Genomic DNA, 57,671 nt, shown 5'->3' with positions numbered 1-57,671 from the left:
CCGACGGCGCCGCGACCGTATCGTCGTCAGGCCTGGTGCTCTACGCCAACCAGGCGCTGGCCACCCTGGTGGAATCGACCTGCCGGCAGATCGTCGGGGCACCGCTGCTCGATCTGGTCCAGCCGTCGAGCCGGCCGTCGCTGCACCGGCTCGATCCGTCGAGCGGGCCGGTCGAGGCCGCCCTGTCGACGACGACGGGTACCTCCGTGCCCGTGCGGATCAGCTCGTCGGCGCCTTTCCGGGTGAACGGCGAGACGATCACCTGCATCACCGTCATCGACCTGACGGGCGAGCGGCTGGCCGAGGCGAAGCTCGAACATCTGGCACGGCACGACGCGCTGACCGGACTACCCAACCGCACCCTGCTCACCGAGCGGATCGCGGCGGCCATCGCGGAGCGCGCCGGCACCGATCATCTGGTCGCGCTGCTGTTCTGCGACGTAGACGGGTTCAAGAACGTGAATGACGCCTACGGCCACCAGGTCGGCGACCAGACCCTCCGGGTGCTGGCCAGGCGCCTGTCCGACGCGGTACGACCCGGCGACACGGTGGCCCGGATCGGCGGCGACGAGTTCGTGGTGCTGTGCCGGGGCCTCTCCGAGGTGCAGGCTGCGACAGCTATCGCAAGCCGGATCAGAGCGGCCATCGCAGTGCCATTGCGTACTGCACCGAACCCGCTGGACATCACCATCAGCATCGGCATAGCCCTCGCGCCCGGCGGCGATCCGGACACCAGCGCCGACAGCCTGCTGCGGGACGCCGACGAGGCCATGTACAAGGCAAAACGTCAGGGGCCCAACGTCATCGAGGTCTTCGACGAGCCGCTCCGGGTGGTTGCGGCCTCCCGTCTGCTGATGCTCACCGAGCTGCGCCGGGCGCGGATCGGCGGCGAGCTGCTGCTGCACTACCAGCCGGTGATGAACCTGGAGACCGAGACCAGCACCGGCACCGAGGCGCTGATCCGATGGCAGCATCCCGCCCGCGGGCTGGTGCCGCCGGATCAGTTCATCCCGTTCGCCGAACGCACCGGGCTGATCATCGACATCGGCGCCTGGGTGCTCGGCGAGGCCTGCCGGCAGGCCTCGATCTGGACCGGTGGCATCGCGGGCGGGCAGCCGATGGAGATGTCCGTCAACGTCTCGGGCCGGCAGCTGGCCCAGGGCGCCGGCCTGGTCCACGACGTGCGACGGGCGCTGGCGGACTCCGGCATCGACCCGAACTCGCTGGTGCTGGAGGTGACCGAGAGCGCGCTGATGGACGATGCGGCGGCGGCGCTCCGGGTGGTCAACGAGCTGAAGTCGCTGGGGGTGCGCATCGCGATCGACGACTTCGGCATGGGGTACTCCTCCCTGGTCTACCTCAAGAACTTCCCCGTCGATCTGCTCAAGATCGACCGGTCGTTCGTCGCCGGGCTGGGTCACGACCAGCAGGATTCGGCGATCGTGCGGAGCGTCATCGACCTGGCTCACGCCCTGGGCATCAAGGCCGTCGCCGAGGGCATCGAGACCACCGAACACCTGCGGATCCTGCAGGGCCTGGGCTGCAGCTACGGCCAGGGCTTCCTGTGGAGTCCCGGCCTGCCACCGGCGAAGGCCGGCGATCGCCTGCGTCTGCTGTCGCCCACCGGCACCGGCACGTCCGCCCCTCTGTCGAGGACCTCCGCGATCGAGTCCTGACCTTCTGTCCCACTTGGAATCTCATCTTCTGCCCATCCGATTCGACGCAGGCAACGAAACACGGGGGTGGACGAACCGCAGAAGCTTCGACCTGGCCGGTGGGCCGATCAACCAACCGGTGACGACGCCGCCGAAGCGGGCTCCGGCCGGGAGATCGACGTGGCGATCGACGAGTTGCTGCAGGCGATCGCGGAGGGCAGCCAGGACGCTTTCGATGCTCTCTACTGCCGTCTGCAAGTGCCGGTCTCCCGCCTGATCAGGCTGCTGATGCGCGATGTGGCCCTGGCCGAGGAAGTCACCCAGGAGGTCTTCCTGGCCGTGTGGCTGGGCGCCTCCCGCTTCGATCCGCAACGCGGCCAGGGTGACGCCTGGGTCATCGGGATCGCCAGATCCCGTGCCATCGACCGGATCCGGTCAGTACAGGCCGCGCGGCAACGAGATCGGAGCTGGGCCGCGGCAGTCGATGTCCCGATACCCCCGACGCCGGATCTGGTCGGTGATCGGTTGGACGGGCGGCTGGTCCACGACGCGCTCTGGGTGCTGACGCCCAAGCAGCGGCAGTCGGTGATGCTGGCCTTCTTCGGCGGTCACAGCTACCAGGAAGTGGCCGCGCTGCTCGAGGTGCCACTCCCGACGATCAAATCCCGCATCCGGGACGGTCTGCAGCGGCTCCGCGAGCATCTGGAATCGACCGGACGCGTTTCGGCCGCCTCCTGACCCTGCGTCATGGCGCGGTCCTCTTCCGTGGGCCCCGGGCTCGCCAGCCGCTCGTTCGGAGCAAGGTCAGAGTTGTCCGGGACGGTCGAATCGTCTTCTGAACCCGAGGCATCCGGGGAGCTTTCCGGCACCCGGGTGGTTGTTGACTGCCTCGCCGCACCGGGGCCATCCGCCTTTCCAGGGGCTCCGAATGGGGCGTGATCCACCCCTCATGTTCCCGGCTGCGACCAACTCGCCGCCCGTCGAAGGAGAATCATGGACAGCGCCAATCGCCGAGGCTTTCTCAAGGTCGCCGGGGCGGGTGCGGCCGCGGCCGGCGCCGCCTCGCTGATCCCCCTGTCGGTAGGAACCGTCGCCGGTGTCGCCGGTGTCGCCGCGCCGGCCAGGGCCGCAAACCTTCCGGCCGCCGCCAAGGGCTCGATCGCCGCCTACATCCACGATGTGTCGACCGGCGAGATCGCCGTCATGGTCGAGGGTCACGAGGTGACCATCACCGATCACGAGTTGGTGGCGCGGCTCGCCATCGCCCTGCACACCGCCCCGGCGACCTCCGCCTGACAGCAGGCCTTTCCGCACCGAGCCCTGTTCCGCTCTTCCGACCCGAAAGGTCGATCATGTCCTCGCACCGCGAAGCGCCCGAGATCTCCAAGGACCCGAATGCCGACAACACCGACGTGTACGCGTTCGTCAGCCCGGACGCGCCCGACACCGTCACCCTGATCGCCAACTTCATCCCGTTCGAGATCCCTTACGGCGGGCCGAACTTCAGCGAGTTCTCCGACGACGTGCTGTACGTCATCAATGTCTCGAACGCCGGCGACGCCCACGCCGACGTGAGCTACGAGTTCCGCTTCACGACCAAGATCCGCAACGCGAAGACGTTCCTCTACAACACCGGCCCGATCACCTCGATCGACTCGCCGAACTGGAACCGGCCGCAGACGTACTGCGTGACGCGTGTGGTACGCAGCAAGGGCAAGTACACGAGCACCGTGCTCGGCACCGACCTGCTGGTTCCGCCGTGCAACGTCGGCGAGCGCAGCACACCGGACTACCAGGAAACCTTCGGCGCTGCCTCGGTGCACGCGCTCAAGGGTGGTGGAAAGGTGTTCGCCGGGCAGCGGTCCGACCCGTTCTTCGTCGATCTCGGCAGTGTCTTCGACCTGGCCGGTCTCAGGCCGCTCAACCCCGCGCACCTCGTTCCCCTGCCAGTCATGCAAGGCATGAACGGCCTGCAGGGCATGAATGTCCACACCATCGCCATCCAGGTCCCGAAAACGGATCTGACCGTCGGCAACAAGAAGCCGACCGACCCGCTCGCGTCCTCCTCGGTGATCGGGGTGTGGTCCGCCACCTACCGCGCACGCGGAAGAATTTTCGACGAGCGCACCCGTAGGTTCCACTCGCTGGGAGGTCGGGCGCAGGTCTCGCGGCTGGGCAATCCGCTCTTCAACGAGGTGATCAACCCGATGTCGGTGAAGGATCGCTGGAACACGCTGACCCCCAGCCAGGACAGCGAATTCGCCGGCTACGTCAACCAGCCGGAACTGTCAGGCCTGCTGCCGGCCCTGTACCCGGGTGCGTTCCCGAACCTCGACGCGTTCAACAAGTCGAAGAAGCCGCGGACCGACCTGCACGCGATTCTGCTGACCGGCATCCCCGGATCGGTGCTGGGGACCTTCACCACCTACACGGGACCGGTCGAGGCGGACATGCTGCGGCTCAACCTCACGATCCCGCCGACGACCGACCCGCAGAAGATCAACGATCTCGGCGTCCTGGGCGGCGACCCCGCCGGCTTCCCGAACGGTCGTCGCGTCTTCGACGACGTGACCACCATCGAGATCAGAGCCCTTGCCGGACTGACGCTTCCGCTCACCTACCCGAACTACAAGAAGGACGACATCCTGGGGGGTGACGCGCTGCGGGACGGCACCACCAACACGAACGCCGCGCTGCTGCCCGCGTTCCCGTACGTCGCGCCCCCGGCCAGCGGCTACCTCACGACGCCGCCGGTGCCGGCGGTTTCGTGATTGTTGCCAATGTTCGAAGGCGCTACCAACGCTCGAACTGGTACCGGTCGCGGATGTGCTCGCCGAAGAAACGACCCTTGCTCGGCGAGCCCATCAGCGCCCGGTGCACCGATGCCGGCACCAAGAAGTAGCTGTAGACGTCACCGCTGACGAACTCGAGCTGCAGCACGGCGGTCGACGGGTCGTAGCCGATCGACGCAACCGTACTGCCGGACACCGGTTGTCGGTCCATCTCTGGTCCTCTCGCCGGCTCATCCGCTGCTGTCAGACACCGGAGCCCGGGCCCCGTGCAGGGCCTGGGCTCCGGTAGCGGGTTTCGGATCAGCCTAGTTCTTCGACTGCAGGAGGGTGAAGGACGCATCCCTGACGATCAGGGTGGTGACCGGCGACCTCACCACCTGCTCGGCATCGCTGGACGACGCGAGCTGCCAGTCCTGACCCGGCGCCGCCGGGATGGCGAACTCCACGCCGTTCTCGGCCGAGTTGAGCAGGAGCGCGAAGGTGTCCGCGTCCCGGTGGCCGAGCAGGAACATCACCGTTCTGGCCTCGGGGTTGTCCCAGTCCGAGTCCGCGAACTCCTCGCCGTCGGAGCGGAGCACCCGCACCCAGTCGAGCACGTCGTCGCCGGGCGCGTGTCGGAACCAGGCGGGGCGCAGCGCCGGGTGGGCAGCGCGCAGGCCGGTCAGCGACTTGGTGAATTCCAGGAGCTCGAGATCCACTGCGTCCCAGTGGAACCAGGAAAGCTCGTTGTCCTGGCAGTAGGCATTGTTGTTGCCGCCCTGGGTCCGGCCCATCTCGTCGCCGCCCAGCAGCATCGGAACCCCCGCCGACAGCAGCAGAGTGGCCAGCAGGTTCCGGCGGGCGCGGGCGCGACGCTCGTTGACGGCTTCGTCATCGGTCGGTCCCTCGGCGCCGTTGTTGAACGACTTGTTGTCGCTCTCGCCATCGTTGTTGTCCTCGCCGTTGGCGCTGTTGTGCTTGTGGTTGTACGAGGTGAGATCGTGCAGGGTGAACCCGTCGTGAGCCGTCACGAAACCGACACCGGCGACGGGCGAGCGCCGGTCACCCTCGTAGACATCAGGGCTGCCGAGCACCCGCTGCGACAGTGTCCCGAGCACGCTGTCCTCGCCGGTCCAGAACGCCCGCACGTCGTCGCGGAACTTGCCGTTCCACTCCGACCAGTCGGCCGGGAATCCGCCGACCTGGTAGCCGGCCGTGTCCCACGGCTCGGCGATCATCTTGGCCGGCGCCAGAATCGGGTCCTGGGCGATCATGTCGGTGAACGCGCTGTGGTGGGAGGCCTCGCCGTCCTGACGCGTCAGCGTGGTGGCGAGGTCGAAGCGGAAGCCGTCGACGTGCATGTGCTGGACCCAGTAGCGCAGCGAATCCATGATCACGCCGAGCGCCGCCGGGTGCGCCACGTTGAGGCTGTTGCCCGTTCCGGTGGTGTCGAAGTAGTGGGCCTCGTCGCCCTCCACCAGGCGGTAGTAGACCTCATTGTCGATGCCCTTGAACGAGAGCGTCGGACCCAGGTCGTTGCCCTCGGCGGTGTGGTTGTAGACGACGTCCAGGATGACCTCGAGGCCTGCGGCGTGCAGCGCCTTCACCATGGCCTTGAACTCGTTGACCTGGCCGCCGTCGCTACCGGCCGAGCTGTACTCCGCATGCGGCGCGAGGAACCCGATGCTGTTGTAGCCCCAGTAGTTCCGAAGGCCCTTGCCGGTGAGGTTGTCGTCCTGGACGAACTGGTGGACCGGCATCAGTTCCACCGCGGTGACACCCAGATCGGTGAGGTGCTTGATCGCCGCCGGGTGCGCCAGACCGGCGTAGGTGCCGCGGATCTCGTCCGGCACGTCGGGGTGCAGCTGGGTGAAACCCTTGACGTGGGTCTCGTAGATGACCGTGTCTTCCAGCGGCACCAGCGGCGGGGTGTCGTCGCCCCAGTCGAAGTCGTCAGCGGTCACCACGCACAGCGGGGTGGAGCCGGCGCCGTCGGTCTCGTCCATCGTCTCCGGGTCGTTCATGTCGTGGCCGAAAAGTGGCTGACCCCAGACGTACTCGCCGGAGATCGCGGTGGCGTGCGGGTCCAGCAGCACCTTGTGTGCGTTGTGCCGGAACCCGGCGGCCGGGTTCCACGGGCCGTGGACGCGAAGGGCATATTTCGTCCCGGGCCCGACCCCGTCGACCAGAGCGTGGAAGACGTGCCCGGTCCGGCTGGTCAGGAGGTGCCGCGTCTCGGTGCCGTCACCATCGAAGACGCAGAACTCCACCGCGTCGGCGGACGAGCTGTACACGGCGACGTTGGCCCGGGTGGGACCATCCCCATCGCTGCGCTCGCCCTGGCCGTGCAGTGACACCCCCAGCGGATAGGGATGGGAGCGGTCGTGCGATGCGGACATTTTTCTCCAGGAATGCTTCGAGCTGCAGACCTGACGACGGAACGACGCCGGGCACCAGACGCGGTACCCGACGCCGACCTGGCTGAACCGCCGCCCGCCCGGCCTGGACGCGCGTCACACGCCGGCGAATCCGAGTTGCGGGGAGCATAATTCCGGCATTTCGGACAGAATCGGGAATTCTGCTCTCCGCTCGCTGCCCGAAATCCACCATGACCCGAGAACCCCCGCCCGACGGTAGCCTGACCTCCATGTCTGATCGAGCGGGCCGACGGCAGCCATGACCGGAGGGCGCGACCCGTGACCGGCTCAGCTGACAAGCCATTGGTGGTGCTCACCACCGCCCCGCAGCCGGTCGAGCGCATCTTCACCGGCGCCGCGCTGGCGGCCCTGCACGAGCGCTTCTCCGTCGTGGATCTCAGCGGTTCCGATGACCCCGACCGGGCTCTTCAGAACCTGTTGCCGAGGGCCTTCGCCATCGTCGGGCAGCCGGAACTCACGCGCGAGAGCGCCGAACGGGCAACGACGCTGCGAGCCCTGATCAACGTCGAGGGCAACTTCTATGCAAACGTGGACTACCCGACCCTGTTCCGGGGCGGGGTCCACGTGCTGGGATGCGGACCGGCCTACGCGCAGGCCGTTGCCGAATACGCGCTGGGTCTGGCGCTCGACCTGGCTCGCGGGATCAGCCGGGAGGACCGGGCGTTCCGGCGGGGCTTCGAGCGGTACCTGGGTGCCGGAAATGCGGACGCGATCCTGCTGCGGCACAGCAACATCGGGTTCCTCGGCTACGGCAACCTTGGGCGAGCCCTCCGCCCGCTGCTGGTTCCGTTCAGCCCCATGCTGAGGGTCTACGACCCCTGGCTGCCCGCGGCCGTCCTCGGCGAGGCGGACCTGCGGCCGGCGTCACTGGAGGAGACCTTGTCGGCCAGCGAGTTCCTGTTCGTGCTGGCGGCGGTCACCGACGCCAACCAGCACCTGCTGGGTCCCGCCCAACTGGACCTGATCCCACTCGGGGCCAGGGTGGTCCTGGTCAGCCGGGCTGCTGTCGTCGACTACGACGCCCTGCTGGATCGGGTGGCGGCCGGCCGGTTTCTGGTAGGCGTCGACGTGTGGCCGGACGAGCCGATGCCGGCCGATCACCGCGCACGGTCGCTCGACGGACTGGTGCTCTCGGCGCACCGAGCCGGCGGCATTCCGGCCGCGTTCCAGCAGATCGGCGACATGGTGGTCGACGACCTGACCCTGATCAAGGCCGGCCTGCCGCCCGTCCGCAACCAAGCCGCCAGCCGGGAGCTGGTGGGCCGCTACCGCAACCGCCCAGCCGGCTAGTCGGGCAGTCGTCCGAACCAGGACTCGAGCAGGTGCCGACCCCACCGCCCGCGCACCCACACCCAGCCCCGCACGCCGATGAAATCCCGCAGACTGGGTATGTCACCTGTGGGGCCGGACCTTCGGCCCGCGGCTGCAGCGACCTCGCTGCACGAAGATGACCCGCACCTTTCAGGGTGCACGACCGGAAAGAAAGGGCGACCGTGAGCCTGGTGGGATCGTTCGGCAGCGCAGTGGCCAAGAGACTTGCCCCGGGGGTGACCGGACCTGCCGTCCGCGACATCCTGGAACGTGCGATCGATGGCGCCGGCCCCATCCCGGGCGCAGCCAGGTCCGCAGACACCCAGTTGCTGCGGGCGAACGGCAACGTCAACAAGGCCATCGAGTCGTTGATCGACAACCACCTGCGGCTGGCCGGCGCGCAGGGCTTCCTGACCAACATCGGCGGTCTCGTCACGATGGCGGTGACGATGCCGACCAACCTCGCCGCCGTGGCACTCATCCAGTGCCACCTCGCGGCCTCGATCGTGCATCTGCGGGGGTACTCGCTGGATCGTCCCGAGGTGCGCGACGCGATCCTGGTCTGCCTGCTCGACAAGGACGCCCGGAAGTCCCTCTCCAAGGAGACCGGTAGCACCATTTCCCCCGCGGTACTGCTCAACGCCGGTCCGTCACCGGAGCGTTCGGAGAAGATCGCGCGGGCGGTCACCGGTCAGCTGCTGGCCGGGGTCGGCGGCAAGCGGGTGGCGAGCTTCGTCGCCCGCCGGATTCCCGTGCTCGGCGGAGCCGTCGGTGGTTTCGGGGACGCCCTCGCCACCCGCCGCATCGGCTTGGACACCGCCGAACTGCCGGACAACCCCCGTCGGCAGATCGTGACCGACCTGACCTGACGCGGCGGCCGTCCGCGACGGGACGTCGTCGACGGGTCCTCGTCTTGATGAAGACTTGGCCGGTCCGACTTCTTGACCAGTCGGTCTAGAACGCCTACGGTCTTCCCATGGGACGGCCACGCAACTTCGATGACGACGTCGTCATCGAGCGCGCGATGGACGCGTTCTGGACTCATGGCTACGCGAACACCTCCCCGGCCCAGCTGTCGGAGGCCACCGGCATCGCCAAGGGCAGCCTCTACAACGCGTTCAGCAGCAAGCGAGAACTGTTCGCCCGAGCCCTGGTTCGATACGATCAGCAGTCTTCTGCGATCGCAGCAGACCTGCTGGCGCGCCCCGGCAGCACCATCGAATGCATCCGTTTCGCCCTCCGGTCCATCGTCGACTTCGACCTGTCGCAACCTCTGCGGCGCGGCTGCCTGGTGGCCAACACCGCAGTGGAACTCGCCGGCCACGACCCCGAGATCGCCCGGACGGTCCGCCGGATGCAGGATCGCCCGATCGGTGCGCTGACGGCCCGCATCGAACAGGGCCGCCGCGACGGGGACGTCGATGATGATGTCCACGCCCGCGCGGTCGCCGAATTCCTGGCCAACACTCTTGCCGGCCTGCGCGTCATGGCCATCACCTACGACGCCCCGACGCTCTACCGCATCATCGACTCCGCAGTCGCTGTTCTCCGCCGACCGCCATCACTCCGCGCCGACCCCGCCGACCCGCCTCCGCCAGCCGACCGAGCCGGCTGACCCTCCGCTGGACCGAACCGCTCCGCGCGGCCTCCTCGCTGTCCTCATATTGGTCCTACAGTTCCAAAAAGGCTGCCGTCATGGATCTTCAACTGCAAGGCAAGACGGCACTCGTGACGGGCGCGAGCCGCGGCATCGGGCTGGCCACCGCCCGGGCGCTCGCACGTGAAGGGGTACAGGTCGTGGGAGCGGCGCGGACCATCACTCCCGAATTGGAGGAGGTGAGCGTGGCCGCGGTGCCGGCCGACCTGTCCACCCCGGACGGCGCCGCGACCGTCGTGGATGCGGCGCTGGCCGAGCTGGGCGGCATCGACATCCTCGTCAACAATGTCGGCGCCGGCGACGCGGACCGATTCGGTCTCGGCGGGTTCCTCGGCATCGGCGATGACCAGTGGCGAGAGCTGTTGAACCTGAACCTGTTCAGCGCCGTGTGGGCGACCCGTGGAGCCATGCCCAGCCTGCTCGAGCGGCAGGGCGCCGTCGTCAATGTCTCGTCGATCAACGCTCGCATCCCGGCCCCCGGTCCGGTCGGCTACAGCGAGGCCAAGGCAGCGCTGACCGCCTTCGGCAAACGACCGAGCGAGGAGTTCGGACCTCGCGGTGTCCGGGTCAACACGGTGTCGCCGGGCGTCGTCGGCACAGCGCTCTGGCGCGATCCGGAGGGTTTCGGCTCCAGGGTCGCTGCCGCGAACGGCGTGGGACACCAGGAGTTTCTGGCCGCCATCCCAGACCATTTCGGCATGGCTTCACGCCGCATCACCGAACCCGAGGAGGTCGCGTCCCTCATCACGTTCCTGGTGTCGGGCGCGGCGCCCAACATCCTCGGCGCCGACATCGTGATCGACGGCGGGACCGTCAAGACGAGTTGACGGCGAACCGTGACTGATCGGACCGCCCCGGGTAGGACCTATTGCGCGGCGAGGTCGGTGAACCGTGAGTAGTGCAGTTGGTGGGCGACCGAGATCGTCGTGGTGGGACCGTTTCGGTGCTTGGCGATGATCAGGTCCGCCTCGCCGGCGCGGGGGTCGTCGGCTTCGAACGCGTCGGGCCGGTGGACCAGGATGACCATGTCGGCGTCCTGCTCCAGCGACCCGGACTCACGGAGGTCGGAGAGCATCGGGCGCTTGTCGGTCCGCTGCTCCGGACCACGGTTCAGCTGGGAGATCGCGATCACCGGAACCTCGAGTTCCTTGGCCAGCAACTTCATCTGCCGGGAGAATTCGGAGACTTCCTGCTGTCGGGATTCGACCTTCTTGCCCGAGGACATGAGCTGGAGGTAGTCGAGCACGATCAGCTTCAAGTTGTTGCGCTGCTTGAGCCTTCGCGCCTTGGCACGGATCTCCATCATCGTCATGTTCGGGGAATCGTCGATGAACAGTGGGGCGTCGGAGATCTCGCTCATCCGGCGGACGATCTTCTGCCAGTCCTGCTCGCTCATCGTGCCGGCGCGCATCTGCGACAGCCTGATCTGCGCCTCCGCCGAGAGCAGGCGCATGGTGATCTCGGTCTTGGACATTTCCAGCGAGAAGATCACCGACGTCAGCCGATGCTTCACCGACGCGTTCCGGGCGACGTCGAGAGCAAGCGTGCTGTTGTGGGTCGGCACCATCGACCGACCGGCCAGATACAGGCGGTCGGCGTTGTCGATCTGCACGCACCGCACCGGGACCGACGCCACCGGTGCAACATCGACGATGTAGCGGATCCTTCGTCGAGCGTCCGACAGTGTGCGGGCACATTCCTTGTGCACTAACAGCTTTCGCTGCAACCGGAACAATTCGTCGCTGGTCGAGAAGTTCAGGGTGTAGAGACTGGAGGATTCCGCCGTGCTCCCGCTGACCTGCTTCGTGATCACGCTGCACCGGTAGCCCAGGCTCACGATCAGCTCGTACGCATCAGCGGCCAGAGTCGGATTCGTGACGCCGAACTGAACCTCTCCGCCGGGCGATACCGTGCCGTCGGTATCCAGGAGCCCGGCCAGGAGCAGACGACGCTGCGCCTCCGAAGCCCGCAGGTAGCTCATGGGGATGTGCTTGTCGTTCAGCAAGCCGAGCGCGCGGAGGCGCGCCTGGATCGAGTCGATCGAGTAGTCGCGCTCACCCTGCTGCACGACCGGCAGACCGTCGTTCTCGATGTTGATACCGATTTCGACGTCCAACCCGGAGAAGCGCGCGGAATCGCTGTCGCCGGCCTCGAGCCACACGCCCAAGGCGTATGGCGGTATCGGCAGATCGGCTTCAGGCAATTCGAGCGGGGCTGCAGTGGCCACAGAGTGGTTCAGGCGAGCGTCGGCCGGGTGGCAGCGCAGGGTGTTCCGGATGTCCTTGGTCGTCAGCACCTCGCCGAACGTCCGCTGGCTCTGGTGGTGGTTGTCTCCGGTAGCCGCCTGCTGGGCGGACCGCCGCGACGCTCGCGTCTCGGTCAGCCACTGGTGCTCGGCATCCGCGACGATGACTTCGCCGTCGGAGAAGGTCACCGCATAGCAGGGGCGATCTTCCATCACCTCGGTGGCGGCCACCACGGGGACGGGCCTCCCGTCTGCGCCCAGCAGAAGGTCGCCGACCTGTACCTCACCCATGGTCGTCCACCCGGTCGGCGTGGGCAGCGGAGTGTGGAGGGCGAGCGCCTTTCCGACACCAGGCCGTGCCGCCATGATGATCATCTGGCCGGGGTGGAACCCGTTGGTCAGGGCATCCAGATCCGCGAAGCCGGTGGGCACGCCGTTGGACATGCCGCCGCGGCTGGCGATCGCGTCCATCTCGTCCATGGTGGGCTGCAACAGCTCTTCGAGGACCACGTAGTCCTCGGTGGTGCGGCGCTCGGTGACCTCGTAGATCTCGGCCTGCGCACGGTCGACGATCTCGTCGACCTCACCGCCGCCGACCTGACCCTCGTTGCCGCCGTAACCGAGCTGCACGATCCGCGTGCCGGCCTCGACCAGCCGACGCAGCACGGCCTTCTCCGCGACGATCTGGGCGTAGAAGGCCGCGTTGGCTGCGGTGGGCACCGCGCTGGTCAGCGTATGCAGATAGACCGCTCCGCCGATCCTGGACAGCGTGCCTGCCTTGTCCAGCTCCGCCGCGACGGTGACGACGTCGGCCGGCTCACCGCGCGCGTAGAGGTTGAGGATGACGTCGTAGACGGTCGCGTGCGCGGGCTTGTAGAAGTCGCCCGTGCTGAGTTCCTCGACGACGTCGGCGATCGCGTCCTTGCTCAGCAGCATGCCGCCGAGCACCGACTGCTCGGCGGCCAGATCCTGCGGCGGCTGCCGGTCGAACTGCCGGGGCGGCTCCGAAGAGGGTGCTGCTGCCCAACGGTCGTCGATCACCGCCATCTGGTTACCGCCTCCAATATTCGTTCGTCGTACATCCGAACCCCTGTTCTACCGGTGACCACCGACAGTCAGCGGTGGAAGCGATGTCAGGTGGTCCCGGTCGAGAACGCAGTCGGACGTTAGGCCCGCTGAGCACCGCGGCCAAATGCACCCTGTGGACAGGCCGTGAACCGACCGGGGACACCTTGTGGAGCAATCGGGATCTGCGCAGGTCGGCAGCGGGGACTGATGTGGACAACGTGGGGAAATGTGGCTCGTCGGCGGGTATCGCTGCTGGTCAGGAGTCCAGGGTGCCCGGTGGACGGTGTGGATGAAATATGTGGGTAGCTGATCGGCGTTTCGCCCCGGCGTGTCGCACCGACATCGACTCAACCTCACCTACACCCTTTTGTGACCCGATCGTGATCAACTTCGACGACGACGCAGGCGCGCTTCGGAGACATTTCTCAGGTGTACGGGGTTGTGCGTCAGCCATCCGACCTACCGGTGAGCCGGGGATCGATCCAATCGAGTGTGGGCTGCAGCACACCCTCCAGTGTCAACAACCACCGTTTGGTCCTCAGGCCGTCACCCGAATTTCCCCCGCTGTATCCACCCAGACCAGTGCTGGCAAGCACACGGTGACAAGGCACCACGATCGGGACCGGATTGGAGCCCATGATCGAGCCGATCCCTCTCGCGGGCACACCGGTGTTGCTCGAATGCGCGAGCTCTCCATAGGTGACGCTGGACCCGTACGGCGTCTTCTCGCAGAGGGTCTCCAGAACCTTCCGGCTGGTGGTGGTGACACCCCGCAGATCGAGCACCAGATCGAACTCGGTCAGGTCCCCGTCGAAGTAGGCCGTCAGCTGCTCGACGGCCGGCCGCGTCCGCTGGGGGTCAACCACCGGAACACCCCTCGCAGGCTCACGGCCCACCGAAGGATGCGATTGTCGGTCTCCCCACGCGATTGCGGCCACTCCGACGTCGCTGACGAAAATCGTCAACCGACCGACGGGCGTGTCGAGAAGCGCGACGGCGTCCGGAGCGTGTTCACCGTCCATCGAGCCGGCCCTTCCGTCAGCCGCCCGCATCGCTCTGGTCATGGCCCCGATTCTGCACCGAGCCACCGACACCCCTGCGAACCTGGCGAAGGTGGAGGCGCAGAGGTGGGAGCGACTGTGCGCCATGCCGCGACGGCGGCCGCACTGCGCCCGTCAACGGGGAGGATGATCACCGTTCATGAGCCCCCCCGCGTCGGACCTGGCAGCACTGATCCAGCAGTTGGAGCAACAGGAGTCGGACCTGGTGTTCGACGGCTTCGACCACGCGGCGGCGTGGCGGCTCGGGTCCGCCCTGGTCGCCAGAGCCACCCAGGAGTCCGCTCCGGTCGCGGTCGACATCCGGCTGGGCGAACAGCAGGTGTTCCACGCCGCACTGGCCGGATCGTTCGCCGACAACGACGCCTGGATCGAGCGGAAGTGCGCGCTGGTGCGCCGTTTCGGTGTGTCGTCCTTCCTCTTCGGGCGGCGGCTGGCCGCAGCCGGCAAGAGCCTCGAGGAGGCGACGCTGCTCGACCCCGCCCACTTCGCCGCCCACGGCGGGGCCTTCCCCATCCTTATCGACGGCGTCGGCGTGGTGGGCACCGTCGCCGTGTCCGGGCTACCCCAGTCGGAGGACCACCGCATGGTCGTCGAAGTCCTGACGGAGTTCCTGGCCACAGCATCCCCCGACAGGTCCTGACCGCGATCAGGGCACAGCGACGACCGCATTGGTGGGCGGGCCGCCTGCGTTCCCGGTGTTGACGACGCCCTGAGGCTCGATCAGGAGTGCCGCCGTCTGATCGTGGCTGTGCCACACGAAATCACCCTGCACCTCGACGAGTTCGATCTCGTGATCGGCGAGATCGGCAAACTTCTTCGGGACCGGTGGGATCGCAGGTGTCAGGATGTCCCGATGAGTACCGAGAACAAGTTGGACGGCGCCCGGCTCGACGCGCTGTGGGACTTCGACGATCCGGCGGCGTCGGCCGAGAGGTTTCACGTGGAGCTCTCGCGTCTGGAGCCTGGATCCACGGCCCACGCGGAGCTCCGCACCCAGGTCGCGCGTGCCTTGACCTTGCAGCACCTCGAACAGGAGGCGCTGGCCGAACTGTCCGCCGTCGAGGCCGAAGGGCGGGATGATCCGCAGGTCAGGGCACGCCTGGAGTTGGAACGCGGGCGGGTGGACAACTCCAACGGGAGGGCGGCGGCCGCCGTTCCGCATTTCCAGGCAGCGGCCACGGCCGCTGCGGACGCCGGCGACGACTTCCTGGTGGTGGACGCCCTGCACATGCTGGCGATCGCCGATGACGAACGCAGCGACGAGTGGACCCGCCAGGCACTGGCCGCCACCGAGGCCAGTACCGATCCACGCACCCGACGGTGGATGGGCTCCCTGCGGAACAACTACGGCTGGACCCTGCACGACCGAGGCGACTTCCCCGGCGCCCTGGAGCAATTCGAGGGCGCGCTCACCGCGAACCAGGAAACCGGAATCGCGAAGCGGATCCGGATCGCCGAGTGGTCCGTCGCCCGGGCACTGCGTTCCCTCGGCCGCTTCGACGAGGCCCTGGCCATCCAGAGCCGCCTGGTCCAGGGCCCCGAGGACGGTTTCGTCTCGGAGGAGCTGGGCGAGCTGCTGCTGGCCACCGGGCGACCTGACGAGGCCGCGCCCCACTTCGCCACGGCGGCCACGCTGCTCTCGGCCGATCCCTGGTTCGACGAGCCAGATCGTCTCGCCCGCCTGGTCCGACTGGGGACGGTGTATCAGCTGCGTCGACACCCGGCATCCGCGCAGCGGAGGCTGAGCCCGATCCGTCGATCGCGCGGCTGTCGGATCCGCTGACTACATTGTCCGCATGTCCGATCTCGACTACCTGGCCGACCTCCGCCGCGAGTCCGTCCGGTTCCACGAATGCCTGTCCAACGCCGACCCGGCCGCCCCGGTGCCGTCCTGCCCCGGGTGGACGGCAACCGACCTGCTGTGGCACCTCACCGAGGTCCAGACGTCCTGGGGGACGATCGTGCGCGAGCGGTTGCAGACCGAGCCGACCCGGTGGCCCGAGCAGCCCGACGTCGACTACCAGGGTCTGCTGACCGGTTTCGTGGAGGCCAGCAACGCACTCCTCCAGACTCTCGGGGAGACGACCGATGACGTTGCGGTGTGGACCTGGGCCGACGAGCAGTCGGTGGGCTTCATCCGACGGCGGCAGGCTCAGGAGGCCCTGATCCACCGCCTGGATGCCGAGCTGACGGTCGGCCAGGTCGGTCCACTCGGGTCCGCGCTCGCCGATGACGGCGTGGACGAGGCACTACGGGTCATGTTCGGCGGCTATCCGGCCTGGGCCCACCATCGATCGCTGCCCGGCGCCGGGCGGGTGATCGCCACCGACACCGGCACCCGGTGGGACTTCACCCTCGGGCGGTGGTGCGGCACCGGCCCCACCTCGGGCAAGACCTTCGACGAACCGACGATCCAGGTTCTCGACGAGCCGACCTCGGCCGAACCTGCGTTCACGGTGAGCGGGTCGGCCGGCGAGCTGGATGCGTGGCTCTGGGGCCGGAAGGCGTTCACCGAGCCCGTGATCGACGGCGATCAGGTTGCCGCCGCTGCGTTCCTGGCCGTCATCGCTGCCGGGATCGCGTGACCGACGCCCGGCCACGTCCGTATCGCCCGGCCGTGTCCCCGTCGCAACCAGCCTGCCGCTCCGCCACCGCACCGCCCACCGGGCCGGCGGAGCGGTCTTCTAGGCTGGCGGCGCCGGAGCGCGAGTTCGAGAGCGATGCCTCACCCAAGGAGCGGAGACCAGTGACGGAGAGCCCCAGCGTGCTACGAATCGGTGGAGTCGAGATCAACCGCGGGTCGGCCCTGGAGTCGGCACGCAGCTACCTGAGCCGGCGGGATCGGTTCGGCTATCCCGCCTACGACTCCTTCGGGTCCGAGGGCGGACCCTGGCAGATCAGCGATGCGGATTTCGTGGCCCCGGTGCTGCTGAACGCCGAGATGAACTCACGGACCTTCTACGCCCTGGCTGCGATCCGGCCGCACCTGGAACGCTGGCTCGTCGACATCCCCTTGGACGCAAGGCTTGTCGAGGCCGGCCCGACGGAGCTCGCGCGGCTGGGCGAGCTGTTCGCCGTGCTGGATTCCGACGATCTCCCGGTGAACGCCCGCGGATCGATCCTGGCAAAGGTGATGCATCGCAAGCGGCCCGCGTTCATCCCGCTCTACGACCGGTTCGTCGACTACTGCTACCGCGGAACCGACGACGCCCCGATCTCCCGCGACCGCAAGCGCACCTGGCAGGAGTTCCTGCCGATGCTCGGGCAGGCGATCATCACCGATCTGCGCGACGGCCGCGAGTTCTTCGCGGAGGTCGCCGCGCTGGCGACCCGCCCGGTGATCACGCCCCTACGCGCGCTGGACATCGTGGCCTGGCATGCGGGACGCAGCCACATCGGCCCGGCCATCTGGGCCGCCGCCACGCCTTCGGATGCCGGAGATCCGTCCGACGGCGATGATCTGCCCTCGATCGATCCGGACGACGAGACGCCCTGAAGTCCAGCCGAACGCCGGAACTGACAGCGAGGCTCCGGCCACCTTGAGTGACCTGAAAAGCACAGAGCGGGCTAAACTCGTGGCAGGGACCGAGGAGGTCCGGATGCCCTCGACGGGTGGTACGCCGACCCGACCGGATGCGCTCGGCTGGTAGCAGTATTCCGGGGAGGGGGCGTGTCGATGAGGTTGTTCGATCCGGGCGCCGGGGAGATCTGTCGATGCGGACACGAGGCCGCCGCTCACCAACATTTTCGCGCCGGCACGGACTGCGGCCTGTGTCCGACCGGCCGCTGCACCCGATTTCGGTCTGCGCTCCCACTACCCAGCCGCCTGCTGGCCAGGATGCGATCGGCCCACGGCTGAAACACCACGCCCGGCCCGCTGAACCACCACCGCCGGCCACGCGTTCGGCCCTGATCTCCAAGACCCCGTCCGACTTTCTGCAAGACCCGGTCCGACTGCAGGAACAGCAGTGGCCCCGGAGGAGACCGGGGCCACTGCTGTTCCGTGCCAAAACGTCAGGCGGCGATCAGCCGGCCTTGACGACCAGGGCGACGTTGGCGGTCACGCCGGGGTGCAGCTTGACCGACACCGGGTGCGATCCGACGGACTTGATGTGCCCGCCGGTCTCGATGGTGCGCTTGTCGACGGACGGACCGCCGGCGGCCTTGATCGCAGCAGCGACGTCGACCGTGGTGATGGAACCGAACAGCTTGGTGCCGTCGCCGGTGGTCCGGGCGGTGATCGAGACGGTGAGCTTCTCGAGAGCCTGCTTCACCTCGTTCGCGTGCTCGGTGCCGCGGATCTCGCGGGCCAGCTGGGCGCGCTTGATCGTCGCGACCTGCTTCTCGGCGCCCTTGGTGGCGACGATGGCCTTGCTCTGCGGGAGCAGGAAGTTGCGGCCGTAGCCGTCACGCACCTCGACGATGTCGCCGGGAGCTCCGAGTCCAGGGACGTCGGTGGTCAGAATCAGCTTCATGAGTGGGAGTCCCTTTCTCTATCGTGCGGTCGAGGTGTAGGGCAGCAGAGCGACCTCGCGGGCGTTCTTCACGGCCGTGGCGACGTCGCGCTGGTGCTGGGTGCAGTTGCCGGTGACCCGGCGGGCGCGGATCTTGCCGCGGTCGGAGATGAACTTGCGCAGCAGGTTCGTGTCCTTGTAGTCGATCGGGGCTGCGTTGTCCTTGCAGAAACCGCAGACCTTCTTCTTGATCTTCCGTACGGGGGGCTTTGGCACTGGGATTCCTCCGGAATCGAGGCACCTCTGACGAAGTCATCGGTGAGAGTTATTTGGGTTGTTTGCTGTTCGAGATGCAGTCGGGACGAACGCGCCCGGTGAATGGGACGGGGATCAGAACGGGGGCTCGTCGGAATACCCGCCGCCGGCCGGAGGCGCTGAGCCCCATGGGTCGTCGGCCGGTGCACTGCCTCCGCCAGAGGAACGACCGCCACCGGAGTAGCCGCCTCCCCCGCCGCCGCTGTTACCGCCGCCGCTGTTACCGCCGCCGCCGCTACCGGAGCCGCCGTAACCGCCGCCGCCACCGGTTTCGGGACCGCGGTTCGCGCGGTTGACCTTCGCCGTTGCGTAGCGCAGGGACGGGCCGATCTCGTCGACCTCGAGCTCGATGACGGTGCGCTTCTCGCCTTCCTTCGTTTCGAAGGACCGCTGCTTGAGCCGACCGGAGACGATCACGCGCGAACCCCTGGTGAGGGACTCGGCCACGTTCTCGGCTGCCTGCCGCCAGATGTTGCAGCGCAGGAAGAGCGCCTCGCCGTCCTTCCATTCATTGGAGGCACGGTCGAACGTCCGCGGTGTCGACGCGACGGTGAAGTTCGCGACGGCAGCGCCCGAGGCGGTGAAACGCAGCTCCGGGTCGGCAGTCAGATTGCCCACCACGGTGATGACGGTGTCGCCAGCCATGACCGGGACCTACTTCTTGTTGTTGCGGGTGCGGCGGACGCGGATCTTCTCCGGGGTGCGGGTGATCTTCGTGCGGAGCACGGACTCGTTCAGGTTCAGCTGACGGTCCAGTTCGTCGACGGTGGCCGACTGCGCGGTCACCTTGATGACGGCGTAGATGCCTTCCGGGTTCTTCCTGATCTCGAACGCCAACCGGCGCTTGCCCCAGATGTCGACGTTCTCGACGCTTCCGCCGCCCTGGCGGATCACGTTGAGGAACGTGTCGATCGACGGCGAAACAGTTCGCTCGTCGAGGTTGGGGTCGAGGATGAGCAGCAATTCGTAGTGACGCGGAGCGGTGGATACGCTCACGTGCACCTCCTGTGGACTCGTCGGCCGCGGTCTTTCCGCGGCAGGAGGATGTCGGGCCGCAAAAAGAGCCCGCCGATGTCGGCGGGCGCAGCACAACCCTTGAAGCCTACCAGTGCGGGCCGGACCAGCCAAAACGCCCAGGTGCCTGCGCTCGGACGTGAGCGAGGCAACCCCACCGTATGGGCCTCGGGCAGACTGGCGGTCATGTCTGCCACGACACCAGGTGCCGCCGGCGTCCAGCCGAGCTCCACCCAGCTCGCGAGCCGCACGCTGTGGGTCGCGGCGGCAGGCACGCTGATCGCACTGATCTCCTTCACCACACCGGTCGCCTCGCTGGCCGACACCGCCAAGGGCCTGAACGCGGGCCCCGGCGCGCAGGCCTGGATCCTCAGCTCGATGAGCCTCGGCCTCGCCGTGGCCCTGCTCACCAGCGGCGCGCTCGCCGACGACTTCGGCCGGCGCCGGGTCTTCATCATCGGGGCGACGGTGCTGGGCATCGCCAGCATCCCGTGTGCGCTGGCGCCGAACGACGTGGTGCTGATCATCGGCCGCATCCTCGAGGGAGTCGGGGCAGCGGCCGTCATCGCGTGCAGTCTGGCGCTGATCAGCCACCAGTTCCCAACGGGACCGGGCCGGGCCAAGGCCTCTGGGATCTGGGGCGCGGCCCTCGGCGGCGGGATCGCCGTCGGTCCGTTGATGGCCGCCGGGTTGGGGCTGGCGATCAACTGGCGCGCGGCGTACGGCCTGGTCGCGATCCTCTCGGTGGCGCTGGCCTTCGCGGGCGCGCACCTGCTGACCGAGTCCAGGGCACACCACCGCCGCCGGATCGACTGGGCGGGCGTCATCCTGCTGTCCACCGGACTCGGTGCGCTGATCGCCGGCCTCACCCTGGCCCGCTCCGGCCTCGCCAGACCGTCCGTCCTCGTCCTGGTCATCGGGGGTGTCCTGCTGCTGGTCGCGTTCGTCGCCGCGGAGATCAGGAGCGTCTCGCCGATGCTGGATCCGAAGCTCTTCGGCAATCCGGCGTTCGTCGCGGTCAACGTCGCGGCGCTGGCCACCGGCCTCGGGGTCATCGCCCAGATGTCGTTCTTCTCGACGGTCCTGCAGCGCGGGATGCACGAGTCCGAGCTGGTCGCGGCCATCGCCCTGCTCGGCTGGTCCGCGTTCAGCGTGCTCACCTCGCTGGCGGCACGGCATCTGAGGATGACGGGCCGCGTGCAGTTCGTCCTCGGACTGCTGGTGGTGGCGCTGGGACAGGCAGCGATGGGCTGGCAGCGCACCGACTCCTCCGTCCTGCAGGCCGTCCCCGGACTGATCGTCGCCGGCATCGGGACAGGCGTCATCAACGCGGCGCTGGGCCGGGAATCGGTGGCCACCGTCCCGCCCGCGCGGGCCGGGATGGGCAGCGGGGCCAACAACACCGCGCGGTATCTGGGGTCGGCAATCGGCGTCACGATCGTCGCGATCATGGCGACGTCGGTACATTCCGGGACGCCCCAGCAGTCGCTGATCAGCGGCTGGAACCACGCCGTCGTGTTCACCACCATCGCCACCACGGTCGGCGCGCTCCTGGTCCTGGGGTGCAGGCCACGGGCCGCGCCGGCCACCACGGTCGCCCAGTCCACCTTGGCAACCCGCTTGTCCCGGACGACACGGTGACCAGCGACCAATCCGGTGGTCCCCTGCGGCGCAAACTCGGCATCAGGCCCGGCGAACCGGTACTGGTGCTCGGCGACCCGTTCGAATTCGACGTCACCAGCCTGGCGATCGCAGACGGACCGGACGACGCACTACGGATGGGCAAACCCGGCAGCTATCCCGTGGTGCTGCTCTTCTGCCCCGAAAGCTCCACGCTGCACAGCCTTTTCGGCTTCGCAAAGGCAGCGCACACGACGACCGGCAGTCTCTGGGTGTGCTGGCCCAAGCGGGCGTCCGGGATCGTCACCGACCTGACGGATGTCGTCGTCCGCGACTACGGCCTCGCCGGCGGCCGGGTCGACATCAAGGTCGCCGCGATCGATCCGACCTGGTCAGGGCTGAAGTTCGTCATCCGTCTGTCGGAGCGCCGAGCCCGGTCGAACCGCCGAGTCCGATTGGATCACTGAACTGGACGAGCCGTCGTCCGGCGCGCCAACCAGGACCGTTTCCCGCTCGGGTGCCGGCCGCTTCAGGTCGTTCCAGAGCGCCCCGATCGAGGGCAGCACGAAGCGGTCGGGTGAATTCTCCAGCACCCCACCGGACGGGTCGTCGTCACCTGCCATCCGAATGAGATCGTTTGCCGGGTGTTGGATCTCGCGGATCACCCTGACCACCAACATCACCAGCAGGATGTCACGCAGGATCGCCGCACCGATGAACGGATAGATCGAAAGACCCTTGTTCTCCACGCCGGCGAAGGACAGCATCAGCAGGATCCAGACGACGGCCTCGGAGAACTGCCAGGCCAGCACGGGCCGCCAGCGTGGCAAGGCGAGCGTCACCAGCGGCAGCAACCAGAGGCTGTACTGCGGCGACCACACCTTGTTGGTCAGCAGGAACGCCGCGACCACCAGGAAGATCAACTGAGCCAGCCGGGGCCGTCGCGTCGCGGACAACGCGAACCATCCGATGGCCAGACACGCGAGCGCGAAGAGCAGCAGCGACAGGACGTTGAGCAGCGTCGGTGAGTCGGCCCCCCTGGCGTTGTCGAAGACCGTGCTGCCGGACAGCGTGGTGTAGATCGAGTACCAGGAGTCGTATTCGGCGGGGCGCTCGGAATTGAGCTTGATGAACTCGTACCAACCGGTCGGAAAGAGCGCCATGATCGGAAGGTTGATCGCGAGCCAGACCACGGCGGCGGCGATCGTCGACCGGACGAAACCCTGGAGCTTCCCCGTGCGGAGGCAGAGCAGCAGCAACGGGCCGAGCAGCAGCACGGGATAGAGCTTCGCCGCGGTGCCCAGCCCGATCAGGGCGCCGGCCAGCACCGGTCGACCCCTCGCCCACGCGGCCATCGCGCCGGCCGTCATGCCGATCGCCAGCAGGTCCCAGTTGGTGAAGGCATGCACGATGAGCAGCGGGGACAGACACATGATCGCCACGTCCCAGACCCGTCGCCGGGCGATCCGAGCCGTCGAGGCGACCGCCCAGAGGTAGAACATGCCGAGAATGATGGCGCCGATGGTGAAGTAGGCGGCGACGTCCAGGGGGACCGGCAGACCGGCCGGCCCTGCGAACTTGACGTAGTACTTGGCCAGCTCGCTGACGCCCCACATGAAGTAGCCGGTGACGACCGGGTACTCCATGTAGTGCGTGGTGCCGTCGGTGTCGACCCATGACGTCTTGTACGGCATCGCCTGGGTGTCGAGTTTGTGGCTGCCGTACAGCGGCACGACGTCGTTGTAGCAACCGGTGATCCACGGGCGCTGGCCGCTCTGGTCAAGGGTGACGCCGCCGCCGTCCCCGTTCGGACCCTGCTGGATGCAGGCGGCCTTGAACAGCCAGCCGAAGATGAGGATGAGGATGGCCATCAGCAGGCAGACCCGCAGCGGCGTCAGCCAGACCGCCCGACCGACGATGGCATGACGGCCGAGCGGGCCGCCGATCACCTCCGAAGCGCGGCGCACGGTCGGGTCGGTCCAGGTCGGGATGACGCGTTCGGTGGGTGACAGGGTCGCCGAGCGGCTCAGCCCGGACGCGGTCTCGACCCTGGCGATCTCGTCGGCACCGAAGACCCCCTCGGGCGGGGCGCCGGACCCGGTTCCCGACCCGACACCGGGGATGGCAGCACCCGTAGCGTCGTCGCCGGCAGGCTGCTTCCCGAGTTCGTCCACGGCGCGATGCTACTGGGACCGGGGTGAGCCGAGTGTGTCCTGGGCGAAGTTCGACCTGCGGACGGGTGTGATCCAATCGTTCACCGTGCTCACCGATGACGATCTGCCCGCCTTCCTCGCCGCTCTCGGCCTGCCCGGCATGGTCGACATCCACGTGCACTTCATGCCGGACAACGTGCTGCGCAAGGTGTGGGACTACTTCGACAAGGTGCCCCCGACGGTGGGGATGCAGTGGCCCATCGAGTACCGGCAGGACGAGTCGGTCCGGCTCGCCACGCTGTCGGCGCTCGGCGTCACCGGCTTCACGGCTCTGACGTACGCGCACCGGGCCGGGATGGGGCAGTGGCTGAGCGACTGGGCCATGGATTTCGGGGCCAGGACACCCGGTTGTGTGCCATCGGCGACGTTCTACCCGGAGCCCGGGGTGGACGAGTACGTCCGCACTGCCCTGGACCGTGGTGCCGCCGTGTTCAAGTCGCACGTCCAGGTCGGCGCCTACGACCCGCGTGATGAACTGCTGGACCCCGTCTGGGGCATGATCGCCGACGCCGGGGTGCCCGTCGTCTGCCACTGCGGCAGCGGACCGTTCCCCGGTACCTTCACCGGGCCCGGACCGATCGCCGAGGTCCTCCGCCGGCACCCTGACCTGACGTTGGTCATCGCCCACGCCGGTTCGCCCGAGTACGGCGAGTTCCTGGACCTGGTCGAGCAGTATCCGCGGGTGCACCTGGACACCACCATGGCCTTCACGCCTTACCTGAATGCGCTCGCGCCGTTCCCGGTCGACCTGGTGCCCCGGCTGGCCGACCTCGGTGACCGGGTGGTGCTGGGGTCGGACTTCCCCAACATCCCGCACCCGTTCTCCGTCCAGATCCAGTCCCTGGTGGAGCTCGACCTCGGCGACGACTGGCTGCGAGCAGTGCTGCACCACAACGGTTCCCACTTGCTCCGCCACCCCTGACCGCGCGGATCGACTACGCCCGCACGGATCAACTAGGCGTGAAACGGACGGGTGGGACAGGAGTCGCCGAGTTCATCCGCGCGGCGGGGCATCAGAGCGTGCGGCGCAGGACCACAGCCTCCCAGGGGGCCAGCTTGCCGGTCCGCGCAGCGTTGCCGGCGTGTGTGCCGGCGTCGATGTCGATGTCGCCGGCGTCGATGTCCACCGTGCCGATCACCAACTCGGCGCCCTCCCAGTCCGCCAGCTCACCCGGATCGGCGGTCTCGCCCGACAGGTTGGCCAGCACCAGGAGTTCGGTGTTCTCCAGCCGGCGGGTGAAGGCGTAGATCTGCTCGTCGTTCGGCAGCAGCATGGTGAAATCGCCACGGGCGACGGTGGGCTCGCTGTGCCGCAGAGCGATCAGCTTGCGGTAGTGATGCAGGACCGAGTCCGGATCGGCAAGAGCCGCAACGGTATTGATCTCGTGGTAGTTGGGATTGACCTGGAGCCATGGTGTTCCGGTGGTGAACCCGGCATGCGCTGAATCGTCCCACTGCACCGGGGTTCTCGCGTTGTCCCGGCTCGGTCGGCGCAGCGACTCCAGCGCGGAGGCCGGATCCTGGCCCGCCGCAACGGCTTCCGCGTAATGGTTGCGGGACTCGATGTCCTGGAAGTCGTCGATGGAGGAGAACGGATAGTTCGTCATCCCCAGTTCCTCGCCCTGGTAGACGTAGGGCGTGCCGCGGTGCAGGTGCAGCACGGTCGCCAGTGCCTTCGCCGACCGCACCCGATGGACCCCGTCGTCGCCGAAACGCGAGACCGCTCGGGGTTGGTCGTGGTTGTTCCAGTAGAGGCTGTTCCAACCGATCTCGGCCAGGCCGGCCTGCCAGCGACCGAAGCTCGCCTTGAGATCGGTGAGCAGCAACGGTTTGTGCTCCCACTTGGAGCTGCCGTGATCCAGGTCGACATGCTCGAACTGGAAGACCATGTCGACCTCGGCCCTGGCCGGATCGGTGTACAGCCTCGCGTCATCGACTGTCACGCCGGGTGTCTCGCCGACGGCCAGGAACCGGCCTTCCCCAGAAGCGAACACCTCCGCGTGCATCTCGTGCAGGAACTCGTGGATGCGAGGGCCGTTGAGGAAGTGCTCGCCACCGGGTTGGCCGCCGCCCACCGCCACCCCGTCCGGCAGTCCGACGTCCTTGGAGAGCATGTTGACGACGTCCATCCGGAACCCGTCGACCCCGCGGTCCAGCCACCACCGCATCATCGAGTAGACGGCCTCCCGGACCTCGGGATTCTCCCAGTTGAGGTCAGGTTGCTTGCGGGAGAACAGATGCAGGTAGTACTCCCCGCTGGCCTCGTCGAACTCCCAGGCCGGCCCGGAGAAGAACGACCCCCAGTTGTTCGGCTCGGCTCCCGGCGTACCGGGCTCCATCCCGTCACGGGCGGGCCGCCACCAGTACCAGTCGCGCCGCGGTGAGTCGGGAGATGACCTGGACTCGGCGAACCACCGGTGCTCGTCCGAGGTGTGGTTGACGACCAGGTCCATGACGAGCTTCATGCCCCGCGCATGGACGGCGGCCAGCAACCCGTCGAAGAGCTCCAGCGATCCGAAGAGGGGGTCGACGTCCTGGTAATCGCTGATGTCGTAACCGTTGTCGTCCTGGGGGGACGGATAGATCGGTGACAGCCAGAGCACATCGACGCCGAGATCGGCCAGATAGTCTACCTTTCCGGTGATTCCGGCCAGGTCTCCGAACCCGTCGCCGTCGGAATCGACGAAGCTGCGCGGGTAGATCTGGTAGACCACCGCGTCCGCGAACCATGCGTCCGCCGAACTCTGTGCCATCGGAAACTCCTCTGCCGGGCGGTGTGCCTGGACTACGGGCGGTGTGCCAGGACTACGGGCGGTGTGCCTGGACTACTTGACGGCACGCCGACGTTTCGGGGCCTGCTCGCCCTTGAAGCCCATCACGAAAGAGGCCACCAGATGGTTCCAGGAGCAGGTCCGGCAGACCTCGACCTGATAGACGGAGAACTCGCCGAACGTGGTCGCCATCTTCTCGAGCTCCGGTGGCTGCCGCGCGGAACCCGCCATGTGTTTGATCTCGTCGCCGTAGACCCAGTAGACGTGGGTCAGCGGCTCCTTCCGGCAGACCGGGCAACTCACGTCCGTCGGCACCCCGTGGAACTTCGCCGCCCTGATCAGATAGGGCGTCGCGTCGCAGACCTCGGTCACCCCGGTCCGACCGGACATGACCTCCGCGAGCAGCGCACGACGCTGCAGCGCGTAGTCCACCAGTCCTCGTTGCGTCCGCACCCGATCAGCCTACGCGGGCGCTCCAGACCTCGATCTCGGGTGTCCCCCACCGGTATTTCCGCAGGTGGCGGGCATCGTTGGCGGCGAGTGGGTACCACCGCCCTGACACCGGGACCGGGGTGGACGGCGACCGGAGTCACAGCCGATTCTGTGCCGGAACGCACGACCTATGGGCGTATCGTGACGATACTCAGGTTGACATAGGGAACACTTTGTCAGGTGACATGGTGATCCATTTGTCAGGCAGCCGACCCGATCGAAGCATCACCACCGAGAAGGAGATACCCATCATGGGTTCGCATCCCATCCGCGTCGCCGTCGTCGGAGTCGGCAACTGCGCCTCATCGCTCGTCCAGGGCGTCGAGTACTACCGCAACGCCGATCCGGCCGCCAGGGTCCCCGGCCTGATGCACGTGCAGTTCGGCAATTACCACGTGTCGGACCTCCAGTTCGTCGCGGCCTTCGACGTCGACGCCAAGAAGGTCGGTTTCGATCTGGCCGAGGCGATCTCGTCGTCGGAGAACAACACCATCAAGATCGCCGATGTGCCGCCGACGGGCGTGATCGTGCAGCGCGGCAACACCCTCGACGGTCTTGGGAAGTACTACCGGGAGATGATCAGCGAGTCCGATGCCGAGCCGGTCGACGTCGTCGCCGCCCTCGAGGCCGCGAAGGTCGACGTCGTCGTCTGCTATCTGCCCGTCGGGTCCGAGCACGCGGCCAAGTTCTACGCCCAGTGCGCCATCGACGCCGGCTGCGCCTTCGTCAACGCACTGCCGGTGTTCATCGCCGGGACGAAGGAGTGGGCCGACAAGTTCCGGGCTGCCGGCCTTCCCATCATCGGGGACGACATCAAGTCGCAGGTCGGTGCCACCATCACCCACCGGGTGCTGGCCAAGCTCTTCGAGGACCGCGGCGTGCTGCTGGAGCGCACCATGCAGCTCAATGTCGGCGGCAACATGGACTTCATGAACATGCTGGAGCGAGATCGTCTGGAGTCAAAGAAGATCTCCAAGACGCAGGCCGTGACCTCCCAGGTGGACAGGGATCTCGGTGCCCGCAACGTTCACATCGGTCCGTCGGACTACGTGGCCTGGCTGGACGACCGGAAGTGGGCCTATGTCCGTCTGGAGGGCAAGGCATTCGGAGACGTCCCGTTGGCCCTGGAGTACAAGCTCGAGGTGTGGGACTCGCCGAACTCCGCCGGCGTGATCATCGACGCCGTCCGCGCAGTGAAGATCGCCAAGGACCGTGGCGTCAGCGGCCCGCTGACGTCCGCCTCGTCCTACTTCATGAAGTCGCCGCCGGTCCAGTTCCCCGACGACCAGGCCCGCGACAACGTCGAGAAGTTCATCGCCGGCGAGCTTTCCGAGTGACGAGAGCAGGGCCCGTCCGCACCTCGGGTGCGGACGGGCCCTGCTGCGTTCGAGGCCGCCGGACCCCGGATCAGGTCCCGGCCACCGGCATCACTTCCCGGTGATCTTCAGAACGGTCACCGAGTTCGCCGGGAACGTCAACAGCTTCCCGTTCGTCAGGCCGGAAACGCCGGTGGTGACCGGCACGACGGTAGTCGGCCCCGCCAAGGTGTTGCGGGCAGCCGGATCTCCGGTCAGCACCGTCCGGGTGTAGGTGCCGTCCAGACTCGCCACGTTGACGATGGTGATCCGCGCCGACTGCAGCTGCGAGGACGGGTTGACCACCTTCACGTAGAACGTGGTCCGCCCGCCGGTGGTGGTCGACGTGACCACCTGCTTGAGTGCGCTGCCCTGCGACAGCGAACTTCCCAGCACCACCTTGCCGAGATTGTTGGAGAACATCGTCTGGACCCAGTACGACGGCGACCCATAGCTGCTCCCGGCATCGAGTCCGATCATGTTGGTGGGCCAGTTCGATTGGTTCTCGTTGACGAGGATCGGCGCGTACATGCCGCCGACGATGACGTCGCTGTTGCGTTCCAGCCCGGTGAGGAACGCGGCCTCGCCGACGGCTGCCGCGAGATCACCGGTCGGCGAGCCCTCGAGCGAACCGTACTCACCGACGAGAACCTTCGGCCCGCTGCGGTTGAGCGTGTCGTACTTGCCGGAGTTGTCGTTGAACCACTGCGGCGACTGGTAGTAGTGATCGTCGACCACGTCCGGCGTCCGGCTGCTCACCGGGGTGGTGGCGATCAGCTGCAGCTGCGGGTACGCAGCCTTGATGGCGTCGTACATGTCGGCGAAACGCCATTCGTAGCTACCGGAGTTGTCGAAGAAGTCCTCGTTCCCGATCTCCACGTAGGTGAGCTTGAACGGCGCCGGATGGCCGTCCGCGGCGCGCTTGGCCCCCCAGGTGGTCGAGGGGTCGCCGATGGCGTACTGGATCTCGTCCAACGCGGACTGAACGTACTGCGGGTAGTCCGCCTCGGACACGTGCGTGCCGTTCAGGTTGTAGCCGGCGTAGACGGCCAGCAGCGGCTGCGCACCGAGATCCTCGGCCATCTGCAGGTACTCGAGAATGCCCATGCCGTCGGAGGACCAGTAGCCCCAGGCGGTGTTCTGGTGGCCGGGACGCTGCGAGATCGGCCCGACGGTCTTCTCCCAGTTGAACCGGGTGTCCAGGGTGTTGCCCTCCAGGTAGTTGCCGCCCGGGACCCGAAGCAGGCCGAGGTGCATGGCGGCGAACTGGGTCATGATGTCCGTCCGCAAGCCGTTGGGCCGGTTCTTGTACGTCGGCGGGAACAGCGAGACCGTCGACAGCCACACGTCCTTCCCGGAGATGGCCGCACACTTCCTGCCACTGCAGGAGTTCTCGAGCGAAACGGTGACGAAGTTGTCGGTGGAGGTGCCCGTGTTGGCCGCTGTCGACAGCGTGTAGCCGTACTGCCCCCAGGCCGTGGTCGGGGCACCGACCACCTTGCTGACGATCACCGTGCCGTCAGATTTCGTCAGGCTGACCCGGATCCGGCCGGTGAAGCCGGCGGATGCCTTCGCGAACAGCGATCCGGTGTACTTGGTCGACGGCGATACCTCGACACCGTAGTAGCCGACGTCGTTGAGCGAGATCTGGCCGCCCGCCGGCAGGGTGCCGACGTGTACGTCCAACGACCGGGTGATCGCGGTGTTGAGTGGAGTCTTGGTGTCGATCGCGAACGTACCGGTTGCACCACCGGACACGGCCAGCGACCAGTACGGCACCGGACCGTCTCCCGCACCGCTCCCGCTCTCGTAGCTCTCACCGAAACTACGGTTGCGGACCAGCTCCGCGTACACACCGCCCTCGACGGAATGGCTGATGTCCTCCAGGATCGCGCCGTACTGGGTGGAGTGCGTCAGCGAACGCTGGTCGGCGGCGTTGACGGACAGCGAGCTGATGCCGGCGGCGATCGAGACCTGCTGCGCCGTCAGCGGAGAGCGCAGGACGGTGACCTCGTCGATGGCTCCGGTGAAGCGCGGGGCAGCGCCCGAGGTGCTGCCGACGGTGAAGTCGGCGGTGCTGTCCGCGGACGCAGCGGCACATCCGCTGATGTCGACCGCGTTGCCGGTGACGGTGCCGCAGGTGCCGGTCGTGGTGACCACCGGCTGGGCGATGCCGTCCACGTAGAGCGTGAGACGCTGGGCCGTCCGATCGGTGACCATCACCGTGTTGTGCCAGGTGCTGTCGGCGAAACCGCCTGCTGTGGTGGCGATATCGACGCGGGTGGCACCACCGCCGAGACGCGCGGTGACCTTGCCTGCGGCCACGCCGATGCGGTACCCGGTGTCGGCTGCCGCCACCGCGCCCTTCTGCACCACCGGCTGGACGCCGGTCGACCCGGTCTTCAACCAGGCGGAGACGCTGCTGGACCCGGTGCCCAGATCCAGGGCGGGCGCCGCGCCCATGGTGACGTCGGCGGAGCCGCCGAGGGCGATGGCCGAGCCGGAGACCCCGGGGGTCCAGGTGGCGCCGCGCAGGGTGCCGTTCGCCCCGGACGCGGAGGAGTCGACCGCAACCGTGCCGCTGCCCTCGTCGAAGTGCCAGCGACCGGAGGTGGCCAGTGCCTGCGCCGCGGTGGCGTCGAGCGCGACCGGGTAGGCGTGGACGTCGTCGATGGCGCCGGCGAAGAAGTCGACCGGTCCGCCGTAGTAGCGCCCACGGCCGATGACGAAGTGCCCGGTGGCATTCCAGCCGGTGGTGTAGGCGGCAGAACCCTGCGTCACGCCGTTGACGTAGAGGGTGATGGTCTTGCCGACACTGTCGTACACACCGAGGATCTGGGTCCAGCTACCGACCACCGCGGGGGTGGTTGACTCGACGACGGTGGCCGCCGGATCGCCGGTCGTGTCGCCGGCCAGGCGGGCGAAGGCCCACTTGCCGTCATTGCGGCGCTGCAGGTAGAAGCCGCTGATGTTGGTGCCGTCGACGCTGGCGATGGTGCGGAAGCCGTCGGCCGCGTCCACCCGGGCCCAGGCCGAGACCGAGAAGCTCCGGCTGGAGTCGAAGACGGGCTTCTGGGTCTCGATCGCGCCGGAGGTGCCGTTGAACAGAACGGCGTGCGTCCCGACGACTCCGGTCGTCCAGGTGGCGCCGGCTGACAGGGTGCCGTCGGCGTGATTCTCCGAGTCGTCGGCCGCGACGGTGCCGGTGCCCTCGTCGAGGCGCCAGCCGCCGGCGAGCGAGAGCTGCGCGACTGCCGCGGGACTCAACGCACCGCTGTAGGCCCGGACATCGTCGATCGCACCGTTGACGAAGTCGACCGGATTGGCCCCGTACTTGCCGCGACCGATGACCAGGTGGCCGGTGGCCGCCCAGCCGGAGGGGGCCGCCGTGGTCTGCTGCAGCTGGCCGTTCACGTACAGGGAGAGGGTGGAGCGGTCGGCGTCGTAGACACCGGCCAGCTGGTACCACTGGCCGGCCACGGGCGCCGTCAGCGACGAGGGGAAGGCCGCGGGGCTCGAGCCGGCGTCACCGGGCAGCCGCACGAAGGCGAACTTTCCGGAGTCACCGCGCAGACCGAGGAAGAACCCGCTGACCTGGTTGCCGTCCTGGCTCACGACGGTCTGGAACCCGTTCAGGTTGACCAACTTCACCGAGGTGACGACGGAGAAGCTGGTCGAGGTGTCCAGGACCGCGGCGCCGGTGTCGGCCACCGCGGAGGTGCCGTTCACCGCAAGTGCCGAGGGGCCCTGCAGCCCGCCGGTCCAGGCCGCGCCGCCGGTCAGCGTGGCGGGGTGGGAGCCGGCGGAATCCGCCGCGCTCGTACCGGTGCCCTCGTCGAAGGTCCAGTGCCCCAGCAGGTTCGGCGCGACCGCAGCTGCTGCGGCCGACCGGGTTGCCGGAGTCTCGACCGATGACCCGGCGACCGAGGGTTGGGCGACCGCCACCGTGACGGTGGTGACCGCGAGGCTCAGGGCCGCGAGCAGCGCCAGTCGGCGCCGGCCTCGACGAGGTGTGCGGGTGGAGGTTGGCATCATTGCTCTCCTGTTCTGACGGCGCAGCAGCACTGCGCCGGGGCGAGTGGCGTTCGGCGGTGACAGCCGTGCGAAGCCGGCTGCAGGGCAGGGACTATGCGGATCTGGCGCGTCGGGACAGGACCGCCTGGAGGACGACCACGACCAGCAGGAAGAACCCACTGACGATCTGCTGGACGTAGCTGTTGAGGTTGAAGCCCTGCACGATGAGGTTCTGGATGACGTACAGGAGAGCGATGCCGGCCAGCGTTCCGACGATGGATCCGACGCCACCGGCCAGCAGCGTGCCACCGATGACGACGGCTGCGATGGCCGAGAGTTCGTAGGCGTTGCCGACTCTGGCCTCCTGGCCGCCGCCGGACAGGGCGGTGGACAGCACGCCGGCGACCCCGACGGTGAACCCGCTGATGACGTAGACCATCACCTTGACCCGGCGGACCGGCAGGCCCATCAGGCCGGCTGCGGTGTCGTTCCCACCGACCGCCTGGACAGCCTGGCCGAAGGCGGTGCGGTTGAGCACCCACCAGCCGATGGCGAAGACGATCAACGTGATCCAGACCGGATTTCCCAGGCCCAGAAGGCTTCCGGTGCCGAGGGTCTCGAAGAACTGACTGCCGGGCACCGACGGGTGGTCGTTGCCCTCGTTGGTGATGAAGAAGACCAGGCCGCGCACCCCGGTCAGCCCGGCGAGCGTGACGATGAACGGCGGGAGGCCGAGCTTGGCGATGATCACGCCCTGGAGCAGACCGACCAGCATGCATGCTGCGACCGGCACCAGGATCGCCGCGGCAGAGCCGTATTTCGACATGTCGGCGGACAGGATGACGGCCAGCGCGTAGACGGAGCCGACGGAGAGGTCGATCCCACCGGAGATGATCACGAACGTCATCCCGGCGGCGATGATGGCCAGGAACGACGCCGCCAAAGCGGTGTTGGTCAGGTTGTCGACGGTGGCGAACGTCGGCACCGTGATCGCGCCGATGATCATCACCAGGATCAGCACGGCGACCGCTCCGTTGCGGGAGACAAGGGACGCCAGAGCGCGCGCGCGGGCTGCCGCCGCGGCCGGGCCGTGTTCGCCGTCCGGCACCACGTGGACGACCGCCGTGCCCGGCCGGTCCGAAGGCTGCGGCGCGGTCGATGCTGGAACCTCGGGCACTGCAGGACCTTTCCGCATCGGCATCTTCGGAGTACTCGGCCGGGTCACGTGCTGCTCCGGGAGGTGCGCTGGATGTACACCGCGCCGACGATGATGAGCGCCTCCACCATCTGGGACACCGAATCGGGGATGTTGTGCGAGACGAGAGTGGTCTGCAGCAGCTGCAGCAGGACGACCCCCGCGACGGTGCCGAGGATCCGCACCCGCCCCCCGTTCAGCGGTGTGCCGCCGACGACCACCGCGGTGATCGCGGACAGTTCCATCAGCAGGCCGATGTAGGAGGGATCGCTCGCCCGGAGCCGCGCGGTGGCGATCTCGCCGGCGATGGCAGCCAGGACGCCGCTGATCGCGTAGACGGTGATCAGCGTGCGGCGCACCGGGATGCCGGCCAGCACGCTGGCCCGCAGGTTCCCGCCGATGGCCACCAATCGGTAGCCGAAGGTGGTGCGGCGCAGCAGGATCGTCACCACGATCGCCACCGCGGCCGCCACCAGCATGACGTAGGGGATGCCGAAGAGCTCGCCTTGGCGCACGACCTTGAGGAACGGGACGAACAGTTCGATCAGGGCGCCGCCGGTGATGGCAAGGGCGATACCGCGGCCGGCGACCAGCAGGCTGAGGGTGGCGACGATGGGCTGGACCTTGGCGACGGCGACCACCACACCGTTGAACACGCCGACCACCAGACCGGCCAGGATGCCGAGCACGATGGCCAGGAAGATCGGCCCACCGAAGCCCCCGCTCGACGCCGGCGAGACGAACTTCGCCATCACCGCGCTGGCGATGGCCATGGTGGCGCCGACCGACAGATCGATGCCGCCGGTGCCGATCACCAGGGCCATCCCGAGCGAGACCAGCAGGACCGGCGGGAGCTGCGCGAAGAGCAGCTGGATGGTGTCCCAGTTGTTGAAGTGTGCCGTGAAGATCACGTTGTAGACGACGAGTACCGCCAGCGCGACGTAGACGCCGCGCTCACGGAGCCATTGCCCCCAGCCGACTTTCGGCCGCATCCCTCCAGCGGCCGGCATCTGCTTGTCCAGGGTTGCCGTCATGTGCTGACCACTTCGATCTCCTCTGCCGCGGCGCCGGCGATCATGTTCATGATCGCGTCCTCCGTGATGTCATCGCCGAACAACGTGCCGAGGGACGCTCCGTCCCGCAGCACCAACACCGAATCCGAACCTTCGACGACCTCCTCCAGTTCGGAGGAGATCAGCACCACCCCGAGCCCCTTCTCGGCGAGCTCGGCGATCAGCCCCTGGACCTCGGCCTTGGCACCGACGTCGATGCCGCGGGTCGGCTCGTCCAGCAGCAGCACCTTCGGGTTGAGACACAGCAGACGCGCCAGCAGGACCTTCTGCTGGTTGCCGCCGGAAAGCTCCGAGACCCGTTGATCGGGACCGGAAGCCTTGATGCGCAGGCGTTTCATGAAGACGTCGACGATCTCGGCCTGCCTGCGGCGGGAGAAGAAGCCGCCGCGGGACAGTCGCGGAAGTGCCGCCAGCGCGATGTTGTCGCGGATCGACAGCTCCGGGATGATGCCTTCCATCTTCCGGTCCTCGGGCAGCATCGCGACGCCCGCCTTGATCCGCGAGGCCGGGGTGGCCCGGTGCATCGACCGGCCGTCGATCTCCACCGAGCCGGAGTCGAGCGGCAGGGCACCGAAGATCGCCTTCACGGTCTCGCTCCGACCCGATCCGAGTAGCCCGGCCAAACCGACGATCTCACCCGGATGGACGACGAGGGAGATGTCGTCCAGCACGAACCGCCGACTCAGGTGGCCGGCGGTCAGTACCGGGGCCTGCTCGGCGCGCTCCGGACGGGCGGACAGCTGCGTCCGGCCGCCACCGGCCCCCAGATCGCCGGCCTCGCGGCCGAGCATCCGCGAGATGAGTTGGCGCCGGGAGGTTTGCGCCGTCGGGCCGGTCCAGACCAGCGCGCCGTCACGCAGGACGGTGATCTTGTCGCAGGCCCGGAACACCTCCTCGAGCTTGTGCGAGATGTAGACGACGGCCACACCCTGCTCCCGAAGCAGGCCGACGACCCCCAGCAGGCGGTCGACCTCCCGCGGCTCGAGGGAGGAGGTCGGCTCGTCCATGATGACGACGGACGCGTTGGTCGAGACCGCCCGCGCCACCGCCACCATCTGCTGGATGCCCAGCCCCAGTTCCCCCAGTGGCCGTTTGACGTCGGCCGCGATGCCGTAGCGGTCGAGAAGTTCGGCGGCCTCCGAGTTCATCCGCCGCAGATCCAGCCCCCCGAATCGGGTGTGCTGCTCGCGCCCGAGGAAAACATTGCGCGCGATGGAGAGCTGCGGAGCCAGGTGCACTTCCTGGTAGATCGTCTGGATGCCCTGCTGCTGGGCGTCCCGGGGTGCGGCGAAGTGCACCACCTGACCGCGATGACGCACCTCCCCTCCGTCCGGCTGGTAGACCCCGGTGATCAGCTTGATGAGAGTCGACTTGCCGGCACCGTTCTCGCCGACCAGCGCGTGCACCTCGCCGGGGAAGAGATCCAGGTCGACCCCGCGGAGCGCAGCCACCCCGCCGAAGCTCTTCTGTGCCCCGCGCACCGAGAGGGTCGGCTGTGACGTGGATGGCTGGGACGGCCCAGTCGGCTCGGACGGCTCTGTCGGCTCGGACGGCTCTGTCGTCGTGGTCACCGGTGCTCTGGCTCCTTCGTCTGTCGAGCGTCGCGGATCCGGCGGGAAACTCAGTAGGCCGTTCCGCTGTCGATCGCCGCCTGGGCGTTGCTCTTGTCGTACTGGTTGTCCGTGGTGATGGTGACAGCAGGGGCGCCGGCGCCGTTCACGTAGGCGTCGAGCGCGGCGAAGGCGGACGGACCGTAGGCCGGGTTGGACTCGATGACGGCGTCGAAGTTGCCGTCGACGATGGCCTGGACCGCGCCCTTGGTGCCGTCGATCGAGACGATGTGGACCTTGTCCGTACCGGACATGCCCTTGTCGTCGAGGGCCGCCAGGGCGCCGAGGCCCATCTCGTCGTTCTCGGCGTAGATGGCGGTGACGTCCGGGTGGGCCTGGAGCAGCGTTTCGGTCACCGACTTGCCCTTCTCCCGGGTGAAGTCGGCAGTCTGTTCGAAGATGACCTCGATGCCGGTCGCGTTCTTGGCCTTGAGTTCTGCCTTGAAGCCGGCCGTCCGGTCGTCGGTGACGTTGACACCGGAGGCGCCGAGCAGGATCGCGAGCTTGGCCTTGCCGCCGGTGGCCTTGATCATCGCGTCAGCCGCGCGCTGGCCCTGCTGGACGAAGTCGGAGCCGAGCTGCGGGCCGACCGACTGACAACCGGTGACACCGGTGATGTTCCGGTCGACCGGGATCATTGCGACCTTCTTGGACTTGGCGTAGGAGATGGCGTCACCCAGACCGGTCGAGTTGATCGGGGAGAAGATGATGGCCTTGGCGCCCTTGTCGATCATGCCCTTGATGTCGGTGTTCTCCTGCTGTGCATCGGACTGCGCGTTGGTGGTCAGCAGTTTCACGCCGAGCTTCTTGGCCTGCTCGACCTGGGACTTGGTAGAGGCGATCCGGAAGGGGTTGGCCTCCTTCTCCGACTGCGCCCAGCCGATGGTGTCCGTCTTGAAGTCGATCTTGCCGATACCCAGGTCGGACCCCTTGCACATCGGGCCGTACTGCGCCTCGACACCGGCCGGCAGGGTGCCGGTGAGCACCGAGGTACCGCCGGCGGCCAGGATGGCGGCGGGGACCGTGCCAGACGACGGCGCTGAGCCGGTGCCGGCCGGGGAGCTGCCGGCTGGGGAGCTGCCGGCCGGGGAGCTGCCGGCTGGGGAGCTGCCGGCTGGGGAGCTGCCGGCCGGAGAACTCCCCGGCGCGACCGAACTGGCCACCGAGCTGCCCGGCGCCGACGACGCGGCTCCCGGCGAGGAAACCGGAGCGACCGGGGCCGCCACAGAGGAACCGACCGACGCCGAGCTCGGCGAGGTGGTGGAGGACGTGGTCTGACCGGTGCTGCATCCGGCCAGCACCAGGACCGCGCCGGCTGCGGCGATGAAAGCGGTACGGCGGTGATTCGTCATTCTGCGGGTTCCTTCTCGTGGAGGGCAGGGGCTGTTCTGTGGCGCAACTGCTCTGGATCGACGTGCGGTGACGACTACGTGTGGTGATCGACTACATGTGGTGATCGACTACATGTGGTGATCGACTACCTGCGGTGATCAACCCCGTGCGGGTGATCGACTGCCTGAGGACGGGCCCCCCAGCCAACGGGCCCGGGCATACCGGCGCGCCGTCGATGGCGGGACCTGTCGACACCGGATCGCTCCGGCGGATTCCGCCTGTGGCGGTGGTCACTGTCTGATTGATGTTAACGCTCACAACGCCCGTGTCAAGCGATTCCCACACCTCCTTCATAACATTTGCGATGCACATGGATCCGGCGCTGTCGGGTACGACCGGAAACGGACAATCTGGCGATTTTTGATGCGCAGACAATTCGGACCGAGGATCGATACAGGGGCTGGCGTCGCCCATCTCGATCGCGCGCCGGCTACCATCACGAGCCGGCCACCCTCGCGACAAAACGCGGGTGCCCGGAAACGGGCCTACGAAATACCGCCACCGGGCGTGGTCAGAAACCTTTCGCCAGGCGGTAGTAGGCCTGGTTCCAGCGCAGCTCGTTGGCGAAGTTCCGGGTCGTGGTCTGCCGGTCGATCACCAGCAGTTCGGTCCCGATGATCTCGGCGAAGTCATGCAGCTCCTCCACCCCGAGGGCGGCCGACAGCACCGTGTGGTGCGGTCCGCCGGCAGCGAGCCAGCACTCGGCCGAGGTCTCCAGCGAGGGCGCCGGCTCCCAGACCGCCCGTGCCACCGGCAGTTTCGGGAGGGGCTGCGCCGATGGGACGACGGTGATCTCGTTCGCCACCAGCCGGAACCGTTCTCCCATGTCGGCGATGCCGAGCACGACGGCCGGTCCTGGGACGGCGTCGAAGACCAGCCGGACCGGATCCTCCCGGCCACCGATTCCGAGCGGGTGGATCTCCAGGGTGGGGGTGTCGGCCGCGATGCTGGGACAGACCTCGAGCATGTGCGCACCGAGGATGGTCGGCACGGGGGCGCCGAGGTCGTAGGTGTAGTCCTCCATGAACGACGTACCACCGACGCGCCCGGTCGCCATCGCCTTGAGGGTGTGCAGCATGACCGAGGTCTTCCAGTCGCCCTCACCGCCGAATCCGTAGCCGTCGGCCATCAATCGCTGGACGGCGAGGCCCGGGAGCTGCCGGAGACCACCCAGATCCTCGAAGTTCGTGGTGAATGCACCGAAGCCGCCCTCGGTCAGAAAGCTGCGCAGCCCGATCTCGATCCGAGCCCCATATCGCAGCGACTCGTGGCGGGCTCCGCCAGGCAGCAACTCCGGGGCGACCTTGTAGGTCTCGGCGTACTCACCGACGAGCGCGTCGATCGCGGCCCCAGACGCCGCGTCGACGTGCTCGACGAGATCGTTGACACCGTAGGTGTTCACCGAGACACCGAAGCGTAGCTGAGCCTCGACCTTGTCTCCCTCGGTGACGGCCACGTCCCGCATGTTGTCGCCGAACCGGGCCAGCTTGAGCGAGCGGACGGCCGCGGCGCCCGCCGCGGCGCGCTGCCACGAACCGACCCTGGCCGCCACCTTGGGATTGCTGACGTGACCGGCCACCGTCTTGCGGGCGATGCCGAGCCGGGTCTGGATGTAGCCGACCTCTCGATCACCGTGTGCAGCCTGGTTGAGATTCATGAAATCCATGTCGATCTCGGCCCACGGCAGGTCCACGTTGGCTTGGGTGTGCAGGTGGAGCAACGGCTTCCGCAATGCGTCGAGCCCGCTGATCCACATCTTCGCCGGCGAGAACGTGTGCATCCAGATGATCACGCCCATGCAGTTGTCATAGGCGTTGGCGGCCAACATCATCCGCCGGATGTCGCCGGCCTCGGTGAGCACCGGCTTCCACACCACGGGGATGTCCAGTTCGGCGGAGGCGTCGAGTTCGGTTGCGATCTGCTGCGACTGGTGGGCGACCTGGTCCAGCGTGTCCGGTCCGTAGAGCCCCTGACTTCCGGTGAGGAACCAGCATTCCCGTGGGAGCGTGATCATGAGCGGCCTTTCTGGCTGCGGGCTGCACCTGCGCGGTGTGTGGGAGGCGCTGCGGTGCAGGCGGTGTGGTGGCGGAGGACATGCGCGGGTTCAGGACTGGCCGTAGACGTTCTGGTAGCGGGCATAGAGAGAATCGATGTCGGCCTGGGCGATCGGGACCGGATCGCCGAGCTGTCGGGCCAGGAAAACCGCCCGGCAGACCTCTTCGCACATGACAGCGGCCTTCACTGCCTCCTTGGCCGTGCGACCGATGGTGAACGGGCCGTGGTTGGCCATGATGACAGCCTTCGACCGGCTGTGCCGCAACGTATCCACGATCCCGCGGCCGATCGAGTCGTCGCCGATCAGCGCGAACGGCCCGATCGGGATGTCGCCGCCGAACTCGTCGGCCATCATGGTCAGCACGCACGGGACCGGGATACCGATGGCCGACCACGCGCAGGCGTAGCTGGAGTGCGTGTGCACCACTCCGCCGACATCCGGTCGGTGGCGGTAGACGTACGCGTGGGCGGCCGTGTCCGAGGACGGCGACCCGTCGCCCTCGACCAGCACGCCGTCCAGGTCGGTGACGACCATGGCCGACGCCGTCAGGTCGTCGTAGCTGACGCCGGACGGCTTGATCACCAACAGGTCCCGCCCCGGGACGCGGGCCGAGACGTTGCCGGCCGTCCAGACCACCAGGTCGTTCCTGGGCAGTTCCGCGTGCAGCACGGCCAACTCTGCCCGGAGCCGGGCGACGGTGTCCTGCACGTCACCGGTGACCGTCATACCAGCACGGCCCCGGAGTTGGATGCAGCAGGGTCAGCAGCGCTCCGATGCGCCCGGCGCTGGATGGCCTTGAGCCGGTGCATGACGTCGTTGCCGCCGCGGCCGAAGTAGTCGTGGAGCAGGGTGTATTCGGCGAAGAGCTCGTCGTAAGCCTGCTGGTCGGCGGGGACTGGTTGGTAGACAGCACGTTCCACCCGGCCCATCACCTCCGCCGCGGCCGCGACATCCGGGTAGGCGCCGGCAGCGACCGCGGCGTGGATGGCCGAGCCCAGCGCCGGACCCTGGTCCGAGGTGATGATCGACAGCGGCAGGCCGGTGACGTCGGCGTAGATCTGCATGAGCATCGCATTCTTGGTGAGACCGCCCGAGATGATCAGCTCGGTGACCGGAACCCCGGAGCGGCCGAACGTCTCGATGATCGTCCTGGCACCGAAGGCGGTTGCCTCGATCAGCGCGCGATACACGTCCTCGGGCCGGGTGGTGAGCGTCTGACCGACGATCACCCCGGACAGTTCGTGATCCACCAGCACCGAGCGGTTGCCGCTGTGCCAGTCCAGCGCGATCAGGCCGTGCTCGCCGACCTGCTGGCCGGCCGAGAGCTCGGTGAGCAGCTCGTGCACGCTCTGCCCTGCCGCCTGCGCCCGCCGGTAGTAGTCCTGCGGCACACCGGATCCTACGAAGTATCCGAAGATGTCGCCGACCCCGCTCTGCCCGGCCTCGTAGCCGAACAGACCCTCGCTGATCCCGCCCTCCACGACGCCGCACATCCCAGGGACCTCACGCAGCTCGCGGCCGTTCATCACGTGGCAGGTGGACGTACCCATGATGGCGACCATCTGGCCGGGCGCCAATGCGTTCCCGGCCGGAACGGTGACGTGGGCGTCGACATTGCCGACCGCGACTGCGACCCCGACCGGCAGTCCCGTCCAGGCCGCGGCTTCCGCGCTGAGTCCGCCGGCCCGCGAGCCGAGCTGGCCGATCGTCGCCTCGAGCTTGTCGTCGACGAAACCGGCGAAATCGGGGTTGAGCGCCGCCAGGAATTCGCGGGACGGATAGGCGCCGTCCTGACGGATGCCCTTGTAGCCGGCCGTGCAGGCGTTGCGGACGTAGGTGCCGGTCAGCTGCCAGATGATCCAGTCTGCCGCCTCGACCCAGTGGGCCGCGGCAGCGTAGATTTCCGGGTCCTCCTCGAGCAGTTGCAGGCCCTTGGCAAACTCCCATTCGCTGGAGATCAGGCCGCCGTAGCGGGGGAGCCAGGATTCGCCACGCTCCCGCGCAAGTTCGTTGATCCGATCCGCCTGTGGTTGGGCTGCATGGTGTTTCCAGAGTTTGACGTAGGCATGCGGGCGGTCCGCGTACTCCGCGAGCTGGCAGAGCGGGACCCCGTCCGCGGTCACCGGCAGCATGGTGCAGGCGGTGAAGTCGGTCCCGATGCCGACGACGTCGGACGCGTCGATACCGGCCGCCACGATGGCGGCCGGCACGGCGGAGCGCAGGACGTCGACATAGTCCGACGGCACCTGCAGGGCCCAGTCCGGAGGGAGCTGCCGGCCGGTGCCGGGGAGTTCGCGATCGATGACGCCGTGGGTGTATTCGTGAACGGCTGAACCCAGTTCGGCGCCGTCCGCCACCCGGACGACGACCGCGCGCCCGGAGAGCGTGCCGTAGTCGACCCCGATGGTCAGGGCTCGCTGGGGATCCACCGTCATTGGTGCCTCTCTCGCCGTGCAGGTGCGGTTCGCGAATCTCGTCCGCGATCCACCGATGTTGGACTTGAGACATTGTTAACGTTCACATGGAGCGGCGTCAAGCCCTTCATGGCAACGAGTTCGAGACGTTCGATTCGGCGAGCTACGGTATGCCTACGTCAAGCCGGTGCAGCGGTGCTCTCGCGGACGATCAATCCCGGCGCCAGCGGGCGGTGTTCGTCAGGCGCTTCGTTCAGCGCCGCCAGCAGGATGTCGATGCACTGCCGGCCGAGGGCGGCGAAGTCCTGTTTCACCGTCGTCAGGCCCGGGATGAAGTGTGCGGCACCGGGGATGTCGTCGAAGCCGACCACCGACACCTGTTGCGGGACAGTGATTCCGCTGTCGTACAGAGCTCGGATCAGGCCCAGCGCCATCAGGTCGTTGGCGGCGAAGACCGCTGTCGGCAACGGTCCCGCGGCCAGCTTCCTGCCCGCCTCGTATCCGCTGACGGCCGTCCAGTCGCCGGCGAGCGGGGCCACGGGGCGGAGGCCCGCGGAGACCAGTTCGCTTTCCCAGCCGCGTTGACGTGCTGCCGCGTCGAACCAGAGTGGCGGGCCGGCGACATGGGCGATCGCGGTGTGCCCCAGGTCCAGCAGGTGACGGACGGCCAAGCGGGCACCGGCCTCCTGATCGACGGAGGTGATGTGGACGCCCGGGGCCGGCTCCGCGTCGGCAGACACCATCACCACCGGTACCCGGGTGACGAAAGGATCCGCAGCATGGGCCAGGGCGCCCTCCGGCGCGATCACGATGATGCCTTCCACCGATTGATCGATGAAATGCTCGAAAGCACTTGCCACCGCGGCATTGTCGACGCTACCGATGCCGGCGAGGCTGACATGGTAACCAGCCTCTCTGGCGGCACTCTCCACGGCGATCAGCGCGCTGCTCGGTCCCCACAGAGTGGAACCACTCGTCATCACGCCGATCACGGACGACCGCCTCGTGACCAGAGCCCGGGCCGCGCTGTTACGGCGGTATCCGAGCTCGGCAATCGCCGCGACCACCCGCTCGCGCGTTTCCTCGCGGACGTTGGGCAGACCGTTGAGCACCCGGGAGACGGTCTGGTGGGACACGCCGGCGCGGCGCGCCACGTCGTGCATGCCCGGTGGGCGCCCCGGATTCCCTGCCGTCATACCGTCGCCACCCCTTCCGTCTCCAGCCGGCCGCTACCGACGAACGATCTCCCGGCCCGGGGCGGCGGGCCGGCCACCGCCGGCCACCGCACGCGACCGCATCGCTGCGACTGCACGCGACCGCATCGTTGCGGTCACCGGTCAGATGATCCGCGATTCCTCTGGGAGCTCCTCGATCTCGACCTCGTCGCCCAGGACGAGACGGCCACTGCCACTGGCCACCGCACGATAGCCCCTGGCGCCGTCATCGAGATCGATCAGGGCTTTCTTCACCGCGTCGTCGACCTCGTCCGAGGTCTGCTGCCCCAGACTGAACCGGCTGAACTCGACACACGGGTCTGCCACCCGCACGTCGGACAGCAGTACCGGGCTGCCGGCGCCGTGCAACATGACACGGGCCGGCAGTGGGAGGCCCGCCAGTCCGTCTGGGGCGTCGAGCAGGATGGTCTCGCCGGCGATCCCCTCGGTGAGATGCGGGCCGTAGCGCGCCTGCAGTCTGGTGTAGTCACCGGTCCCCATGAAGGTGATCCCGCCCAGGCCGCGGCGATCCCGCGATCGCGGGTGATCGCGGTGATGGACGTCGATCACCGACCCCAGCCGCTCGGCCAGGCCGATCACGCCGTCCGGGCCGAACTCGATCCGCGGTACCGATTCGATCGACGACGGATCGTAGGTGCGCAGGGGTGCCCGGCCCACCTTGAGCGGCTCGGTCTGCACCTGCAGCCGGACGATCCGATATCTCACGGGGTGGCCCCGACGGCCGCCCCCAACGGCGCCGGATCGATCCGGAAGCGGGCATGTTCGTTGCAGGGCAGCACCTTCCGCACCTCGTCGACGCGGGCCGGGTCGACCTCGACCAGTCCGTAGCCGGGATCGGCGTTGCCGAGGTCCAGCAGGGGTAGACCGAACGGATCGAAAGCAGCGGACCGTCCGACGCCGGCCCGGCCGATCTGGTCCGCAGCCACCATGTAGCAGGTGTTCTCGATGGCTCTGGCCCGTAGCAGCGTGAGCCAGTGCTCCTCCTTCAGTGGACCCTTCACCCACGCCGACGCCAGTGCCAGCACCTGCGCACCGGCATTCTGCAGCACCCGGAACAGCTCCGGGAATCGGAGGTCGTAGCAGGTGGCGAAACCGATGGCCATGCCATCGATCTCGACCACCGGCGGGGTGTCGGTACCGGGCACAACCGCATCGGACTCGACGAAGGAGAAGGCGTCGTAGAGGTGAATCTTCCGGTAGGCCGCGACCAACTGTCCACCCTGCACGATCGCCAGCGTGTTGTGCACCCTCGTCGAGCTCGGATCGGGCACGAAAGTGCCTGCGGAGATGGTGATCCCGTGGCGTTCCGAGGCCGCGGCCAGTGCGGACACGAACGGTCCGTCCAGTGGCTGGGCGGCACGAACGGGTGCGGTCGGGTCCTGCAGGAACGACACCAGCGAACCTTCTGGTGCCAGCAGCAGGGACGCACCGTCACCAGCCGCCCGGGCAGCGGACTTCACCAGGTGATCGGCATTGGCCGCCGGGTCGGTGCCCGGGTCGAACTGACTGACTGCGATACGCACCGGTCGATCCTCTCGTGTGGGTCCGAAATACCTTGTCTTCATCGTGCTGCCGAACGGGTGTTGCAGTCCTACGGGTGATTCCGGTTCGAGCTGTGACACTGCGCCCTGCTGCGGAACGTGCTGTTACGGAACGATCGAGACCATTCGGCCCGGCACGACGACGATCTTGCGCGGCGCCGCACCCGCCAGCAGTTCCACGATCTTCTCGTCGGCCAGGGCCTTTGCCTGCACGGCCTCCACGGTCCAATCAGCAGGGACCGAGATCCGCGAGCGAACCTTTCCCTTGACCTGGATCGGGTACTCGATCTCGTCCGCCACCAGCAGCGCCGGGTCGGCGATCGGGAACGGGCCGTGTGCCAGCGATTGCGTGTGGCCCAGCCGGCTCCACAGTTCCTCGCTGATGTGCGGCGCCAGCGGTGCCGTCATCAGGACCAGCGCCTCCGCGACCACCCGCGGGGTCGGCGACGCAGACTTGGTCAGATGGTTGGTCAGCACGATCAACTTGGCGATGGCCGTGTTGTACAGCATCGCCGCGTAGTCGTTCCGGACGCCGTCGATGGTGCGGTGCAACAACTTCAGCGTCTCGGTGTCCGGTGCATCCTCGGTGACCACGCTCTCGCCGGTCTGTTCTGAGACGACAGCGCGCCACATCCGCTGCAGGTAACGCTGCGATCCGATGACGTCCCTGGTCTGCCACGGCCTCGAGATGTCCAGCGGGCCCATGCCCATCTCGTACATCCGGAAGGTATCGGCGCCGTAGCGATCGCACATCTCGTCCGGCGTCACCACATTCAGCAGGCGCTTGCCCATCTTCCCGTACTCGCGGTTGACCGGCCGGCCCTGGTAGCTGAAGGAGGTTGCATCCGCGGAGATGACGACATCCTCTGCGGGCACGTAGGTCCCGCGCTCGTCGGTGTAGGCGAACGCCTGGATGTAGCCCTGGTTGTACAGCTTGCGGAACGGCTCCTCGCTGGACACGTGGCCCAGGTCGAAGAGCACCTTGTGCCAGAAGCGCGAGTACAACAGGTGCAGCACAGCGTGTTCCACGCCACCGACGTACAGATCGACCCCTCCTGTGTCACCAGGCCGCTCGGGATCTTTCCCCATCCAGTACTTCTCGACCTCGGGGTCGACGAACACCCTGGTGTTGGTCGGATCCAGGTAGCGCAGTTCGTACCAGCAGGAGCCGGCCCACTGCGGCATGACGTTCAGCTCGCGCCGGTAGGTCTTCAGGCCTTGACCCAGATCCAGCTCGACCGTGGCCCACTCGGTGGCCCGGCCCAGCGGAGGCACCGGGGTGGAGTTCGCGTCCATCGGGTCGAACGACTGCGGCGCGTAGTTTGCCACCTCCGGCAGTTCCAGCGGCAGCAGGCTTTCGGGCAGTGCGATGGGCAGATCGTCCTCGTCGTACACGATCGGGAACGGCTCGCCCCAGTACCGCTGCCGGCTGAACAGCCAGTCGCGCAACCGGTACTGCACCTCTGAGCGGCCGAATCCCCTGGTGGACAGCCAGTCCAGCATGGCGGTCTTGGCCTCGGCCACCTCCAGACCGTTCAGCGAGATCTCGTCGTTGGCGCTGTTGATGGCCGGGCCGGAGCCGGTGAAGGCCTCGTCGTCGGGGAAATCGGCCGGCGGGTGCACCGTCCGGATCACCGGCAGCGCGAAGGCTTTCGCGAATTCGATGTCGCGGGTGTCCTGTCCGGGCACCGCCATGATGGCGCCCGTGCCATAGCCCATCAACACATAGTCGGCGATGAAAATGGGCAATTCGGTGCCGTTGGCCGGGTTGACGGCGTAGGCACCGGTGAAGACGCCGGTCTTCTCCTTGGTCTCCTGGCGGTCCAGGTCCGACTTCTGCGACGCGATGACGCGGTAGGCCTCGACGGCCTCCGACGGGGTGGCGGCGTCTCCGGTCCACAGCGCGTTGACCCCCGCCGGCCACGCGTCAGGCGCGATCTCCTCGACCAGCGGGTGCTCCGGCGCCAGCACGACATAGGTCGCGCCGAAAAGCGTGTCGGGACGGGTGGTGTAGACCTCGATGCCGCGATCGGTCGCTACGGAACCGTCTGGGCCGGCTGTGCTCGCTATCGGAAACGTCAGCCGGGCACCGACGCTGCGGCCGATCCAGTTGCGCTGCATGGCCTTGACAGATTCCGGCCAGTCCAGCCGGTCCAGGTCGGCGATCAGCCGGTCGCCGTAGGAGGTGATCCGCATCATCCACTGGCGCAGGTTCCGCCGGAACACCGGGAAGTTGCCGATCTCGGATTTGCCGTCGGCGGTGACCTCCTCGTTGGACAGCACTGTGCCGAGGCCGGGGCACCAGTTGACCGGCGCCTCCTTGATGTAGGCCAGGCGATGATCGGCCAGGACGGTCTGCTGCTTCGTCGATCCCAGGTCGTTCCAGTCGACGTTGCCCGCGACTGTGCGGGCCCCGGAGGCGAACTCGCCGATCAGGTCGTCGATCGGGCGGGCGCGCTTCTGGTCGGCGTCGTAGTAGGAGTTGAACAGCTGCAGGAAGATCCACTGGGTCCACCGGTAGAACTCGACATCGGTGGTGGCCACGCTGCGACGCTGGTCGTGACCGAAACCCAGCCGGCGCAATTGCGTCCGGTAGCGGGCGACATTCGCCTCGGTGGTCGCCCGTGGGTGGGTGCCGGTCCGAACGGCGTATTGCTCGGCCGGCAGGCCGAACGAGTCGTACCCGATGGTGTGCAGCACATTCCGGCCGCGCATCCGCTCGAATCGGCCCAGCACGTCGGTGCCGATGTAGCCCAGCGGGTGACCGACGTGCAGTCCGGCGCCGGACGGGTAGGGAAACATGTCCAGCAGGTACAACTTGTCCGTCGGCAGTGGTGTGCCGTCAGCGGGAGCCAGCGGGCCACTGGGGTTGGGCGCCTGAAAGGTGCCGAGGGCGTCCCACCGGTCCTGCCACCGTGACTCGATCTCGGCGGCCAGCGCCGCGTTGTAGCGAAACGGCGGCGCCGAGTCGTCACCGCCGTGGGATTGCTCGCCAGGACTGGCCTCGGTGCGGGTCGAACCGTGCTGCTCGCTGCTCATGACGTCCATCTCTCCTCTGACCTGACGGTCTGCTCACTGCTATCACCCACCCCCCAACCTGCCCTCCGCCCGCGGCCGGTCGGGTGGGCGACCGCGGGCACAAAAAAACCCTCCCGGTCAGAGGAGGGAACGCCGCGCTGTCGCCGCCGGTCCGGTGCGAAACCGCAGGGACCGACCGATCAGCGCGGCCCGGGAAGGAGCAACGTCACTGCCATAGCTGCTGATGTTACTCCGCAGGTCGACGCAGAATTCACTGCGGTCTGGGCGGGTTCGCGCGCCATCGGCTCGGGCCAGGTTCGCGCCATCGGCTCGGGCCAGGTTCGCGCCATCGGCTCGGGCCAGGTTCGCGCCATCGGCTCGGGCCGGGTTCGCGCCATCGGCTCGGGCCGGGTTCGCGCCATCGGCTCGGGCCGGGTTCGCGACACCGGCTCGGGCCGGGTTCGCGCGAACCCGGCCGGGGTCCAGGCGGCCACGGCCGGAGGCGAGATTCAACTACCATCGCAGGGTGTCCAACGCACCTATCGCCTTCGTCCTGCCGGTCGCCGTCCTGCTGCTCATCCTCGCAGGATTCGGCGGGGTCACCGCAGCCCGCGGGTGGGCCGGCACTCTCGCCCGCACGGGTCGCCTGGGCGTCCACTCCCCGGCCGCGGTCTCCACCGACGACGCTTTTGCAGTGGCGAACAAGGTGGCGGCCCCGGTGGTCGGAGGCGCTTCCGTCATCGCCTTGGTGATGGCGTTGCTCGTCGTGCTGCTCCCCGTCCCGACGTCGACGACGGTGGTGGTGGGCGTGCTCGCCGTCATCGCCGTGCTGGTGCTGACCATCGCGGGCGGGGTGCTGGGCGAGAAGGCGGCCCGGACCCTTCCGGTGCCGGCTCGCAAGCCCGGTTCGAGCCCGGCTTGCGCCGGCTGCGCCTGCGGCAGCGGTGGATGCAGCGGCCTCACCCGCACTGCCGTGCCCCTCGACGCCGGCACCGTCTAACCCGCTGAGCCACCCAGCCACCTGACGCGGCTTACCGCCCCACCTACCGACTGCGCCGCCCAGGCCGGCCGCACCGCCCTACCGACTGCGCCGCCCTCGCCGGCCGCGCATCCTTCGCCGGCCGCGCATCCCTCGCCGGCCGCGCATACAGGAATGCTCATATTCGCAGCTCAGGGGCCCAGAGTAGGCACTCCTGTATGCGCCGGGGAGTCCTGTATGCGCAGTCGGTCAGCCACGGGCCTCCCAGCACATGTTGCTACGCAAGCAAGCTCAGGCGTCGACGAGGGCCTGGGTGGGAGTGGCGCGGGCAGCGCGTCGGCCGGGCAGGACCGAGGCGATCACCCCGGCCAGCACGGCTCCGACGAAGACCAGCGCGACCCGGCCGACCGGGATGCTGAGCACCACCGACTGCTCGGCCTGACCGAACGCCGCCCCGACGGCGGCCCAGCCGAAGAGCACCCCGAAGAACGTCCCCACCACCGCTGCCACCAGAGCCAGCAGCCCGGCCTCGATGGCGAGCATCGACCGCAATTGACCACGCCGGAGGCCCAGCGCCCGGAGCAGGGCCGACTCCCGGGTGCGCTCGACCACAGACAGGCCAAGGGTGTTCCCGATCCCGACCACGGCGATCACCACCGTCACCCCGAGCAGGGCCAGCGCGATCGTCACCAAGGTGTCGAGCAGGTCCGCGGTGGACGCCCGCAGCGGACCCGAGCCGGACACCGTGACCGCCGCGTACGGCGCCAACACCGGGTTGACCCGGCCGAGCACGTCGTTCGGGTCGGCGTCGGCCGCGAACTTTCCCCAGACCGCCCGCACCCCGGCTGACGGATCGAGTTGCCGCAGGTCCTCGCTGAGCATCACCAGCGCGCCGTCGTCGGAGATGGGCCGCGGCGCCACCGTCAGGCTCAGGGCGAAAGACCCCTTCCGCACCGTCACGGTCTCGCCGGGCTGCAACCCGCCGTTCCCCAGCAGGTAGCCGGGCACGGCGATCTCGCCCGGGGACAGTTCGCCGCCGTTGCGGACACTCTCGAACTGGGTCGCCGTCGGCCCGTACGCCAGGTAGTCGTTGCCATCGAGCTGCACCTGGGTGCCGGTCACCGCGACGGTGGTCGCCATGCCCTCGATCCGGCCGAGCCGCTCGGGCAGGGAGTTCGGTAGGTCGTCACGCGAGCCGACCTGCAAGTCCAGCGCGTATTTCGCACCGACCGCCTGGTCGGCCCCGGCCTGCGCCGAAGCGGACGCGACCAGCAGGGTGATGATCGCGCCAACCCCCATCACCAGTGCCGTGCAGGTGGCCGCCGACCGCCCGGGATTGCGCAGCAGGTTCTTGGTCGCCAGCCGACCGTGCGCCCCGAACAGACCGCCGAGCCCGGAGAACGCGGCCAGCACGAAGGGCAGGGCCCATGGCAGGAGCACGAGCACACCGATCGCGGTCAGGGCGCCGCCGGCGGTGGCGATCATCAGGTCACCCAGGTGGACGCCGCCGGCCAGCAGCCCGCCCCCGGCCACGACCAGCAGCACGCCGACGCCCAGTCGCACAGCGGAGACCTTGCGCACCCGTTCCTCCCCGTCCACCGGACGGAGGGCGGCCATCGGTGGGATCCGCGTGGCTCTGGCCACCGGGGCCAGCGCAGCGATCAGCGTCACCACCACCCCGATCACCCCGACCAGCCCCAGCTGACCGGCCGGCACCCGGAAGTCCGCGGCGTCGATGCCGGTGATCGCGCAGGCCAGCCGCCCGATGACGATGCCGACCACGACACCCACCACCGAACCGGTCACCGCGACGACGGCGACCTCGACCAGGGTGGACCGGCGCACCTGCTCACCGGTCGCGCCGACACAGCGCAGCAGTGCGATCTGCCGGCGGCGCTGGGTGATCAGGATGGTGAACGTGTTGGCCACGACCATCGCCGCGACCAGACCGGCCAGTGAGACGAAGGCCAGCAGGATCCCGACGATGACGGACGTGCCGTTGCCGGCATCACGGACCGCCTCCGCCGTCACATCGGACGAAGTCCGGGCCGAGAGCCTGCCGCCGGAGTCTGCAGTGATGGTGGCGGCCACCTGCTCGGGGGTGAAGCCAGGGGCCACCAGGAGGTAGGCCGTGTCTGCGGTCCCGACCTGCACGCCGTTCAGCGATGACAGCAGATCCGCTGTGCCGTAGGCGGTATCGGTAGCATCGGTGAGCGCGGAGATCCGGGTGTCCAGGATCGCGACGACCGTCACAGTCCGGGCGTCGGGGGCCTCGCCGAGCGTGATCGACGATCCGAGCGTCCAGGAGTTCCGCTTGGCGGTGCCTTGCGCGACCGCCAGCTCCGCGCCGCTCGCCGGCCAACGCCCGGATGCCAGCGAGTACCACCGGCGGTCCGGATCGACCGGGATGTTGGCCAGAGCGATGGCGCCCCGGCTCGTGGCCGAGGTGAATCCGGGATAGGCCCGCATCGCCGGTTCGGCGCTGAACACGCCCCTGGTGGCCCGAAGCTTGTCCAGGTCCGGAGTGACCTGATCGACGCTGCCCGGCTTGACGCTGCCTTGCACGGTACTGCCTTGCGCGCTGCCCCGATCAGCAGTGACCACGACGTCGACGCGGCTGACCTCGGCCGCCATCGACCGGCCGAGCGCAGAGTCGAAGCTGGAGGTGAAAACCACGGTGGCGGCGGCAAAACCGACTCCGAGGACGATGGCGAGGCCGACAGCGAGGAACCGCCCGGGATGGGCGCGAAGTTCGGCGAGAGCGGTGCGCAACATCAGGCCCCCAGGGTGCGCAGGGCGGCGAGTACGGAGTCGGCGGTGGGCTGGTGGAGTTCTCCGGCCAGCCGACCGTCGGCCAGCAGCACCACCCGGTCGGCGTAGGACGCCGCCATCGGATCGTGGGTCACCATCACCACGCTCTGCCCGCCCTCCCGGACGCACAGCCGCAGATACGCCAGCAGCGCGGCGCCGGTCCGGGAGTCCAGTGCACCGGTGGGTTCGTCGGCGAAAACCACGTCCGGCAAGGTGATCAGCGCGCGGGCGATCGCCACCCGCTGCTGCTGACCGCCGGAGAGTTCAGAGGGACGGTGGCCAAGACGGTCCGTCAGGCCCAGGGAGCCGACCAGCGCGTCGAACCGGGGCTCGTCGATATCGGCGCCGGCGAGATCCACTGGTAGCAGGATGTTCTGGCGGGCCGTCAGGGTCGGCAACAGGTTGAACGACTGGAAGACGAATCCGATCCGGTCGCGGCGCACCCGGGTCAATTCATTGTCGGTCAGGGTCGTCAGGTCGAGGTCGCCGATGAAAACCCGGCCGGCGCTGACGGAATCGAGTCCGGCAAGCGTATGCATCAGCGTCGACTTACCCGAACCGGATGCTCCCATGACCGCCGTGAAGGTACCGCGATCGAAGTCGACGGTGACATCGTCCAGGGCCCGCACCTCGTTGGCTCCTCTGCCGTAGACCTTCGACAGGCCAGCGGCTTTCGCCGCGTGTGGGCTGGTTGAGCCGGCCTCGCGGTTGTTTCCGGGGCGGATGCCCCCGGTGGTGTCGACCTGTGGTCGTGACGGCGCACTCACTGCTGTCCCCTTTGCTGTCCGGTTACCCGAGCACCCGGGTCGGGGCTCGGGAATGACCTGGGAATGACGTTAGAGAAACGGATCTCCGGGAACATCGGAGTGCAGGACCGAGCTGTGGCCGCTGGGGAGGCACCGCAGCAGGGGACCAGGTAGTCCCACGGGACTACCTGGCCCGTGACCACCGCGCCCCGGCTGTCGGGAGACGGTTGGCCGGGGCGCGGTTGGATCAGGGCGCGGTTGGTTCAGGGCACCGGTACATCAGGGCGTGGCTGGATCAGGGGCGCGGTTGGCCAGGGCGCGGTTGGCTCAGGGCACCGGTACATCAGGGCGTGGTTGGATCAGGGGCGTGGGACCAGACCGGCCCGAAAGGCGAGCAACACCAACGACACCCGGTCGCGGCATCCGAGCTTTGCCAGCAGGCTGCCGATGTGGGTCTTGACCGTCGACTCCGCCATGTACAGCGCCGCGGCGATCTCGGCGTTGGTCAGGCCGCCGGTTACCTCGACGAGCACCTCCCGCTCCCGGGCGGTGAGGAGGACCAGCAACGTATCCTGTTGTGGTGCAACAGAACTCGGTAGGCTGGAGGCCACGTGGGCGAGTAGCCGCCTGGTGGACGAGGGCGCCAGGACCGCGTCGCCGGCGGCCACCGACCGGATCGCGCCCAGCAGATCCTCCGGACGAGCATCCTTCAGCAGAAAGCCTGATGCGCCGGCAGCGAGTGCGGCGAAGACGTACTCATCGAGGTCGAAAGTGGTCAGCACCAACACTCTTGGTGCGTCGGTCCGGCCCTCGAGCAGGGCCCGGGTGGCGGCGACCCCGTCCATCACGGGCATCCGGATGTCCATGAGCACCACGTCGGCCGCGGTCCGTTCCAGCGCGACCAGCGCCGCCGCGCCGTCCGCGGCTTCGCCGACGACCAGGATGTCGTCCTGCGCCGACAGCAGCATCGCGAACCCGGACCGGACCAGCGCCTGGTCGTCGACCAGGAAGACGCGGATCATCGGCTCGCTCCGGACGCGTTGCCGGACGAGTAGCCGGACGCGTTGCCGGACGCGTTGCTCTGCAGCGGAAACGAGGCATGAACGCGGTAGCCGCCGCCCGTCCGCGGGCCGACCGCCAGGCGGCCGCCCTGCAGCCAGACCCGCTCACGCATGCCGAGCAGACCGTGCCCGAACCCCGGCTCGCTCGCTCCGCCGCGCCCATCGTCGGTCACCGAGATCTCGACCACTCCGGGTCGGTATTCGAGCGCGACGGACGCGGTTGCAACCGGTCCGGCGTGCTTGAGCACGTTGGTCAGTGCTTCCTGGACGAGCCGGTAGATGGTCAGCCCGAGTCCGGCCGGGAGTGCGATCCTGTCTCCGGACAACGTCATCGACACCGCGACGCCGGTCTGCCGCACCTGCTCGATCAGGGCCGGCAGGTCGGCGACGCCCTGGGCCGGGGCGTACCCGGTCGGGGCGGACCCCGGCACGTCACCGGCCCGGAGAACGCCGACCAGGCGGCGCATCTCGGCCAGCGCTTCGCGCCCGGTGTCGGCGATGGTGTGCAGAACGGAGACCGCCAGTTCGGGTCGGGCTGCAGCTGCCGCCGCCGCACCGTCGGCCTGCACGATGACCACGGACAGCGAGTGGGCCACGATATCGTGCAGCTCCCGGGCGATGCGGGTCCGCTCGGTCGAGGCCGCGATCCTGGCCCGCTGGTCCCGCTCGGCGGCGAGCATGGCAGAGCGCTCGTCGAGCACCCTGAGTTGCTCGGCCTGGAATTCCACCCGGTCCCGCTGGCGTTCCCCGATGACGAACGCGGCGATGACGACGACCGCACACAATCCGATCGCGATCGTCAGAGTGCCGTTGTCCGTGCTCCGGTAGCCCCACCGCAGCGGTGCTGCGACGGATCCCAGCAAACCAGCAGCCAGCGCGAACCGTCCCCAGAACCGACCGGACGTGTAGGCGACGGCCGCATGCACCATCAGCGGAGCCAGCACCACCGCGGCGGTCGCCTCGCCGACCAGCAGGACGTTGAGACCCAGCAGCGCGATGGCCATCGTCACGGCGGACCGGGTGGCGCTGCGGCGCAGGAACACCGGTCCCGCGCTCAGCACCAGCAGCGGGAACACCTCCGCATCGCTGTACCGCAGGTCCGCCCCGCTGAACACGAGCGCGACCAGCATCAGCACACCCAGGATCGCGTCACCGGCCCAGACGTGCTGCTCGAACCAGCGGTAGACGTGCTTGCGCATGCACCGAACGGTAGTGCGCTCCGGCCGAGGCCGGATCCCCCCACGGTGGGAGGGACCCCGCACCGGTCCGCTCCCGACACCAGTCGGCGGTGTGCTGGAGCAGTGGATGGAAGCCGCAGTACATGGACAGGGCGTGTGAGACTGCGAGAGCACAGCAGTCACGGCCAGTACAGGAGTCAGGCTTCATGATCGAGTACAAGTCCCCGGCGCAGATCGAGGCGATCGGGGTCGCGGGCGCATTGGTCCGCAGGACCCTGAACGCGGTGCGGGAGGCAGCCGGACCGGGCGTCCGCCTGAAGGAGTTGGACGATCTGGCCCAGCGGGTGATCGCCGACGGCGGCGGTGTCTCGGCCTACATCGGCTACCACCCGGTCTGGGCGCCGTCGCCGTATCCGCGGGTGCTGTGCGTCAGCGTCAACGACGTCATCGTGCACGCGATCCCGGACAGGAGCAGGCTGCGACCCGGCGATCTGGTGTCGGTGGATCTCGCGCTACTGGTCGACGGTTGGTGCGCCGACGCGGCCATCAGCTTCACCATCGGTGAGCCGAGCGCCGCCGACCGGCGCCTGATGGACGCGACCGAGGCGGCCCTGGCGGCCGGCATCGCCGCGGCCCGACCCGGTGGCCGGCTCGGCGACATCAGCGCGGCCATCGGGAAGGTCATCAGGGCGAGCGGGTTCGGACTGCTCGCCGATCACGGAGGTCACGGGATCGGCACCTCGATGCACCAGGAGCCGCACGTCGCCAACGAGGGGCGCGCGCGTAGAGGCCTGAAGCTCAGCCCGGGCCTGGTGATCGCCATCGAGCCGATGCTGCAGGCCGGGGGTCGGGACGACTACCAGCACTGCAAGGACGGGTGGGGCATCCGAACGGCGGACGGCAGCCGCGCGGCACACTTCGAGCACACCATCGCCATCACCGCCTCCGGCGTACGAATCCTGACCGCCTGAGCGAGGGAAGCATCGCGAACGGTAGCCCGCGCACCGGCCGGGATCCCGATCCGGTCGCCTCAGCCGCGCGCCCAGGGAACAGGCCCGTCACCCAACCCGACGAGCGAACCGTTCAGCTGACGGGTCTTCGAGATGACCACACAGGTCGCCGTGCCGAGTTCGTCCTGGGTGGACAACCCCGGCGCGAAGGTGCCGTCGCTGGCGCGGTGCACCGCCATGGCCGTGATCTGCAGCTGACCGGCCGCGGTCGGATCCGACATCCCGGTGGCCACGCCGATCACCGTCGCACACGTGGCCCCCAGGGACAGCTCGGTGGTGGAGGGGTGGTGCGTCAGGATCTGGCCGAAGGCCTCCACCGGATGCGGTTCGGCGCAATCGACGGGGTGTTGGACGAAGTAGCTCGTGGAGCTCAGACAGTCGGGGATGGCGTCGAGGGATGCGTCAGGGGCCAGACCGGACCGCAGGCTGTCGCGCACCGTCCCGGCGTAGTCGAGAACAGCACCGGTACGGCCGCCGACGAAAACCCCGCAGGCCACCCAGTTCTGCCCGAACCGCTGCTGCAGATCGGTCGGCTGCAGCAGCACGGACTCGAACACGATGCTCGACCGCCAGACGTCGACGCCCGCCGACCGGTCGAGGTAGCGCGCCATCGCCGTTGTGCACACCGCGCGGTTGGGATCCTCGAAGGAGAAGACCCCGTCGTCATCGGCGACCCGCACCGGCTTGGCCGAGAGTCCCTGCGGCAGAACGGCAACGACCTCGCCGAACCTCGATCCCGAGCACGGTCCGGTGCGCACGTTCTGGTAGAGGGCCTTGCCCTCGCCGCTCACCACCCCGTGGGTCGACGAAGGCGCGTCCAGTAGGCAGTCACCAATACCGGGAGCCCCAGGAATCGTTGCTGCGACTGGGGTTCCGAGCACCTGGCGGCCGACCAGCCGCGGCGCGACGACGGCGGCCACGAGCACGAGCAGGACGATCATCAGGCCTGCGCGGCGACGCCCCACGATCATCAGGCCTGCGCGGCGGCGATCCACGATCATCAGGCCTGCGTGGCGGCGATCCACGATCATCAGGCCTGCGCGGCGGCGATCCACCCTGACGACCGTACGCCCGAAGCCGGACCCGGCTGCCCCGAATGTTCGATACCGAAGGCCTGGGTCGTTCGACTACGAACGACTCCCACCTTCGGTATCGACCGATGCGGCGTCGGCGCTTGGGCTAGTTGCGTTCCATGTCGGAGGGCCGGTAGGCCTCCCAGGCCAGGGGGAATCCCTGGCGTTTGAGCGAGCGGAAGTAGAGGTCGACCATCGGACCGGTCAGTACGTCGTCATCGAGGGCCGGCACGACGAACCAGGAGCCCTCGGTGATCTCGGCCGCCAGCTGACCCTCGGACCAACCGGCGTGTCCGGCGAAGATCCGCACACCTCGCAGGGTCGCGGCGGCGACTGCCGGCTCGGTGTCGAGATCGACCAGCACCACCCGTCCGGCGACCCGCACCAGGCCCGACCCGTCACCCGGGAAATAGCCACCGCGGCTGACGCCGAGGCACATGGCGCCCGACGGCTGCACCGGTCCCCCGGAGTACACGGCCTGCGGCCGCGATACGTGCGTGGCCCAATCAGGCAGGACGGAGTGGACGGCCGTCTCGGTACGACGGTTCAGGACCAGGCCGGCCGACCCCTCCTCGCCGTGCGCAACCAGGTAGACGACCGTCCGGCGGAAGTGCGGATCCCGCAGATCGGAGGTGGCGATCAACAACATGCCAGCGGCCGGGCGGAACTCGCGGGGCGTGCGACGACGACCCAGGGGTCCCCCACGCGGCTCGCTCCGGGTCTCGTCTCCGGACGGCTCGGCCTGTCCGGTCTCCGGCGCCTGGTCGCGGTGCGGTTGCTGGTCTCGTTCGGTGACGGCGCGTTCCAGGGCGCACTGGCCGGCGC

The 57,671-nt window shown here is 68.2% G+C and carries 48 protein-coding genes (1 of these 48 running past the window's edge); 19 read left to right on the top strand and 29 right to left on the bottom strand.

All coding sequences use genetic code 11. From position 1 onward, the window contains the following. From ABIB25_RS22260 to ABIB25_RS22245, 4 genes are all read left to right on the top strand, one after another. Nucleotides 1-1,676, top strand: partial view of a putative bifunctional diguanylate cyclase/phosphodiesterase gene (locus ABIB25_RS22260; protein ID WP_354530715.1) — the 3' portion only. 271 nt of this gene lie to the left of the window's left edge; the window shows 1,676 of its 1,947 coding nt (coding positions 272-1,947); its start codon lies off the left edge, out of view; the stop codon is at nt 1,674-1,676. Between the two features lie 66 nt (nt 1,677-1,742). After that, the gene (locus tag ABIB25_RS22255) at nt 1,743-2,393 is read left to right on the top strand and encodes a sigma-70 family RNA polymerase sigma factor (protein ID WP_354530714.1); all 651 of its coding nucleotides are present in this window, start codon (nt 1,743-1,745) and stop codon (nt 2,391-2,393) included. A 255-nt stretch (nt 2,394-2,648) separates the two neighbouring features. Continuing rightward, on the top strand, nt 2,649-2,951 hold the full coding sequence (locus tag ABIB25_RS22250; protein ID WP_354530713.1) for a twin-arginine translocation signal domain-containing protein: 303 nt from the start codon (nt 2,649-2,651) through the stop codon (nt 2,949-2,951). A 56-nt stretch (nt 2,952-3,007) separates the two neighbouring features. Next, nucleotides 3,008-4,426 (top strand): DUF4331 domain-containing protein, encoded by a 1,419-nt coding sequence (locus tag ABIB25_RS22245; protein ID WP_354530712.1) that lies wholly within the window; start codon nt 3,008-3,010, stop codon nt 4,424-4,426. A gap of 22 nt (nt 4,427-4,448) precedes the next feature. On the opposite strand, the gene ABIB25_RS22240 is transcribed toward ABIB25_RS22245, so the two are convergent. Together ABIB25_RS22240 and glgX are read right to left on the bottom strand one after the other, a co-directional pair. Beyond that, complete coding sequence (locus ABIB25_RS22240; protein ID WP_354530711.1) at nt 4,449-4,658, bottom strand: KTSC domain-containing protein; 210 nt, start codon at nt 4,656-4,658, stop codon at nt 4,449-4,451. 94 nt (nt 4,659-4,752) lie between these two features. Beyond that, on the bottom strand, nt 4,753-6,825 hold the full coding sequence (gene glgX / locus ABIB25_RS22235; protein ID WP_354530710.1) for a glycogen debranching protein GlgX: 2,073 nt from the start codon (nt 6,823-6,825) through the stop codon (nt 4,753-4,755). 297 nt (nt 6,826-7,122) lie between these two features. On the opposite strand from glgX, the gene ABIB25_RS22230 reads away from it, so the two are divergent. The 4 genes from ABIB25_RS22230 (at nt 7,123) to ABIB25_RS22215 (ending at nt 10,659) form a co-directional block, all read left to right on the top strand. Continuing rightward, nucleotides 7,123-8,154 carry an NAD(P)-dependent oxidoreductase gene (locus ABIB25_RS22230; RefSeq protein WP_354530709.1) on the top strand — a complete coding sequence of 344 codons (1,032 nt, stop codon included), beginning with the start codon at nt 7,123-7,125 and terminating at the stop codon, nt 8,152-8,154. Between the two features lie 203 nt (nt 8,155-8,357). Next, nucleotides 8,358-9,044 carry a hypothetical protein gene (locus ABIB25_RS22225; RefSeq protein WP_354530708.1) on the top strand — a complete coding sequence of 229 codons (687 nt, stop codon included), beginning with the start codon at nt 8,358-8,360 and terminating at the stop codon, nt 9,042-9,044. A 107-nt stretch (nt 9,045-9,151) separates the two neighbouring features. After that, a complete protein-coding gene (locus ABIB25_RS22220) occupies nt 9,152-9,790 on the top strand; it encodes a TetR/AcrR family transcriptional regulator (RefSeq protein WP_354530707.1) in 639 nt (212 codons plus the stop codon). A gap of 80 nt (nt 9,791-9,870) precedes the next feature. Further along, nucleotides 9,871-10,659, top strand: coding sequence for an SDR family oxidoreductase (locus ABIB25_RS22215; protein WP_354530706.1), 789 nt, complete (start codon nt 9,871-9,873; stop codon nt 10,657-10,659). Between the two features lie 38 nt (nt 10,660-10,697). Here ABIB25_RS22215 and dnaB read toward each other — a convergent pair whose 3' ends face one another. Both dnaB and ABIB25_RS22205 read right to left on the bottom strand, forming a co-directional pair. Then, entirely contained in the window at nt 10,698-13,124 is a 2,427-nt protein-coding gene (gene dnaB, locus ABIB25_RS22210; RefSeq protein ID WP_354530705.1) for a replicative DNA helicase, read from the bottom strand. A gap of 467 nt (nt 13,125-13,591) precedes the next feature. Then, nucleotides 13,592-14,209 carry a methylated-DNA--[protein]-cysteine S-methyltransferase gene (locus ABIB25_RS22205; RefSeq protein ID WP_354530704.1) on the bottom strand — a complete coding sequence of 206 codons (618 nt, stop codon included), beginning with the start codon at nt 14,207-14,209 and terminating at the stop codon, nt 13,592-13,594. A 136-nt stretch (nt 14,210-14,345) separates the two neighbouring features. Between ABIB25_RS22205 and ABIB25_RS22200 the strand changes: the two genes are divergently transcribed. The 4 genes from ABIB25_RS22200 to ABIB25_RS22185 all read left to right on the top strand — a co-directional run bounded on the left by ABIB25_RS22200 (nt 14,346) and on the right by ABIB25_RS22185 (nt 17,702). Beyond that, entirely contained in the window at nt 14,346-14,846 is a 501-nt protein-coding gene (locus ABIB25_RS22200; protein WP_354530703.1) for a heme-degrading domain-containing protein, read from the top strand. Between the two features lie 213 nt (nt 14,847-15,059). Next, nucleotides 15,060-15,989 carry a hypothetical protein gene (locus ABIB25_RS22195; protein ID WP_354530702.1) on the top strand — a complete coding sequence of 310 codons (930 nt, stop codon included), beginning with the start codon at nt 15,060-15,062 and terminating at the stop codon, nt 15,987-15,989. Between the two features lie 13 nt (nt 15,990-16,002). Further along, nucleotides 16,003-16,791, top strand: a complete 789-nt coding sequence (locus ABIB25_RS22190) for a maleylpyruvate isomerase family mycothiol-dependent enzyme (protein ID WP_354530701.1) — start codon at nt 16,003-16,005, stop codon at nt 16,789-16,791. A gap of 161 nt (nt 16,792-16,952) precedes the next feature. Next, nucleotides 16,953-17,702, top strand: a complete 750-nt coding sequence (locus tag ABIB25_RS22185; protein WP_354530700.1) for a DUF6308 family protein — start codon at nt 16,953-16,955, stop codon at nt 17,700-17,702. 529 nt (nt 17,703-18,231) lie between these two features. On the opposite strand, the gene rplI is transcribed toward ABIB25_RS22185, so the two are convergent. The 4 genes from rplI to rpsF form a co-directional block, all read right to left on the bottom strand. Continuing rightward, a complete protein-coding gene (gene rplI / locus ABIB25_RS22180) occupies nt 18,232-18,681 on the bottom strand; it encodes a 50S ribosomal protein L9 (protein WP_354530699.1) in 450 nt (149 codons plus the stop codon). A gap of 18 nt (nt 18,682-18,699) precedes the next feature. Next, nucleotides 18,700-18,936 (bottom strand): 30S ribosomal protein S18, encoded by a 237-nt coding sequence (gene rpsR, locus ABIB25_RS22175; RefSeq protein ID WP_354530698.1) that lies wholly within the window; start codon nt 18,934-18,936, stop codon nt 18,700-18,702. A gap of 114 nt (nt 18,937-19,050) precedes the next feature. Beyond that, entirely contained in the window at nt 19,051-19,620 is a 570-nt protein-coding gene (locus tag ABIB25_RS22170) for a single-stranded DNA-binding protein (protein WP_354530697.1), read from the bottom strand. 9 nt (nt 19,621-19,629) lie between these two features. Then, nucleotides 19,630-19,971, bottom strand: coding sequence for a 30S ribosomal protein S6 (gene rpsF, locus ABIB25_RS22165; protein WP_354530696.1), 342 nt, complete (start codon nt 19,969-19,971; stop codon nt 19,630-19,632). Nucleotides 19,972-20,175: 204 nt separating this feature from the next. On the opposite strand from rpsF, the gene ABIB25_RS22160 reads away from it, so the two are divergent. Then, entirely contained in the window at nt 20,176-21,630 is a 1,455-nt protein-coding gene (locus ABIB25_RS22160) for an MFS transporter (protein ID WP_354530695.1), read from the top strand. Then, nucleotides 21,627-22,076 carry a DUF3052 domain-containing protein gene (locus ABIB25_RS22155; protein WP_354530694.1) on the top strand — a complete coding sequence of 150 codons (450 nt, stop codon included), beginning with the start codon at nt 21,627-21,629 and terminating at the stop codon, nt 22,074-22,076. Before ABIB25_RS22160 ends, ABIB25_RS22155 begins: the two co-directional genes overlap by 4 nt. Here ABIB25_RS22155 and ABIB25_RS22150 read toward each other — a convergent pair. Next, entirely contained in the window at nt 22,002-23,783 is a 1,782-nt protein-coding gene (locus tag ABIB25_RS22150) for a glycosyltransferase family 87 protein (RefSeq protein WP_354530693.1), read from the bottom strand. The two genes, ABIB25_RS22155 and ABIB25_RS22150, sit on opposite strands and share 75 nt — an antisense overlap. Before the next feature lie 139 nt (nt 23,784-23,922). Here ABIB25_RS22150 and ABIB25_RS22145 point away from each other — a divergent pair, with 139 nt between their 5' ends. Beyond that, entirely contained in the window at nt 23,923-24,744 is an 822-nt protein-coding gene (locus ABIB25_RS22145; RefSeq protein ID WP_354530753.1) for an amidohydrolase family protein, read from the top strand. 91 nt (nt 24,745-24,835) lie between these two features. On the opposite strand, the gene ABIB25_RS22140 is transcribed toward ABIB25_RS22145, so the two are convergent. Both ABIB25_RS22140 and ABIB25_RS22135 read right to left on the bottom strand, forming a co-directional pair. After that, nucleotides 24,836-26,575 (bottom strand): glycoside hydrolase family 13 protein, encoded by a 1,740-nt coding sequence (locus ABIB25_RS22140; protein ID WP_354530692.1) that lies wholly within the window; start codon nt 26,573-26,575, stop codon nt 24,836-24,838. 72 nt (nt 26,576-26,647) lie between these two features. Continuing rightward, nucleotides 26,648-27,046, bottom strand: coding sequence for a DUF5318 domain-containing protein (locus tag ABIB25_RS22135; RefSeq protein WP_354530691.1), 399 nt, complete (start codon nt 27,044-27,046; stop codon nt 26,648-26,650). A 290-nt stretch (nt 27,047-27,336) separates the two neighbouring features. Between ABIB25_RS22135 and ABIB25_RS22130 the strand changes: the two genes are divergently transcribed. Next, nucleotides 27,337-28,422 carry an inositol-3-phosphate synthase gene (locus tag ABIB25_RS22130; RefSeq protein ID WP_354530690.1) on the top strand — a complete coding sequence of 362 codons (1,086 nt, stop codon included), beginning with the start codon at nt 27,337-27,339 and terminating at the stop codon, nt 28,420-28,422. A gap of 90 nt (nt 28,423-28,512) precedes the next feature. Here the strand turns inward: ABIB25_RS22130 and ABIB25_RS22125 are convergent, their stop codons facing one another. The 5 genes from ABIB25_RS22125 to ABIB25_RS22105 form a co-directional block, all read right to left on the bottom strand. Next, nucleotides 28,513-32,472 (bottom strand): alpha-L-arabinofuranosidase family protein, encoded by a 3,960-nt coding sequence (locus tag ABIB25_RS22125; RefSeq protein WP_354530689.1) that lies wholly within the window; start codon nt 32,470-32,472, stop codon nt 28,513-28,515. A 94-nt stretch (nt 32,473-32,566) separates the two neighbouring features. After that, nucleotides 32,567-33,649, bottom strand: a complete 1,083-nt coding sequence (locus ABIB25_RS22120) for an ABC transporter permease (protein WP_502919883.1) — start codon at nt 33,647-33,649, stop codon at nt 32,567-32,569. A gap of 26 nt (nt 33,650-33,675) precedes the next feature. Next, entirely contained in the window at nt 33,676-34,683 is a 1,008-nt protein-coding gene (locus ABIB25_RS22115; RefSeq protein WP_354530687.1) for an ABC transporter permease, read from the bottom strand. Beyond that, nucleotides 34,680-36,293, bottom strand: a complete 1,614-nt coding sequence (locus ABIB25_RS22110) for a sugar ABC transporter ATP-binding protein (protein WP_502919880.1) — start codon at nt 36,291-36,293, stop codon at nt 34,680-34,682. The genes ABIB25_RS22115 and ABIB25_RS22110 overlap by 4 nt, the downstream gene beginning before the upstream one ends. A gap of 50 nt (nt 36,294-36,343) precedes the next feature. After that, a complete protein-coding gene (locus tag ABIB25_RS22105) occupies nt 36,344-37,318 on the bottom strand; it encodes a substrate-binding domain-containing protein (RefSeq protein ID WP_354530686.1) in 975 nt (324 codons plus the stop codon). Between ABIB25_RS22105 and ABIB25_RS22100 the strand changes: the two genes are divergently transcribed. Further along, nucleotides 37,311-37,610, top strand: a complete 300-nt coding sequence (locus ABIB25_RS22100; RefSeq protein WP_354530685.1) for a hypothetical protein — start codon at nt 37,311-37,313, stop codon at nt 37,608-37,610. The two genes, ABIB25_RS22105 and ABIB25_RS22100, sit on opposite strands and share 8 nt — an antisense overlap. A gap of 625 nt (nt 37,611-38,235) precedes the next feature. Here the strand turns inward: ABIB25_RS22100 and araA are convergent. The 7 genes from araA to leuS all read right to left on the bottom strand — a co-directional run bounded on the left by araA (nt 38,236) and on the right by leuS (nt 48,009). After that, complete coding sequence (gene araA, locus ABIB25_RS22095) at nt 38,236-39,738, bottom strand: L-arabinose isomerase (RefSeq protein WP_354530684.1); 1,503 nt, start codon at nt 39,736-39,738, stop codon at nt 38,236-38,238. Nucleotides 39,739-39,828: 90 nt separating this feature from the next. Continuing rightward, entirely contained in the window at nt 39,829-40,506 is a 678-nt protein-coding gene (locus ABIB25_RS22090; RefSeq protein WP_354530683.1) for an L-ribulose-5-phosphate 4-epimerase, read from the bottom strand. Continuing rightward, nucleotides 40,503-42,215: a ribulokinase gene (gene araB / locus ABIB25_RS22085; RefSeq protein WP_354530682.1), complete on the bottom strand. Its 1,713-nt coding sequence runs from the start codon at nt 42,213-42,215 to the stop codon at nt 40,503-40,505. Before araB ends, ABIB25_RS22090 begins: the two co-directional genes overlap by 4 nt. A gap of 158 nt (nt 42,216-42,373) precedes the next feature. Beyond that, a complete protein-coding gene (locus tag ABIB25_RS22080; protein ID WP_354530681.1) occupies nt 42,374-43,390 on the bottom strand; it encodes a LacI family DNA-binding transcriptional regulator in 1,017 nt (338 codons plus the stop codon). Between the two features lie 141 nt (nt 43,391-43,531). After that, nucleotides 43,532-44,134: a hypothetical protein gene (locus tag ABIB25_RS22075; RefSeq protein ID WP_354530680.1), complete on the bottom strand. Its 603-nt coding sequence runs from the start codon at nt 44,132-44,134 to the stop codon at nt 43,532-43,534. Next, the gene (locus ABIB25_RS22070) at nt 44,131-44,952 is read right to left on the bottom strand and encodes a carbon-nitrogen hydrolase family protein (RefSeq protein ID WP_354530679.1); all 822 of its coding nucleotides are present in this window, start codon (nt 44,950-44,952) and stop codon (nt 44,131-44,133) included. The genes ABIB25_RS22075 and ABIB25_RS22070 overlap by 4 nt, the downstream gene beginning before the upstream one ends. 123 nt (nt 44,953-45,075) lie before the next feature. Continuing rightward, nucleotides 45,076-48,009, bottom strand: coding sequence for a leucine--tRNA ligase (gene leuS / locus ABIB25_RS22065; RefSeq protein WP_354530678.1), 2,934 nt, complete (start codon nt 48,007-48,009; stop codon nt 45,076-45,078). Nucleotides 48,010-48,514: 505 nt separating this feature from the next. Between leuS and ABIB25_RS22060 the strand changes: the two genes are divergently transcribed. Next, complete coding sequence (locus tag ABIB25_RS22060) at nt 48,515-48,988, top strand: SdpI family protein (protein ID WP_354530677.1); 474 nt, start codon at nt 48,515-48,517, stop codon at nt 48,986-48,988. A gap of 270 nt (nt 48,989-49,258) precedes the next feature. Here ABIB25_RS22060 and ABIB25_RS22055 read toward each other — a convergent pair whose 3' ends face one another. From ABIB25_RS22055 to ABIB25_RS22040, 4 genes are all read right to left on the bottom strand, one after another. After that, a complete protein-coding gene (locus ABIB25_RS22055; protein ID WP_354530676.1) occupies nt 49,259-51,742 on the bottom strand; it encodes an FtsX-like permease family protein in 2,484 nt (827 codons plus the stop codon). Continuing rightward, entirely contained in the window at nt 51,742-52,545 is an 804-nt protein-coding gene (locus tag ABIB25_RS22050) for an ABC transporter ATP-binding protein (RefSeq protein WP_502919879.1), read from the bottom strand. The genes ABIB25_RS22055 and ABIB25_RS22050 overlap by 1 nt, the downstream gene beginning before the upstream one ends. Before the next feature lie 338 nt (nt 52,546-52,883). Beyond that, complete coding sequence (locus ABIB25_RS22045) at nt 52,884-53,546, bottom strand: response regulator (protein WP_354530675.1); 663 nt, start codon at nt 53,544-53,546, stop codon at nt 52,884-52,886. Further along, complete coding sequence (locus ABIB25_RS22040; RefSeq protein WP_354530674.1) at nt 53,543-54,784, bottom strand: sensor histidine kinase; 1,242 nt, start codon at nt 54,782-54,784, stop codon at nt 53,543-53,545. The genes ABIB25_RS22045 and ABIB25_RS22040 overlap by 4 nt, the downstream gene beginning before the upstream one ends. A 185-nt stretch (nt 54,785-54,969) precedes the next feature. On the opposite strand from ABIB25_RS22040, the gene map reads away from it, so the two are divergent. Next, the gene (map, locus tag ABIB25_RS22035) at nt 54,970-55,734 is read left to right on the top strand and encodes a type I methionyl aminopeptidase (protein ID WP_354530673.1); all 765 of its coding nucleotides are present in this window, start codon (nt 54,970-54,972) and stop codon (nt 55,732-55,734) included. 59 nt (nt 55,735-55,793) lie between these two features. On the opposite strand, the gene ABIB25_RS22030 is transcribed toward map, so the two are convergent. Both ABIB25_RS22030 and ABIB25_RS22025 read right to left on the bottom strand, forming a co-directional pair. Then, on the bottom strand, nt 55,794-56,828 hold the full coding sequence (locus tag ABIB25_RS22030; protein ID WP_354530672.1) for a septum formation family protein: 1,035 nt from the start codon (nt 56,826-56,828) through the stop codon (nt 55,794-55,796). Between the two features lie 124 nt (nt 56,829-56,952). Beyond that, nucleotides 56,953-57,671 (bottom strand): YqgE/AlgH family protein (locus ABIB25_RS22025; RefSeq protein ID WP_354530671.1); only part of this gene is annotated, 719 nt, incomplete at its 5' end.

This window comes from Nakamurella sp. UYEF19 (assembly GCF_040546275.1).
Taxonomy (GTDB): Bacteria; Actinomycetota; Actinomycetes; order Mycobacteriales; family Nakamurellaceae; genus Nakamurella.
The sequence above is the reverse complement of the archived record's forward strand: the minus strand, read 5'-3'. Positions and strand labels throughout refer to the sequence as shown.

What these genes read in the sequence shown, in the direction of transcription:
- ABIB25_RS22250 (WP_354530713.1), top strand. Translation starts at nt 2,649, where the DNA reads ATGGACAGCGCCAATCGCCGAGGCTTTCTCAAGGTCGCCGGGGCGGGT.
- ABIB25_RS22245 (WP_354530712.1), top strand. Translation starts at nt 3,008, where the DNA reads ATGTCCTCGCACCGCGAAGCGCCCGAGATCTCCAAGGACCCGAATGCC.
- ABIB25_RS22240 (WP_354530711.1), bottom strand. Translation starts at nt 4,658, where the DNA reads ATGGACCGACAACCGGTGTCCGGCAGTACGGTTGCGTCGATCGGCTAC.
- glgX (WP_354530710.1), bottom strand. Translation starts at nt 6,825, where the DNA reads ATGTCCGCATCGCACGACCGCTCCCATCCCTATCCGCTGGGGGTGTCA.
- ABIB25_RS22220 (WP_354530707.1), top strand. Translation starts at nt 9,152, where the DNA reads ATGGGACGGCCACGCAACTTCGATGACGACGTCGTCATCGAGCGCGCG.
- ABIB25_RS22215 (WP_354530706.1), top strand. Translation starts at nt 9,871, where the DNA reads ATGGATCTTCAACTGCAAGGCAAGACGGCACTCGTGACGGGCGCGAGC.
- dnaB (WP_354530705.1), bottom strand. Translation starts at nt 13,124, where the DNA reads ATGGCGGTGATCGACGACCGTTGGGCAGCAGCACCCTCTTCGGAGCCG.
- ABIB25_RS22205 (WP_354530704.1), bottom strand. Translation starts at nt 14,209, where the DNA reads ATGACCAGAGCGATGCGGGCGGCTGACGGAAGGGCCGGCTCGATGGAC.
- ABIB25_RS22200 (WP_354530703.1), top strand. Translation starts at nt 14,346, where the DNA reads ATGAGCCCCCCCGCGTCGGACCTGGCAGCACTGATCCAGCAGTTGGAG.
- ABIB25_RS22195 (WP_354530702.1), top strand. Translation starts at nt 15,060, where the DNA reads ATGAGTACCGAGAACAAGTTGGACGGCGCCCGGCTCGACGCGCTGTGG.
- ABIB25_RS22190 (WP_354530701.1), top strand. Translation starts at nt 16,003, where the DNA reads ATGTCCGATCTCGACTACCTGGCCGACCTCCGCCGCGAGTCCGTCCGG.
- rplI (WP_354530699.1), bottom strand. Translation starts at nt 18,681, where the DNA reads ATGAAGCTGATTCTGACCACCGACGTCCCTGGACTCGGAGCTCCCGGC.
- ABIB25_RS22170 (WP_354530697.1), bottom strand. Translation starts at nt 19,620, where the DNA reads ATGGCTGGCGACACCGTCATCACCGTGGTGGGCAATCTGACTGCCGAC.
- ABIB25_RS22160 (WP_354530695.1), top strand. Translation starts at nt 20,176, where the DNA reads ATGTCTGCCACGACACCAGGTGCCGCCGGCGTCCAGCCGAGCTCCACC.
- ABIB25_RS22145 (WP_354530753.1), top strand. Translation starts at nt 23,923, where the DNA reads ATGGTCGACATCCACGTGCACTTCATGCCGGACAACGTGCTGCGCAAG.
- ABIB25_RS22140 (WP_354530692.1), bottom strand. Translation starts at nt 26,575, where the DNA reads ATGGCACAGAGTTCGGCGGACGCATGGTTCGCGGACGCGGTGGTCTAC.
- ABIB25_RS22130 (WP_354530690.1), top strand. Translation starts at nt 27,337, where the DNA reads ATGGGTTCGCATCCCATCCGCGTCGCCGTCGTCGGAGTCGGCAACTGC.
- ABIB25_RS22125 (WP_354530689.1), bottom strand. Translation starts at nt 32,472, where the DNA reads ATGCCAACCTCCACCCGCACACCTCGTCGAGGCCGGCGCCGACTGGCG.
- ABIB25_RS22120 (WP_502919883.1), bottom strand. Translation starts at nt 33,649, where the DNA reads ATGCGGAAAGGTCCTGCAGTGCCCGAGGTTCCAGCATCGACCGCGCCG.
- ABIB25_RS22115 (WP_354530687.1), bottom strand. Translation starts at nt 34,683, where the DNA reads ATGACGGCAACCCTGGACAAGCAGATGCCGGCCGCTGGAGGGATGCGG.
- araA (WP_354530684.1), bottom strand. Translation starts at nt 39,738, where the DNA reads ATGATCACGCTCCCACGGGAATGCTGGTTCCTCACCGGAAGTCAGGGG.
- ABIB25_RS22090 (WP_354530683.1), bottom strand. Translation starts at nt 40,506, where the DNA reads ATGACGGTCACCGGTGACGTGCAGGACACCGTCGCCCGGCTCCGGGCA.
- araB (WP_354530682.1), bottom strand. Translation starts at nt 42,215, where the DNA reads ATGACGGTGGATCCCCAGCGAGCCCTGACCATCGGGGTCGACTACGGC.
- ABIB25_RS22080 (WP_354530681.1), bottom strand. Translation starts at nt 43,390, where the DNA reads ATGACGGCAGGGAATCCGGGGCGCCCACCGGGCATGCACGACGTGGCG.
- leuS (WP_354530678.1), bottom strand. Translation starts at nt 48,009, where the DNA reads ATGAGCAGCGAGCAGCACGGTTCGACCCGCACCGAGGCCAGTCCTGGC.
- ABIB25_RS22055 (WP_354530676.1), bottom strand. Translation starts at nt 51,742, where the DNA reads ATGTTGCGCACCGCTCTCGCCGAACTTCGCGCCCATCCCGGGCGGTTC.
- ABIB25_RS22045 (WP_354530675.1), bottom strand. Translation starts at nt 53,546, where the DNA reads ATGATCCGCGTCTTCCTGGTCGACGACCAGGCGCTGGTCCGGTCCGGG.
- ABIB25_RS22040 (WP_354530674.1), bottom strand. Translation starts at nt 54,784, where the DNA reads ATGCGCAAGCACGTCTACCGCTGGTTCGAGCAGCACGTCTGGGCCGGT.
- map (WP_354530673.1), top strand. Translation starts at nt 54,970, where the DNA reads ATGATCGAGTACAAGTCCCCGGCGCAGATCGAGGCGATCGGGGTCGCG.